The 57,671-nt window shown below is 47.1% G+C and carries 46 protein-coding genes (1 of these 46 running past the window's edge); 16 read left to right on the top strand and 30 right to left on the bottom strand.

The window, feature by feature from the left end; translation table 11 throughout:
• From PCH02S_RS28280 to PCH02S_RS28250, 7 genes are all read left to right on the top strand, one after another.
• A protein-coding gene (locus PCH02S_RS28280; RefSeq protein WP_127457455.1) for an AraC family transcriptional regulator crosses the window boundary here: on the top strand, positions 1–568 show its final stretch. The gene continues 1,802 nt to the left of window position 1, outside the view; only the last 568 of its 2,370 coding nucleotides appear in the window; its start codon lies off the left edge, out of view; its stop codon occupies positions 566–568.
• Between the two features lie 260 nt (positions 569–828).
• Positions 829–2,481 (top strand): type 2 periplasmic-binding domain-containing protein, encoded by a 1,653-nt coding sequence (locus PCH02S_RS28275; RefSeq protein WP_127457454.1) that lies wholly within the window; start codon positions 829–831, stop codon positions 2,479–2,481.
• Positions 2,482–2,551: 70 nt separating this feature from the next.
• Positions 2,552–3,481 carry an ABC transporter permease gene (locus PCH02S_RS28270; RefSeq protein WP_127457453.1) on the top strand — a complete coding sequence of 310 codons (930 nt, stop codon included), beginning with the start codon at positions 2,552–2,554 and terminating at the stop codon, positions 3,479–3,481.
• Positions 3,482–3,497: 16 nt separating this feature from the next.
• On the top strand, positions 3,498–4,373 hold the full coding sequence (locus PCH02S_RS28265; RefSeq protein WP_127457452.1) for a carbohydrate ABC transporter permease: 876 nt from the start codon (positions 3,498–3,500) through the stop codon (positions 4,371–4,373).
• 158 nt (positions 4,374–4,531) lie between these two features.
• Positions 4,532–5,293, top strand: coding sequence for a hypothetical protein (locus PCH02S_RS28260; protein ID WP_127457451.1), 762 nt, complete (start codon positions 4,532–4,534; stop codon positions 5,291–5,293).
• Between the two features lie 143 nt (positions 5,294–5,436).
• Positions 5,437–12,147 (top strand): hypothetical protein, encoded by a 6,711-nt coding sequence (locus PCH02S_RS28255; RefSeq protein ID WP_407670139.1) that lies wholly within the window; start codon positions 5,437–5,439, stop codon positions 12,145–12,147.
• Entirely contained in the window at positions 12,144–13,826 is a 1,683-nt protein-coding gene (locus tag PCH02S_RS28250; protein WP_127457449.1) for a DUF11 domain-containing protein, read from the top strand. The genes PCH02S_RS28255 and PCH02S_RS28250 overlap by 4 nt, the downstream gene beginning before the upstream one ends.
• Positions 13,827–13,859: 33 nt before the next feature.
• Here PCH02S_RS28250 and PCH02S_RS28245 read toward each other — a convergent pair whose 3' ends face one another.
• Together PCH02S_RS28245 and PCH02S_RS28240 are read right to left on the bottom strand one after the other, a co-directional pair.
• Positions 13,860–15,617: a glycoside hydrolase family 2 protein gene (locus PCH02S_RS28245; protein ID WP_127457448.1), complete on the bottom strand. Its 1,758-nt coding sequence runs from the start codon at positions 15,615–15,617 to the stop codon at positions 13,860–13,862.
• 505 nt (positions 15,618–16,122) lie between these two features.
• Positions 16,123–16,401, bottom strand: coding sequence for a hypothetical protein (locus PCH02S_RS28240; RefSeq protein WP_127457447.1), 279 nt, complete (start codon positions 16,399–16,401; stop codon positions 16,123–16,125).
• Positions 16,402–16,562: 161 nt separating this feature from the next.
• Here PCH02S_RS28240 and PCH02S_RS28235 point away from each other — a divergent pair, with 161 nt between their 5' ends.
• Positions 16,563–18,269 carry a DUF2339 domain-containing protein gene (locus PCH02S_RS28235; RefSeq protein WP_164819771.1) on the top strand — a complete coding sequence of 569 codons (1,707 nt, stop codon included), beginning with the start codon at positions 16,563–16,565 and terminating at the stop codon, positions 18,267–18,269.
• Between the two features lie 227 nt (positions 18,270–18,496).
• Positions 18,497–19,045 carry a hypothetical protein gene (locus tag PCH02S_RS28230; protein WP_127457445.1) on the top strand — a complete coding sequence of 183 codons (549 nt, stop codon included), beginning with the start codon at positions 18,497–18,499 and terminating at the stop codon, positions 19,043–19,045.
• A 518-nt stretch (positions 19,046–19,563) separates the two neighbouring features.
• Here the strand turns inward: PCH02S_RS28230 and PCH02S_RS28225 are convergent.
• The 8 genes from PCH02S_RS28225 to phnX all read right to left on the bottom strand — a co-directional run bounded on the left by PCH02S_RS28225 (position 19,564) and on the right by phnX (position 28,342).
• Positions 19,564–20,388 (bottom strand): hypothetical protein, encoded by an 825-nt coding sequence (locus tag PCH02S_RS28225; RefSeq protein WP_127457444.1) that lies wholly within the window; start codon positions 20,386–20,388, stop codon positions 19,564–19,566.
• On the bottom strand, positions 20,385–21,404 hold the full coding sequence (locus PCH02S_RS28220) for a hypothetical protein (RefSeq protein ID WP_127457443.1): 1,020 nt from the start codon (positions 21,402–21,404) through the stop codon (positions 20,385–20,387). Before PCH02S_RS28220 ends, PCH02S_RS28225 begins: the two co-directional genes overlap by 4 nt.
• 52 nt (positions 21,405–21,456) lie before the next feature.
• On the bottom strand, positions 21,457–22,245 hold the full coding sequence (locus PCH02S_RS28215) for a DeoR/GlpR family DNA-binding transcription regulator (protein WP_127457442.1): 789 nt from the start codon (positions 22,243–22,245) through the stop codon (positions 21,457–21,459).
• Between the two features lie 47 nt (positions 22,246–22,292).
• Positions 22,293–24,014, bottom strand: coding sequence for a putative 2-aminoethylphosphonate ABC transporter permease subunit (locus tag PCH02S_RS28210; protein ID WP_127457441.1), 1,722 nt, complete (start codon positions 24,012–24,014; stop codon positions 22,293–22,295).
• The gene (locus tag PCH02S_RS28205) at positions 24,015–25,052 is read right to left on the bottom strand and encodes a putative 2-aminoethylphosphonate ABC transporter ATP-binding protein (RefSeq protein WP_127457440.1); all 1,038 of its coding nucleotides are present in this window, start codon (positions 25,050–25,052) and stop codon (positions 24,015–24,017) included.
• 131 nt (positions 25,053–25,183) lie between these two features.
• On the bottom strand, positions 25,184–26,287 hold the full coding sequence (locus PCH02S_RS28200) for a putative 2-aminoethylphosphonate ABC transporter substrate-binding protein (protein WP_127457439.1): 1,104 nt from the start codon (positions 26,285–26,287) through the stop codon (positions 25,184–25,186).
• Between the two features lie 133 nt (positions 26,288–26,420).
• Positions 26,421–27,527: a 2-aminoethylphosphonate--pyruvate transaminase gene (phnW, locus tag PCH02S_RS28195; RefSeq protein ID WP_174806832.1), complete on the bottom strand. Its 1,107-nt coding sequence runs from the start codon at positions 27,525–27,527 to the stop codon at positions 26,421–26,423.
• A gap of 17 nt (positions 27,528–27,544) precedes the next feature.
• Entirely contained in the window at positions 27,545–28,342 is a 798-nt protein-coding gene (gene phnX / locus PCH02S_RS28190) for a phosphonoacetaldehyde hydrolase (protein WP_127457438.1), read from the bottom strand.
• Between the two features lie 255 nt (positions 28,343–28,597).
• On the opposite strand from phnX, the gene PCH02S_RS28185 reads away from it, so the two are divergent.
• The gene (locus PCH02S_RS28185; RefSeq protein WP_127457437.1) at positions 28,598–29,389 is read left to right on the top strand and encodes an HAD family hydrolase; all 792 of its coding nucleotides are present in this window, start codon (positions 28,598–28,600) and stop codon (positions 29,387–29,389) included.
• A gap of 70 nt (positions 29,390–29,459) precedes the next feature.
• On the opposite strand, the gene PCH02S_RS28180 is transcribed toward PCH02S_RS28185, so the two are convergent.
• Positions 29,460–30,248: a DUF975 family protein gene (locus PCH02S_RS28180; RefSeq protein ID WP_127457436.1), complete on the bottom strand. Its 789-nt coding sequence runs from the start codon at positions 30,246–30,248 to the stop codon at positions 29,460–29,462.
• Positions 30,249–30,333: 85 nt separating this feature from the next.
• Positions 30,334–31,107 carry a phytanoyl-CoA dioxygenase family protein gene (locus tag PCH02S_RS28175; RefSeq protein ID WP_127457435.1) on the bottom strand — a complete coding sequence of 258 codons (774 nt, stop codon included), beginning with the start codon at positions 31,105–31,107 and terminating at the stop codon, positions 30,334–30,336.
• A gap of 138 nt (positions 31,108–31,245) precedes the next feature.
• On the opposite strand from PCH02S_RS28175, the gene PCH02S_RS28170 reads away from it, so the two are divergent.
• Positions 31,246–32,109 carry a helix-turn-helix transcriptional regulator gene (locus PCH02S_RS28170; RefSeq protein ID WP_164819770.1) on the top strand — a complete coding sequence of 288 codons (864 nt, stop codon included), beginning with the start codon at positions 31,246–31,248 and terminating at the stop codon, positions 32,107–32,109.
• Between the two features lie 9 nt (positions 32,110–32,118).
• Here PCH02S_RS28170 and PCH02S_RS28165 read toward each other — a convergent pair whose 3' ends face one another.
• Positions 32,119–32,967 carry a phytanoyl-CoA dioxygenase family protein gene (locus tag PCH02S_RS28165; protein WP_246069286.1) on the bottom strand — a complete coding sequence of 283 codons (849 nt, stop codon included), beginning with the start codon at positions 32,965–32,967 and terminating at the stop codon, positions 32,119–32,121.
• 117 nt (positions 32,968–33,084) lie between these two features.
• Here PCH02S_RS28165 and PCH02S_RS28160 point away from each other — a divergent pair, with 117 nt between their 5' ends.
• The gene (locus PCH02S_RS28160; protein ID WP_127457433.1) at positions 33,085–33,963 is read left to right on the top strand and encodes a helix-turn-helix domain-containing protein; all 879 of its coding nucleotides are present in this window, start codon (positions 33,085–33,087) and stop codon (positions 33,961–33,963) included.
• A gap of 55 nt (positions 33,964–34,018) precedes the next feature.
• Here PCH02S_RS28160 and PCH02S_RS28155 read toward each other — a convergent pair whose 3' ends face one another.
• From PCH02S_RS28155 to PCH02S_RS28140, 4 genes are all read right to left on the bottom strand, one after another.
• On the bottom strand, positions 34,019–35,101 hold the full coding sequence (locus PCH02S_RS28155; RefSeq protein WP_127457432.1) for a Gfo/Idh/MocA family protein: 1,083 nt from the start codon (positions 35,099–35,101) through the stop codon (positions 34,019–34,021).
• 181 nt (positions 35,102–35,282) lie between these two features.
• Positions 35,283–35,999, bottom strand: coding sequence for a response regulator transcription factor (locus tag PCH02S_RS28150; RefSeq protein WP_127457431.1), 717 nt, complete (start codon positions 35,997–35,999; stop codon positions 35,283–35,285).
• Between the two features lie 96 nt (positions 36,000–36,095).
• Entirely contained in the window at positions 36,096–37,892 is a 1,797-nt protein-coding gene (gene pnpS, locus PCH02S_RS28145; RefSeq protein ID WP_127457430.1) for a two-component system histidine kinase PnpS, read from the bottom strand.
• A 139-nt stretch (positions 37,893–38,031) separates the two neighbouring features.
• Positions 38,032–39,582, bottom strand: coding sequence for a fumarate hydratase (locus PCH02S_RS28140; RefSeq protein ID WP_127457429.1), 1,551 nt, complete (start codon positions 39,580–39,582; stop codon positions 38,032–38,034).
• A 76-nt stretch (positions 39,583–39,658) separates the two neighbouring features.
• Between PCH02S_RS28140 and PCH02S_RS28135 the strand changes: the two genes are divergently transcribed.
• Both PCH02S_RS28135 and yfbR read left to right on the top strand, forming a co-directional pair.
• Complete coding sequence (locus PCH02S_RS28135) at positions 39,659–40,801, top strand: polysaccharide deacetylase family protein (protein WP_127457428.1); 1,143 nt, start codon at positions 39,659–39,661, stop codon at positions 40,799–40,801.
• A 17-nt stretch (positions 40,802–40,818) separates the two neighbouring features.
• On the top strand, positions 40,819–41,415 hold the full coding sequence (gene yfbR / locus PCH02S_RS28130; RefSeq protein ID WP_127457427.1) for a 5'-deoxynucleotidase: 597 nt from the start codon (positions 40,819–40,821) through the stop codon (positions 41,413–41,415).
• A 68-nt stretch (positions 41,416–41,483) separates the two neighbouring features.
• Here the strand turns inward: yfbR and PCH02S_RS28125 are convergent, their stop codons facing one another.
• The 4 genes from PCH02S_RS28125 to citZ all read right to left on the bottom strand — a co-directional run bounded on the left by PCH02S_RS28125 (position 41,484) and on the right by citZ (position 46,222).
• The gene (locus PCH02S_RS28125; protein ID WP_127457426.1) at positions 41,484–41,912 is read right to left on the bottom strand and encodes a hypothetical protein; all 429 of its coding nucleotides are present in this window, start codon (positions 41,910–41,912) and stop codon (positions 41,484–41,486) included.
• 538 nt (positions 41,913–42,450) lie between these two features.
• A complete protein-coding gene (mdh, locus tag PCH02S_RS28120) occupies positions 42,451–43,392 on the bottom strand; it encodes a malate dehydrogenase (RefSeq protein ID WP_127457425.1) in 942 nt (313 codons plus the stop codon).
• 57 nt (positions 43,393–43,449) lie between these two features.
• A complete protein-coding gene (gene icd / locus PCH02S_RS28115) occupies positions 43,450–44,748 on the bottom strand; it encodes an NADP-dependent isocitrate dehydrogenase (RefSeq protein ID WP_127457424.1) in 1,299 nt (432 codons plus the stop codon).
• A 361-nt stretch (positions 44,749–45,109) separates the two neighbouring features.
• Entirely contained in the window at positions 45,110–46,222 is a 1,113-nt protein-coding gene (gene citZ, locus PCH02S_RS28110; RefSeq protein ID WP_127457423.1) for a citrate synthase, read from the bottom strand.
• 299 nt (positions 46,223–46,521) lie between these two features.
• Here citZ and PCH02S_RS28105 point away from each other — a divergent pair, with 299 nt between their 5' ends.
• Positions 46,522–48,057 carry a Ppx/GppA phosphatase family protein gene (locus PCH02S_RS28105; protein WP_127457422.1) on the top strand — a complete coding sequence of 512 codons (1,536 nt, stop codon included), beginning with the start codon at positions 46,522–46,524 and terminating at the stop codon, positions 48,055–48,057.
• On the opposite strand, the gene ppk1 is transcribed toward PCH02S_RS28105, so the two are convergent.
• Positions 48,023–50,155 carry a polyphosphate kinase 1 gene (ppk1, locus tag PCH02S_RS28100; RefSeq protein ID WP_127457421.1) on the bottom strand — a complete coding sequence of 711 codons (2,133 nt, stop codon included), beginning with the start codon at positions 50,153–50,155 and terminating at the stop codon, positions 48,023–48,025. The genes PCH02S_RS28105 and ppk1 overlap by 35 nt on opposite strands.
• A gap of 174 nt (positions 50,156–50,329) precedes the next feature.
• Between ppk1 and ytvI the strand changes: the two genes are divergently transcribed.
• The gene (gene ytvI / locus PCH02S_RS28095; RefSeq protein WP_127457420.1) at positions 50,330–51,466 is read left to right on the top strand and encodes a sporulation integral membrane protein YtvI; all 1,137 of its coding nucleotides are present in this window, start codon (positions 50,330–50,332) and stop codon (positions 51,464–51,466) included.
• A 42-nt stretch (positions 51,467–51,508) separates the two neighbouring features.
• Here the strand turns inward: ytvI and PCH02S_RS28090 are convergent, their stop codons facing one another.
• The 8 genes from PCH02S_RS28090 to PCH02S_RS35930 all read right to left on the bottom strand — a co-directional run.
• The gene (locus PCH02S_RS28090) at positions 51,509–51,904 is read right to left on the bottom strand and encodes an FxsA family protein (protein WP_127457419.1); all 396 of its coding nucleotides are present in this window, start codon (positions 51,902–51,904) and stop codon (positions 51,509–51,511) included.
• 13 nt (positions 51,905–51,917) lie between these two features.
• Complete coding sequence (locus PCH02S_RS28085; protein ID WP_127457418.1) at positions 51,918–52,370, bottom strand: acyl-CoA thioesterase; 453 nt, start codon at positions 52,368–52,370, stop codon at positions 51,918–51,920.
• Positions 52,371–52,778: 408 nt separating this feature from the next.
• Positions 52,779–54,533: a pyruvate kinase gene (gene pyk, locus PCH02S_RS28080; RefSeq protein WP_127457417.1), complete on the bottom strand. Its 1,755-nt coding sequence runs from the start codon at positions 54,531–54,533 to the stop codon at positions 52,779–52,781.
• A complete protein-coding gene (accA, locus tag PCH02S_RS28075; protein WP_127457416.1) occupies positions 54,526–55,500 on the bottom strand; it encodes an acetyl-CoA carboxylase carboxyl transferase subunit alpha in 975 nt (324 codons plus the stop codon). Before accA ends, pyk begins: the two co-directional genes overlap by 8 nt.
• The gene (gene accD, locus PCH02S_RS28070; protein WP_127457415.1) at positions 55,490–56,356 is read right to left on the bottom strand and encodes an acetyl-CoA carboxylase, carboxyltransferase subunit beta; all 867 of its coding nucleotides are present in this window, start codon (positions 56,354–56,356) and stop codon (positions 55,490–55,492) included. The genes accA and accD overlap by 11 nt, the downstream gene beginning before the upstream one ends.
• Before the next feature lie 67 nt (positions 56,357–56,423).
• Positions 56,424–56,612 (bottom strand): glutamate decarboxylase, encoded by a 189-nt coding sequence (locus tag PCH02S_RS28065; RefSeq protein ID WP_127457414.1) that lies wholly within the window; start codon positions 56,610–56,612, stop codon positions 56,424–56,426.
• Between the two features lie 173 nt (positions 56,613–56,785).
• Positions 56,786–57,286, bottom strand: a complete 501-nt coding sequence (locus PCH02S_RS28060; protein WP_127457413.1) for a phosphatidylglycerophosphatase A family protein — start codon at positions 57,284–57,286, stop codon at positions 56,786–56,788.
• 70 nt (positions 57,287–57,356) lie between these two features.
• Positions 57,357–57,671: hypothetical protein (locus tag PCH02S_RS35930; protein WP_164819769.1), on the bottom strand; the 315-nt coding region annotated here is incomplete at its 5' end.

Here is a 57,671-nt window from a genome sequence, read left to right as displayed (position 1 = left end):
TTCCGTCTCCTTAACCAAATGCTTAATGTTAGGCTTGGTTACAACGATGATGAAGAGCATTAGTGAAACCGGAGACATTCAAGAAAGCTTTTTCATCCGCAATCCCAAGCTGGTCGACCGGCTCTTAAACAGCATAACCGTCCCGGAAATGAATCTATATTTGAACGAAATGCTAGAGCAAATCTGCACATATACAGCGGCCAAACGACAGGCAGCCATCTCGCAAACGCGGCAAAAGGCCTTGCAGGAGCTGGTCGAAGAGATTTCTGTGTATATTGAAAATAATTACTCCGATGCCAACTTGAATGTGACCATGATCGGCAATCATTTCGACCGCAAAGCCACTTACTTGTCAAAGCTTTTCAAAGATTATGTGGGAGAAGGCCTCCTGGATCGCATCAATAAAGTCAGGATCGACAAATCCAAGCAGCTTCTGAAGCGCCAAGAACAATCGGTCGGCGATGCCGCGAACGGAGTGGGATTCAACGATATTAATGCCTTTATCCGTGTATTCAAAAAAGTCGAAGGCATTACACCCGGAAAATACAAAGAACTGATTGAAAAATAGATATTTTGGGCAGCCAATGGGCTGTCCGCTCCTTTTTATAGGCCTATTTTGGCTATTTTGAAGACCCGATTGGATATTTTGTAGAGCATGCTACAACAATTCGAGAAGCAATTGGACAATTTGCAGATGGTTGTATTGTAAGCGTTATCATATAGTAAAGGTGTGACAGAGAACACCTCGTACATTTGTACAAAATGAAGTAGCGTCTGCGAAGCCAGGTTGTCTGGCGAAAAACTTAGTTACTCTTAGGAGGTCAATCTATGCAAAAAAACAGAAAAAAAATGTTCACCGTGCTTGTGGCAACAACGTTAATGGGAAGCCTGACTGTCGCTTGTTCCTCATCGAACACGCCGAGTACAGACGCTAGTCCGAAAGCGACTGCCGGAGGAACAACAGCTCCAGCGGCTGCCGCCCCTGCTTCGTACCCGCTCAAAACAGATAAGACCCTAACGTATTGGGGCGAACTGCCCGGCAACGTGACAGGGGTTAAAGCGGCTCACGCCGACATTCCTTTCTTCCAGGAATGGCAGAAAAAGACCGGTGTTCCATTGAAGTTCCTTGCACCTCCTACCAACCAAGCTTCGCAAGCATTGAACGTTTTGTTAGCATCAGGCGATCTTCCAGATATGATCGAGTTTGACTGGCAAGGGGCGTTCCCTGGCGGTCCTGAAAAAGCGATCAAAGACGGCTACATTTTGAAATTGAATGATACGATTGATAAATTTGCACCTAACTTGAAGAAATATCTCAAAGAACATCCTGAGATCGACAAACAAGTAAAAACCGATAACGGCAGCTACTATTCCTTCCCGTTCATTCGCGGCGATGATTACTTGCGTGTCTATCAAGGTCCGATTATCCGCAAAGACTGGCTCGATGAGCTAGGTCTGCCAATTCCAGAGACGATTGACGATTGGTATACGACATTGAAAGCCTTCAAAGAGAAAAAAGGCGCTACAGCCGCCTTCTCCGTTGTCAGTGTGCCTAGACCGTTCAATGAGTTAGGAAACGGTGCTTTCGCAGGTGCTTATGGCGTGACGCGTGATTTCTATATCGACAATGGCACGATTAAATTTGGTCCGGCTGAAAAAGGCTACAAAGACTTCTTGGCAACCATGCACAAATGGTATGAAGAAGGTTTGATCGATAAAAACTTCGCAACAGCGGACGGCAAAGCTTTGGATGCGAATATGGCTTCCGGCGCAACTGGCGTTACCGTCAATAATGCAGGCGGCGGTATCGGTAAATGGCAGCCGCTGATTACGGCGAAAGATCCGAAAGGCGTGCTCGTTGCAGCGCCATATCCGGTACTCAAAAAAGGCGATATCGCGATGTACGGCCAGAAAGATCCATCCTTCTCGCCAGGCGGCATGGTTGCGATCACAGCTTCTTCCAAAAATATTGAGACGGCCGCTAAGCTTCTTGACTATGGTTACTCCGAAGAAGGTCATAATTACTTCAACTTCGGCACCGAAGGCGTTTCCTACAAAATGGAAAACGGATACCCGAAATATACGGACCTGCTCATGAAAAATCCGGATAAATTAGCACCGGCACAGGCTCTGTCCTTGTATGTACGCGGTAACTACAATGGTCCATTCGTTCAAGATAAACGTTACATTGAGCAATATTTGGCATTGCAAACGCAACGTGATGCCGTTACAACTTGGCAAAAAACAGACGTAGATAAACACAAACTGCCGCCAGTCACGGCTACACCGGAAGAAAGTACAGAGTTGGCCAAAATCATGACTGACGTCAACACATTAGTTGATGAAATGACGCTTAAAATCATTCTGGGCACTGAGCCTGTAGATTCCTTTGACAAATACCAAGAGAAATTCAAGTCTGTTAAACTGAGCCGTGCGCTTGAAATCAAGAAAGCATCCTTGGATCGTTTCAACAAAAGATAGATAACAGGCCAGGGGGAGGGCAATCGCCCTCCCTGCTTTACTAGAACTTCGCGGCGAAAGGAGAGATTTCATGCGCAAAGCAGGACAAGCAACGTTCCAAGTACGTTTCAAGCGTGATTTTTTGCTCAACAAATATTTGTACCTGATGATGGTTCCCGTGCTGGCCTACTACATTGTCTTCCATTATGCGCCGATGTATGGAGCTCTGATCGCTTTTAAGGAGTACACCCCGATTAAAGGTATTTTGGGCAGCTCATGGGTCGGCTTCCAGCACTTCAATGATTTCTTCAGTTCCTATTATTTCTGGCGAATTCTCAAAAACACGGTGATTATCTCGCTTTACTCTCTATGTTTTGAGTTTCCTGCACCTATTATTTTGGCGATTCTGATCAATGAGTTGACGAATAAAAGGTTTCAGCGTTTCGTACAAACCGTTACGTACATGCCTTATTTCATCTCCCTCATCGTTATCGCCGGGATGATCAAAGATTTTACGAATAATGGCGGGTTAATTAATAACTTTCTGACTCACTTTGGCGCCAGTGATACGGCGATGCTGCAGAAGCCTGAAATGTTTCGGACGATCTATATTTTATCGGAAATTTGGCAGAAGATCGGATGGGAGTCTATCATTTATTTAGCGGCTCTCATGGGCATTGATCAGGAACAATATGAAGCGGCAAAAATGGACGGGGCCAACAAAATCAAGCAGATCTGGCATATCACCCTTCCGGGTATTCTACCGACCATCGCGATCATGTTCATTCTGCGCATGGGGAATCTACTAAACGTTGGTTTCGAGAAAATTATTTTGCTGTATAACCCCAGCACGTACGATACGGCTGATGTCATTTCCTCCTTCGTTTATCGAAAAGGATTAATTGAATTCGGCTGGAGCTACAGCTCCGCGGTCGGTTTGTTCAATTCCGTCATCAATCTGGCTTTACTCATTGCAGCAAATAAAATCAGTAAAAAAGTAAGTCAAAGCAGCTTATGGTGAGGAAGGAGGGACTGAAGTGAAAACCAGCTACTCAGACAAAGTATTTACTACGGTCAACCACATTGTATTGCTTGTACTCGTTGTCATTACGTTGTATCCACTTCTCTACGTCACCTTCGCTTCCATCAGTGATGCAGGGCAGTTGATTACCCACAAAGGGTTTTTGTTCAAGCCTTTAGGTTTCAGCATTGAAGCTTACAAAAGCGTATTTAAAAACCCTGCGATTCTCAAAGGTTACCAAAACACACTTTTTATCCTCGTATTCGGGGTCATTACCAACCTCATCGTTACATCCTTAGGGGCTTATGTGCTTTCGCGTAAAAATGTGATGTGGAACAATGTGTTTATCTTCATCGTTGTCGTTACGATGTTTTTCAGCGGCGGTCTCATTCCGCTCTACTTGGTGGTCAAAGGCGTGGGCTTAATCGACTCCTTATGGGCGACGATTCTACCTTTTGCCGTTAACACTTTCAATTTGATCATCATGCGTACAGCCTTCATGGCCGTACCTGAAAGCCTTGAGGAATCTGCGAAAATGGACGGGGCCAATCACTTCGTCATTTTATTCCGCATTATTATCCCGCTCTCCATGCCGGTTATTGCTGTTATGATTCTCTATTATGCTGTTGAGAAATGGAATGGTTGGTTCTATGCCTCCATCTTCCTGAAGGATCGAGACCTGTATCCGCTTCAGCTCACGTTAAGGGAAATTCTAATTTCGAATAACACCGACTCCATGTCAACCGGAGCCAATGCGGCCGATCAATTTCAAATTGGGGAAACGATCAAATATGCAACGATCATGGTAGCTTCCGTGCCCATTCTTATTCTGTATCCATTCGTGCAAAAGTATTTCGTCAAAGGCGTCATGATTGGCGCTGTCAAAGGTTAAAATTACAACACCAAAACGCCGTTCACCTACTTCGTAGGGTTCGGTGTTTTGGTTTTTCGTTTACTTTTTGAAAGCTTTAGGCAGCAGCAGTTTCTTGTGTGAAACTTGGCCATACACTATAGGGTCACAGGAATGCTCATTTGAGAGGAGAGGCCTACATGAAAGTTGATCTGGGATGCGGCGAGCATAAACATAGGCATTTTTTTGGAATTGATCGTGTTGGCGGCCCGGAAGTGGACATGGTTTGCGATATCAATGACGGAATTCCGCTGCCCGATCATTCCGTTGAATTTGTCATGGCCAGCCGCAGTCTTCCTTATGTAAACGATCTCCTGGCTGTTATGTCCGAGCTGTACCGGATTTGTGTCCACAAAGCGATCGTCTGTATCTTATCTCCGTACGCCCATCATTTTCGCCATATGTCCAATCCCCATCTTAAGCAAAAATTTGATGAATATACGCCCCGTTATTTCACCAATCAATTCCAGCAGCCCCCAGGCAGTCCCCTCAGCCCCAATGTCCCCAGCTATACAGGCAGCTCTGTGCCATTTGATTTCCGGCTGCTGAAGATGGAGTTTTTCTATGAATCTCCCTTTAGCCCCCCGCTGTATGATCAGGATGAATTGGACTTATTGCTCCAGCTTCAGCCGAATGTCGTGAGTGAGATTATGTATCAATTCGTTGTTGTCAAAAAAGAACTCTCTGCCGACGAATGGCTATGGATGTGCAATCAGCAATACCGTGAACCTCAGTGGGCCGAAGCGTTAAGACAGCCTGCCCCGACCATAGTTGTGGAATCCGCCGTACCGGAAACACCTATGCCGTTTCCCCCTCCAGCTATGGACTTCTATAACCATAAACCTGTTAAATCAACCAAAACAATCCCCCGCAGCCCCAAAAAGAAGCCCCTCAAAATTTGATATCATAATAAAACTTTATATTTTCTGATCATGTTTTCTAATTCGCATCATACCATGTAACCATCGGCCTAAAATCACCAGACATCACAGCGAACTTCCTCCAGCTATCTAACGAACGCTTCAAAATCTAGGGGGTGACGATCATAGCTCTCGTCGTCAGGTCCACACTCAACGCGACTGGCGCGATCACGTTCACCGGAAATACGCTTGGCTTAAGTCGCTCCGATACGGTAGGCCAACCGGGAACACAAGACAGCATCGGTGCTTTCACAACCGTGAATACGGCGCTGAAATTCGGGACGTATCCCGCAGGAACCACCAATCTCTACACCTCCAACAGCTCAGCCGCCATCCTCACATTTCCTGCAGGAAGTACCGTGCTTTATGCAGAGCTGATCTGGGGCGGATCTTATATCAACGGCACTGTTGACCTGAGCGCTGTGATCAACAATCCGGTTTCGTTTACGACACCAGCAGCAACGTTTAGCGTCACGCCTGATGATGCAACAAAAAATGAGTTTAACTTGGGCAGTGGTGCTTCCGGCTATGTACGCACAGCCAATGTCACGACTCAGGTGCAGCAAGGGATGGCCGGTACTTACACCGTAGGAAGCGTGCCTGGTACGATTGTCGTTGCCGGTGATCCGACGGCCAACCATTGCGGTTGGACGCTGGCCGTTATATACCAGAACACGAACCTGCCTTTCCGGAACATGTCATTGCGCGTCGGTGCCGTACTCGTACAGTCTACCTCTCCTCCTGTGAACACGACCATTACTGGATTCGCTACACCGGTAACAGGCACACTAGGCGGTAGAGCGCTTTTCAGTGCCCAGGAAGGTGATGCTAACCGTACGGGCGATCAGGCGCTATTTGGGCCTACAACAGCCTCGCTTGTCGCATTATCCGGACCCAATAACTTTGCCGCCAACTTTTTTGCTTCCCAGATCAATAACGATGCAGGGCAGCTTAACACCACAGGGACGTTCGGCTCACTCAACCAAATCAACGGAGCTCCCGGATCGAACATTAGCGGAGGCCGCCAAGGCTGGGACATTACGAACGTTGATGTCTCCGCACGGTTAACGAACAATCAATCCTCTGCCATCCTGCAGCTGACCACTTCGGGTGACGCTTATGCTGTCAATGCCAATGCCATTCAAGTTGATATTAACGCACCAAAAATTACAGTGACCAAAAGCGCCAATGTTACCGGAGCTGTCGTGGGTGATACCGTCACTTATACGGTAACAACCACCAACTCAGGGACGGCCAGCGCCGCCAGCATCGTGTTGTCCGATCCCTTGCCTGCCGGTTCAACCTTCGTAGCTGGCAGTGTCATCGTAGCAGGCGTATCACGGCCGACCTACGATATTACAACAGGTGCTCCTCTTGGCTCCCTTGCCTTCGGCTCATCTATCACTGTTTCTTATAAAGCTACGGTCACAAGTCTTCCGAATCCGCAATCGCTGGCGAATACGGCAAATGCCGCCTTCACCTTTCAAAGCGTTGCAGGTGGTTCCATTATTTCAGGTGTCATTCCCTCGAATACGGTGACGACGACAGTTTATTCGCCAAAGATTGCGATTGTGAAATCCGCAAGCACAGCGAACGGTTCTGTCGGGAGCACGGTAACCTATACGCTGCAAATTGCTAACACGGGGAATAGGGATGCCTTAATGACCGTGACCGATAACATCCCAGCGGGAACATCTTTTGTTACGAACAGCTTCAAAGTTAACGGTGTCACGGTTCCTGGCGCCAATCCGGTCACAGGGGTAAACATTGGCACTGTTGCAGCCAGCGGCACATCAACAGTCACCTTTGATGTACTGATTAATTCCCTCCCTTCTCCGCCGCAGCTCGTGAATACAGCGAATAGTACATACACGTTTCAACCGCCTGACGGTCGAACGATCTCGGGAACCGCCGGCTCCAATACCGTGACCATTCCCGTCCGTTTGCCAAGCGTCGGGGCTGTCAAAAGCGTTAATGTTGTCGATGCAGTTGTCGGAGATACCTTTACATACAGTACGGTGATCACGAATTCAGGCGTAGAAAGTGTGACGAATGTCATTCTGACGGATACAATCCCCCAAGGCGCGACGTTTGTACCCGGCACCGTCGTTGTTGGGGGGAGTTCGAGGCCAAGCGCAGTTCCTGGCGGCGGCATCGCCGTAGGTACAATAACGGCCGGCAACTCGGTAACCGTCACCTTCCAGGTCAATGTTGTTTCTTTCCCTGCTTCCGGTCAATTGAGCAACCAAGCTTCTATTTCATACAGCTCTGGTACTTTTGCTGGAACTACCTTAACGAACACGATTACGACACCCGTGTTTCAAGCTGTTGTCTCTGTGACCAAGAGTGTGAATAGCACAAATGTCACCGTTGGGGCAACGCTGACCTACACGCTTCTTGTTCGCAATCAAGGTAATATCGCTGTACTACCAACGGTCGTGGATAACATCTCGCCAGCCACGACGTTTGTGATAGGCAGTGTTACAATAAATGGCGTTTCCAGTCCAAGCGCTAATCCTGCGCTTGGCATTCCGGTAGGATCTATTCCGCCTTCCGGCACAAGTGAAATCAAGTTTCAAGTCGTCGTGCAGAACCTGCCGTCTCCGCCAAGACTTCAAAATCAAGCAACAGCAAATTACACGTACCAACCGCCGGACGGACGCACGCTAAATGGCAGTGCCGTGTCAAATACGACGGATATTCCCGTATCCGCCCCCAATGTTGCCGTAACCAAATCCGTTAATCTAGCGTATGCAGCACTCGGTGAAACACTGATTTACACGCTCAACATTACGAATAGCAGCGTTGTTCAAGTAAGCAGCGTCACCCTGCAGGATTCTCTGCCGGCCGGGGTTACGTTCCAAGCCGGAAGCGTGACGATAGACGGTGTGCCAAGATCTTCAGCGGACCCGAATACCGGCTTCTCGGTGGGTAACATTGCGGCCGGCGCCACCACACAGGTTATTTTCCGGGCAACTGTCACTTCGGTTCCCACGCCAGCGCAGGCTGAGAATCATGCCAGTGTAAGCTTTAACTCCGGTGTTTTCTCCGGAGCAGCTTTCTCGAACAGCGTCATCACGCAAATTCAGCAGCCCATCTTATCCATTGTCAAAAGCTCCAACCTGACGCTGGCCGTTCTCGGCGATATTGTCGTTTACAAATTGGAGGTGGGCAATAGCGGCAGTTCTCCTGCCAATGTGACGTTAACGGATAACATTCCCGCAGGCACGACGTTTCTCGTGAATAGCGTTATCATCAATGACGCCCCTCTGCCAGGCGTTGATCCTGTGAGCGGTATTCCGCTCGGCACGCTTGATGTGGGTGCAAAAAAAACCGTTACATTTGAAGCGACGGTAACTTCCCTGCCGACTCCGCAGCAATTGGTCGATCAGGCGAGCGCCTCCTACACCTTTACACTCTCAGATGGCCGAACGCTCTCTGGTTCCGGTCTTTCAAACACAGTAACCATACCTGTTTCAGCTCCTGACGTGAAAGTGATGACGACCAGCAATGTCAGCTCTGCCGTACAAGGAGATACCGTCACCTATACCATTGTCATTACCAATCAAGGCATCGAGAACGTCAACAATGTCATACTTACGAGCATTGCCGATCCGAGCACTTCATTTATTCCCGGAAGCGTCAAGGTGAACGGCACGTCGTTGCCGAATGCCAATCCGTCGACCGGTATTCCAATCGGTACCCTGGCGCCCAACAGCCCGGCTACCGTGACTTTTGAGGTGAAAATCACAATGCCAACACCACAAATCATTAACCAATCTTCGGTCAGCTTCACATCGGGAACCTTCTCAGGCTCATCATCCTCCAACGATGTCATAACTCCCGTTACCCAACCGAATATCACGGCTGTTAAGACAGCCAACACGACCAGCGCAACTGTCGGCGACACGGTTCTATACAGCATCGTTGTGTCGAACACAGGCAACCTGGCAGGGAATGTTATTGTCACCGATACGATTCCTGCTGGAACCTCTTATGTAGCGAATAGTGCGCAAGTCGATGGGATGCCTCAGCCCGGCTCAGATCCCGTTGCAGGAATTAATGCCGGTTCCATCGCACCCGGTACTTTTAAGACAGTCACCTTTTCCGTGTTGATTGAAACTTTGCCCAGCCCGCAAACGATCAGCAACATCGCTACGGCTACATACACGTTCACCCCGCCGGATGGCCGTATCATCACTCGTTCGGTTACATCGAATACCGTTACGTTCCCGGTTTCTTCGCCAAACGTAACCGTATCGAAAAGTACGACTTCTACGGCTTTAACCGTAGGCGATACCATAACGTACAGCACGTCCATCATGAACAGTGGGATTGCCCCCGTCAATAATGTCATATTCACGGATCAAATTCCTGCAGGGGGCACGTTTGTTCCTGGCAGTGTCGTCATCATCGGCGCTCCACCGCCGGTTGTTCCTCCGAACCCGGCCACAGGCGTACAGTTAGGCACAATAGCGGTTGGAGCAACGGTCACGGTGCTTTTCAACGTGCTCGTTACCTCTGTGCCGACTCCAGCACAATTAACGAACCAATCTGCCGTAACTTTCACATCAGGCGCGCTGTCAAGCACAACCTTCTCGAATCCGATAACAACACCTGTTTACCAACCTGTCATTGGTGTTCTAAAAGCCGGAAGCACTTCGAATGCAACGGTCGGGGATACCATCGTATACACGTTGAATGTTTCTAACACAGGGAACTACGCAGCTTCCGCCATCCTGACGGATACCATTCCAGCCGGCACCACCTTTCAGCCAAACAGCGTATTCGTTGGAACGACTCCCGCTCCGGGTGCAGACCCTTCAACAGGGATTGATATCGGTTCTGTACAGCCTGGTGCCACAATTCCTGTCTCTTTCTCTGTTGTGATCAATACCCTGCCGAATCCGCAGGTGCTATCCAACACCGGAACGGCTGCTTACTCCTTCACACTACCGGACGGCCGACCGTTCAACCGTTCCGCCACGTCGAATACCGTAACGATTTCCGTGTCTTCGCCTAACGTCAGCGTTGTGAAGAGCACAACCGTGACGGATGCCGTCGTAGGTGATATTCTCCCTTATACGATTGTCATCACGAATAATGGGATTGAACCTGTTAACAACGTTGTTTTCTCGGATCCAATCCCACCCGGTTTAGCGTTTATTCCAGGCAGCGTCGTTATTGTCGGAGCGCCAACACCACCTGTGCCGCCAAATCCAATATCCGGGATTGCGCTCGGTACTATCGCAGCTGGCGGAACGGTTACCATCACGTTCAATGTCAGAGTCGTTGCCCTGCCTGATCCAGCACAGTTAAGCAACCAAGGTATCGTCAGCTTTACCTCCGGCGCTCTTTCGGCGGTTGCTTTCTCCAACACCATTACAACACCGGTTTATCAACCCATTCTTGCTGCAGCCAAAACGGCAAACTCCACCAATGCCACAATTGGCGATCTCATTATTTATACGGTAAATGTCAGTAATACTGGAAACTATGCAGCTAGCGTCAACTTAGTCGATTCAATTCCTAATGGAGCTACTTTCCAACAGAACTCTGTTGTACTTAACGGAATCACCCAGCCAGGAGCTGACCCTACTACAGGCATTCCATTCACCGCACAACCCGGTGTTACTAACACTGTAACCTTTGCTGTTGTCATCACTTCGCTGCCGAGTCCGCAAGTATTAACGAATACAGCTACGGCTAACTTCAGCTTTAGTCCGCCAGATGGCCGGGTAATTACTGGCTCAACAAATTCCAATACCGTAACCATCCCGGTATCCGCTCCGAATGTCACGGTTGGAAAATTGACAACGGCTACCGATGCCGTAGTCGGCGATACGATCACTTATTTCGCTAATGTGAGCAATAACGGCATAGCGGCCATCAATAGTGTTCAATTCTTTGATCAGCTTCCTGGTGCCACAAGCTTCGTTCCAGGCAGCGTTACAATCAATGGCACTCCGGTACCCACCGCTGATCCAACCAAAGGCATATCGCTTGGCTCGATTCAGCCAGGCATATCCGTTGCAGTTTCTTTCAAAGTCACCGTTAACAGCTTGCCGACATCCGGACTGCTTACGAATCAATCGTCTGTCAGCTTTACGAGCGGCGCCTTTGCCGCATCCGCTTTCTCCAACACAGTCATCGTTCCGGTCTATCAGCCGATTATCGCTATCATCAAAAGCGCAAATACAACCAATGCTACTGTCGGCGATACGGTCGTTTACACGCTTACGCTTCACAATTCCGGGAATCTGCCTGCGGTTGCAACTGTCTTCGATACCGTTCCGGCAGGAGCCGAATTTGTCCCTAATAGCGTAATTGTCGATGGTCAACTACAACCTGGAGCTAATCCAGCTACCGGTATCAATGCCGGAACAATCCCTCCTGGCGATACGGTAACTGTAAAAATATCACTGGCCGTCAATGTAGAATCCTTGCCGTCACCACAGCAATTGGTGAACACAGCAACCGCCAACTACACCTACTCGCCGCCAGATGGTCGGGTACTGTCAGGTTCCGTTGCTTCCAACACGCTCGTGATTCCAGTATCCTCACCGAACGTTTCAGTAGTGAAAAGCTCAGATGTGATTGACGCGATTGTTGGTGATACGATTACGTACACAGTAATTGTCACCAATAACGGCATAGAAGCAGTCAACAATGTTGTTCTAACGGATCCAATTCCGACTGGAACTGTATTTGTCACAGATAGTGTAACGGTGAACGGCAGCGCTAGACCAGGTCAGAATCCAAGTACTGGCGTTCCGCTCAACACCATTGCTGCAGGAGCATCTGTTACTGTTACTTTCGAGGTGACGGTCGTATGACGGCCGAATCCCAACCTCCCAAACATTTAATTAATCAATCTGTCGTCCGTTTCAGCTCAGGTAATTTGACCAGCCACGCCTATTCCAACACCGTAGATACCCCAGTGGTTGGTCCCGTCATTACGATTCGAAAAAAGGCGAATACGTCTGAAGCCGTGCTCGGTCAAGTCATAACTTACACCTTGACAATAGCCAATAAGGGTAACTTGGATGCACAAGTTACCCTTTTTGACACCATGCCAGACGGGACTTCGTTAGTTCCTAACAGCGTCATCGTGGATGGCGTCCCCATGCCCATGGCCAAACCAGACAAGGGCATCTATGTGGGAACCATTCATATCGGCCAGCACATAGAAGTAAACTTCCAAGTGGTTATACTTCATCCATCTTCACAACTAAAAAATCAAGCAACAGCAACCTATACCTTCCATACAGCAGGAGGTAGATCAGCAACAGGGAGCTCAAAATCAAATACCGTCATCATTCCTTTCGAGGAAACGAAAATCAGCTTTAAGAAACACGCGGATAAACCTTATACTTTTGTCGGCGATACAGTCACCTTTCTATTCACCATCAAAAATGAAGGAAGCTATACGATTAACAAAATGCTTTTTATAGATCGACTGCCAACCAGCGTTCGTTTCGTTGCAGGCAGCGTAAAAATCGGGCATACTTCCTATCCGTCAGCAAATCCCGCGGATGGCATTTCACTAAGCGAACTGCCCGCGCATGAGACCCTATCTTTACAATTCCAAGTCACCGTTACCCATGCCCCCTCATCCGGACGCATCGTGAATGACGCGGAGCTTGTCTTACACCTCAGAGACCACAAGCAAAAAATGACATCCAACTCAATATCATTGGAGGTTTACGATCCTGCGATTTCGGTTGTCGAGTCCGTCCTGCAGCCAAAGGCTACTCTGGGCGATACCTTGACCTATTCCTTAATCGTTGCAAACAAAGGCAACATTGCGGCCGAAATTTGGCTGTCCGACTTCATCCCAGAGGGCAGTTCCTACGTACTGGGAAGCTTGACGGTGAATGGAACTCCGTATGGCAATTCACTGTTAACCAGCTCTGTTTATGTCGGGCAATTGCCGGCAAAAAACCAAATGGCCGTCACGTTCCAAGTTACGGTCAACGCTGTGGCCATTTCCGCCGAACAGACCGAGCTAACCAGCCATACCGACGTGTTATATAATTTCCGTCTGCCGGATGACCGCGTTGTCTCCGATCATGTGCTGTCCAATACGGTAAGTGTCGAATTGCTGCGGCCGATTGTAACCATCGTAGTCTTTGCAAATCCTTTAATTGCCGAGCCTGAATCCACGGTCCATTACAGGATCCAAGTATCCAATTCGGGCAATCTTGCTGCAGGCAGCGTGTTTCTTCACGATTGGATTTCTCCCTTGACTACGTTGAACGCCGCTACCCTGCGAATCAACGGCACTCCGATGAACCAAATCCTGAGTTCATCTCAGCCTTTATCGCTTGGAGTCATCCTTCCTCAAGCCACAACCGAAATCACCTATTCAGCGACAGTTGTTCTTAGACCGAATGCCAAACGCATTCCGCTAAGAGCATCAGCCAAATATGTGTATCAAGTAAATGACCCGGTTCATACGGGAACGGCATTGTCCAATGAAGTTGTTATTCGAATCGAGGAGGCGGAAGAATAAAAAAGCCGGGGCAACTATCTGCCCCGACTTTTTTTATTTACGGTCATTGATCGCTTTAATCAGTTCAACCGGAATTTTCGGTTTCCGATCATACGTAAGCAAACCGTTAATTTCTTGTTCCACATCCGTTAATTGCGTATAGCAATAGCCTTGAACAACACCGGAGTTCAGAAGCGGACGAATGACGGCGCGCAGCTTTTGCTCGTAATCTTCATCGTTTTCTGCACCTGAGTAACCCCAGCCTTCCCACTCGCTTTTCTTATAAGCGATCCCGCCAAACTCAGTAACCAGAATCGGCTGATTCTCATACGGGAAACCTTCGACAAACAGGCGGCGATTAGCCGGCATCGCATGAACGGCTTTCTCTTTGGTGCTGTAACGCTCTGTCAAGACCTCTTCCCGCCACTCATAATCGTGAATCGCGAACAAATCCGTTTTTACCAATTCCCAACCGTCATTCGAAATAACAGGACGCATCGAATCAATCGATTTGGTCAAATGATACATCGTCAGCGCGTGCTGCTGCTGCCTTTTATCGATCTGGATATTAGGAACTCCCCAGCTCTCATTCAAAGGTACCCATGCAATAATCGATGGATGGTTGTAATCACGATCGACAGAAGCTTGCCACTCTTTCGTAAAGCGTTCTACATACTTCTCCGTGTACTCGTAAGCGTTAGCCGCTTCGCTCCAGACAACAAGTCCGAGCTGATCGCACCAGTACAGATATCTAGGATCTTCCAGCTTCTGATGCTTACGTGCTCCGTTAAAGCCCATCGCTTTCGTCAGTTCCACATCCTGTTTGATCGCCTCATCACTCGGCGGCGTCAAGTTTCCATCTGGGAAATAACCTTGGTCCAGCACCATTTTCAGGAAATAAGGACGGTTGTTAAGGCAAAGCTTGCCATTCTCGATCGATACTTTACGCATCCCGAAATAGCTCGTCACTTGATCAACAGGTTGTTCATCAACCAGCAGTGTGAACTTCACGTCGTACAAATTCGGACGCTCCGGCGTCCACCAACCGCCAAGTCCGTGATCATTAAAATCATTCAGACGAACCGCTCTTGTCCCCACGCTGTCTTTCAACAAATACGTGTCCTCAGAAACAAGTTTGCCTTTAAAAGAAATTTCAACCTTTACCTGCTGCTTCTCATGCGCTTTGGCGGCTTCGATGAAAAATTGCAATTCCACCTGCTTATTATCAATGTCCGGCGTAATTCTCACTTTATCTAAATAAGCATCGGCGCTTACCGCTTCCATCCACACGGTTTGCCAAATACCCGTCGTTCTCGTATAGAAAATGCTCGCTGAATCGGAGAGCCAATATTGCTTGCCTCTAGGCAGCGTCACGTCTGTGCTGTAATCAACAGCCTTTACAACCAACTTATTCGTACCTGGCTGAAGAGCATCGGTAATGTCCGCGTGAAACGGCGTATGCCCGCCTTCATGCGTAGCAACCAAAGTGCCGTTCACCCAAACGGACGCCTCATAATCAACAGCTCCAAAGTGGAGCAAAATCCGCTTATTTGCAAAGGAATCCGGAATCGCCAAATCTCTGCGATACCAGACAACATCATGAAATTCATTGCTGCCAATACCGCTTAATTTACTTTGAAAGGCGAAAGGCACTTGGATCCTTTTGGATAACGCCTTGTTCCCTAAATGCCACTTCTCTTTACTGCCTACGCGGTCATCATCAAATTCAAATTCCCATTCGCCATTCAGGTTCATCCAGCTGTCTCGTACAAATTGTGGCCTTGGGTAATCTGCTCGGGGTTGATTCGTCATGGGTAACGCTACCTCCATAAAGTTAATTAATAAGTTAATTAAATAAGTCCATTGCAACTAAGACTATTATCATCCCAAGCTCATTTTCTGTCAATACATGTTATTCAATTAACTTGTAAGTTATTATAAGTGCATGCGTTCCGTGCCAACGACCTCCTCAGTCATGCACATGATACATGAGTCCTTGCCGTGGTGTAGCGTGACATTGTGACATTCTTACCGAAATCCTGCTAAGGGTTCGCTCAAGGGAACTGGAGGCCTCTATTTGAAGAGAAACACGCTGTTTCCTCTCTGAGTGGGAACTACAGGACCTTATTCAGCCGTCATGCAATGTTTTTTGCATGAAGTTGGCGGAATAGCGCCCTGTAGTTCTCCTGACACCTACAACATGCCCCCTTTCAGAAAAATAGCGCCCCGTGGCTCCCCAATAATTCCCCACTGACACGCCAACATACGTATGAAAAAAGGACGACACTGGAGAAGTCCCCTGCATCGTCCTCTTTCCTTAATCCATGTAACCGGCTAATCCATGTTTCATTAAGTAGGCCATTTCCGCTTCCAAAATGGTGTCCACCGCGAGCTCTGTCAATTTCACATCCGGCCTGCTTAGAATATGATCGATCAAATCATCGCTGTCGATGTCCACTTCCCCTTTGGAACTTTGTTCAACCTTCAGAATATACGCTTTCTCATATTTCAGTACGAGCTGAATTTGTTTGGCATCTGCTTTTGATTTTTCTACGATAAATTGGATAAGCTCTTGTTCGTTTAATTCCTTACTCATGACGGTTCATCTCCTAATGTCCTATTCGTGTTTTATGACTATTGTAGCATAGTTGTCCCGCTTTTATTTTTTCCCTCAGCCTACACGTCTTGCCAGGCCCATGTTAACATAGAATGAGATGGAAAAACATACCTAAAATACGCACATCAAAGGGGGCTATCATGGATCTAGAATTACGAGTAGCCGCATTGGAAAAAAGAGTAAAAGAGCTCGAGCTGCTGCTGGACCATGCACTTAACCGACCAAATGCATCAGAATCTGAACGCACAGAGGTATCAGCTCCTGCTATCGAGCATGCCCAGCCAGCTCCGCGCCCGCAACTCCAGCAGGAAACCGTGCCCGCAGTTCCCGCAGTTCCCGCAGTTCCCGCCAAAGAGCCCGCTCCCCCAAGAGATTGGGAGCACTTGATCGCCCGCGTCTGGCTGCCGCGCATTTTTATCATCGTCTTCCTGCTTGGCGTGCTCTGGGGGTTTACAGCCGCCGTGAGCGCCGGCATCATTACAGAGCCTGTCCGCTGCCTACTCGGAGTTGTCGCAGCAGGTCTCATGTATTGGCAAGGGGAAACGCAAATACGCCGTAAACGCACAGCATTGGGGCAAGTGCTGCTCGGCGGAGCGAGCGGGGTTCTGATCTTATCCCTTTTCGCTGCCCACATGCTATTTGAGTTGATTCCGTCCTGGCTTGCTTTTGTGCTTTACATTGTTTCGATAGCAGCTAGTGTGTTCATAGCGATTCGCCATCGTTCACAAGCCCTCATGATTATTACCTTGCTTGCGGGATATCTTGTTCCGTTCATGGTCGATTCTGCGCATCCGAATATGTGGATTATCGCTGGCTATGAAGGTCTCTTTTCCATGGCTATGATATTGTTATCGCTGCGCTATGCCTTCCGCGGTGCTTATTTCACAGCCTTTGGCGTACTTCATCTGCCATTGCTCATATCGACTCTGCTCAGCCATTCAGAGAGTGACAAACCGGCCGTGCTAGCCGTTATCATCTTGCAGCACCTGCTCCTTTTCGGCATATCACTTCTGCGCTCGGAAGACAGCCGAATTGGACAGCGCATCACGTTGTTCTTAAGCTTTGGTCTAGTCGCAGCCTGGACATACGGTTTCTACGGCACGGCTGACAGCGATAGGCACATCTATGAATGGATGCTGGCTCTGTGGTCGCTTTTGTACATCGGAACTTCCTCTTGGCTTTACTTGCAAAAGAGGGCTTTCTCTGTCCATGTATCCATCGCAACGTTCAGCATCTTCTTATGGCTGATTTTCGTCCTGCATGCCGACCAAGCCGCATCAGCGCTGCTAGTCGAAGGCGGCATCGCGCTTTGTCTGGGTGTCCGCTTCCAAAGCAGGCTGCAGCAAATCAGCGGAGCTTTTACCTATTTTATCGGTATGCTATTTGTTCTCACCCATCCGATCCATGATATCGGTTCACATGAAACTTTTGCTTGGTTTGTGCTCGTGGCTACCATCGGCGGCCTTTATGCGTTCTATCGCTCTTCTGCTCAGAAAGGGCTTGCACCGTCACGCATCTCACTTCTTTTGCTATGGATGACATTCATACTGCTCCTCATTTTCGTCTCACAAGTAACGAACGCCTTAACGAAGGCTCTCAATAGTGATTACCAACATCTCATTCTCTCCGGTGTATGGGCCATTTACGCAGTGCTCCTAATTATCGCAGGACTATTTGTTCGAAAAGCAAAAGCAAATCTAATCGGCATCCTGTTCTTGTTCGTAACCCTGCTCAAAATTATTTTCATTGATCTGCCTGATGTATCTACCGCCATTCGTGCGATCCTTTTTATCGGACTTGGAGCCATTGGCGTTGGGATTTCCAGGTTGTTTTATAAGCGTAAATAAACAAGCTATCATAAATGCAATCGAGAGGCCTTCATCTCCACTTATCTAGTGGAAATGAGGGTTTTTTTCGCTTTTTCAGGGACAAAATAGAATGTGAACTTTCCTTGAATTCATTGCATTACGTCTCAAAATAGCGTATATTCTACACTTGTGGTTATTTAAATCGAATATAATATGTATTTACTTACAAATAAATACATTCATACAGATGAAGAGGTGTATCGTTTATGACATTGAAACAAACAGCCGCAGGCGTGATCCTGCTTACAATGATGGTGACTGGAGCAGCTTGCTCCTCCGCACCAAAAAATACAGCTAGCCCGTCTCCAAGCGCAAGTGCAGCAGCTTCCCCGCAAGCAACAGCGGAAACGCAGGATACGATCAACATGAAAGGCTACATCGGCGCTAGAATTTCTCAAGAGAAGGTCGGCTTCCTCTTCGGAGAAGCCAAATCCAAAGATGGCAAGCTGATCCTTAACCCTATCGCCGCTGATAGCAAAGAAAAAGCCGTGAAGTTCCTTTCCAGCTACTTCGATGCCGCAATGGCTGATAAATTGGCAGCCCACTATTTGACGGAACAGCAAGCGGACGGAGCGATTGTAACGAACCCGACTTCCTTTTTCCCGACAAACCTGCTAGATACAACCAAAGCAGACGTTACATTTGACACAGCAAATACGGCGGATCAAGTCAAATTCACGACGAAAGACGGCGCCACTTATACAACGAAAAAAGTAAACGACAAATTCGTTATCTCCGACGTAGCGAAAAAATAAGCATATCGACATAAGACAGGCGAATCTGAGATTCGACCTGTCTTTTTTCTGATCTTATCTATAATGGCCGATACCTTCTCCTATGTTGCGCTTTTTGCAATATAGAGGCCTCAGGACGGCCGATGCCGCCTTCTACGCTGTACAAAGTACAACGTAGAAGACAAAATAAAGCGATTTTCACGCTATTTTGATTGATTTCATTGTACTTTGTGCAATGAAAAGCAGGGTAGCGGGGTTTAAAGCGGTTGTATGTTGTACAAAGTACAACATACATAGAGATGGAAGCGAGGGCCCATAGCGAGAGGCGGTCATGCTGAGTAAATGGAATTGCTTGGCGCAAGGTGCCCACGCCACCCCTCATCAATAAAAAGAGACCCACAGCAACGGGCCGCGGGTCTTAAGATATATATATTTTAAAGGGGGTCGAGTTCTATTATAAGCCCGCTTCATTAAAGCCAGATGAATAACATATTTCTTTTTGATTACAAAATTAAGTTCAAATTGTAAAGGTAACGCCTTTATGGCACTTTTATGGTAAAAGGTACGATAAATACTTCATTCTGATGCTGAAATTGTCCCCAGATTTTATAAACGCCGCTTTTTGGGAAAATAATCGTGAAAGCAGCCGTAGGTCCTGAACCCTTCTGCTCATTCGGGTGGACATGGACATACTCCTTCGCATCGGCGCTGATGGCAACCACATGCCCCAAGCTGCCCAGATAGGGCTGCAGATCGGTGATCGGCTGTTTCGTCCGGGCATCCTTGATCGTGAAGATCATATCCAGCCCCATTCCCGCCATAAGATGGTCGAAAGCAAGCGTTACTTCCTTACCGTCCACCTCTTTCGTCAGCGAGGTATCCGGTTGAAGAACCGCCATCTTCGGCTCTTTCCCCTTAATCGTGACCCAGTGCGTTTGCACCGTCTCTCCCCTTCCTTGCGGAGTAAAATCAGCAATCAGCTGATAATAGCCGCTGGCAGGGAACTTCGTCTTGACGGTGAACTGGCCTTGCCCGACATGCTCCGGATGAAGATGATCAAAATATGACAGATCCTTGCTCACCACGATCAGATGCATCAGCTTCTCGTGCATGAGGTCGAAACGATCAATCGGTTTATTCCACTTATCCTGGATAAGAATCGTGATCGTCGCCTCTTCACCCGGCATGTAACGATCCATGGCAACTGAGAAATGCGCAATGGCATCATCGCTGTGGGCATGTGTCGGCATAGCCTTCATATTCCCAAACATCTGCATCCCTGACATATCCATGGCCGTGTTTTGATTCCCGCAAGCGGCTAAGAGAACAGCCAAACCCATGAGAAGGATGACAAGCTGCTTCATTGTTTTCTTCCAGTCCTGAGCGGAGCCGTCAGCATGCTTAATCCCATCGAACAGAGACCGCAAATAAAGATCGTGCCACCCCACAGCTCAGGAGACCAATCTAACGTGTGAAACAGGCGCAAATCGGCAAAATACAAGCCCCAGATAAGAACGGGCAGCAGGAAGAAAACGCCGCGATACTGCCAAGCACCGGTTTCTTTGTCTTTGATCGATTTCAAAAGCAAATCACCGATTATCCCGCTAATGAGCAGAATCACGATAGAACCATAGTGCGAGAACCCATCCAGCACCGCCATCAATACCGCCTCAAACACAAAGAAATAGGTCACCGTTCCGAAAGGCAGCTTCCACCTTCTCATTACAAGCATAATTGGCAAAACGAGCAGCATCGTTGTAACCAGGAAATCCACAACCGCTTTAGCCACTGCGTCTTCTTCCCTGGCCATCCATAAGTTCTGACGAAACGACCAGGCATACATAAGAAAAAAGGCCATCACGGCAAAGGTCAGCGCCACGGAAGTCAAGGCAGGCAGCAGCCGGCGAAAGCTTGGAGAAACGTCTTTCTCCGCAACACTCATCGCGCGGTATGGGCTGGTCAATATCATCAGCGCTCCGGTCAATAGGATCAGATGGGTCGGGCTTAAGAGCGCTTCAATATTTTTCTCAATGCCAAATATCGTATGCCATAACATATCCCCGATACCGCCGACAAAAAAGATGATGACACCGGCGACACCGAGCTTATATCCCGTAGGAATAGACGCTGCCCAAGTAGCATGATGGGCTTTTATTTTATTCTGATAAGTTATGATAAGAATCCAAATCGCACAGGCCAAATAACCGGAGTACAAAATAGCATGCCATGGCGTAAAAAAGGTTTCAACCGCCCCGTGATTATGGGCAAAGCCATCGATAAACAAGCCGACAATCAGCCACATTCCCATCACCATGGTGACGGCATGCTTGAAAATACCAACAGTACTCGGGGATTGCTTCACTTTCAGTTGTACCGACAAACGAATCAGCTCCCAACATTTGTCATGATTACCGTTCTATCATAACACACAGCTAATCGTTTGATGAGACCCATGCAACTCCTTTTTTCTGCAATCCGTACACCCATTCTTTTGGGGCTGACACATCGCTGACAATGAGATCGATCTCTCTCAAATCTGCAATTTTGTAGAATTGCACGAGCCCGAACTTGGAGTGATCACAGAGCACGATATTTTGCTTGGCATATTTCATCATTTTCTGCGTCAGTTGGCCTTTACTTTCTTCAAAGCCTGTAATCCCTTTGTCCAGCATCATGCCGTCCACAGATAAGAACGCTTTATCCGCGTTGAAATTTTCCACCATTTTCTCAGCCAGCAGGCCTGTGACCCTGGAATGCAGGGCATTCACCTTACCGCCAATTAAAAAGATGTCCCCGTTGAACAATCCTTTGTTTTTGTAGTCAATTAACAAGTACAGGGCAGGTATGGAGATCGTTAGAACTGTCAGGTTTTTCTTGTTTAGCAAATAATCGATGATATGCAAGGTCGTAGTGCCGTCATCGATGAAAATGACGTCATTATCCTCCACGAGGGTGGCTGCTGCACGTCCGATTTTCCGCTTCTCATCCGCGTACAGCACCTCTCTCTTCAAGTGTGACGGCTCGTCTCGGGACAAATTAATTTTGACCGCACCGCCATATACCCGTTTCAGCTTATTTTCATCCTCCAGCTCTTCCAAATAACGACGTATCGTCTCAGATGAAACATCCAGAGCTTCGACCAACTCATTCGTCTTCACTTTGCCATCCAAATTCAAACGATTAAGAATATAATCCTTTCGCTCTTCACCAATCAAAGACATAAGGTTAGACCCTCCAATTTATGCATCACGCTTTGCATGATAGGGCTTTACTTCGGCATTTGCCAAGCAGCCGTGCGCTTTTTCACCTTTTTTAAAATGAACTCATAAGACAAACGAACGATAATATTCGTTCCAACGATCAGGGTAGACATCGCCGCTGCGGCAGCTACGTCGCCTGCATCTTCCATATTCACTAAAGCGACAGCCGCAAGATTCATATCAGCAGCCCGGAGGAACACAACCGCAGACACCGTAACCATGGAATTCACGAAAAAGTACATGGCAATTTCGATAATGGCCGGAAGGGACATGGGCACTGTGACCCGCAAAAATGTTCGGTAAAAAGGAACACGCATAGACTCCGAAACGAGTTCGAATTCCTTGTCCAGCTTTTTCAGCGCGGTCGTAGCGGTAATGAAGGGAACTGCGTAAAAATGCGTGATGTTCGCAAGCACGATGATCGTCATTGTCCCATAAATCCAATTCAGCGGATTGCTGGAATCATTGAAAAAGAAAATGTAGGCAAGGCCGATAACCATCCCCGGAAGCGCAAGCGGTAAAATCGACAAAAAGTAACCGACTTGCCGCAATCCTTTCATCGATCTGGTTTTTTCAATCAAATAAGCAAAAACAAAAGTCATGATCGTCCCCACCACCGCTGTGATGAGTGAGACTTTAAGTGAATTCCAAAACGGCTCCAAACCTGACCCTGCCACACTGGAAAAATCATAATGTTTGAAGCTTAAACTGATATTGTACGGCCACACCTTCACTAAGGAAGCAAAAACGATCGTGATTAACGGCACCAAAATAGCAATCGAGATGATGATACAAAATGTACGATAAAATCTGTCCCGAGCTCGTCCTTCCGGTACCCGATAGGGCGTTGACTTGGAAGAGAGCAGTGAACGTTGTTTGCGCTCCACGAATCGGTCCACAGCAAAAGCAATAATGGCCGGAATCGTGAGCAGGATCCCCACTGTCGCACCCATGGATAAATTTTGCTGGCCGATAACCTGTTTGTAAATATCCGTAGCAAGCACGTTAAACTTTCCGCCGATCGCCTGCGGAGCCCCGAAATCCGTGAAGCTGGCTGTGAAACAGACAAAAATGGCACTGATGAGGCCGTACTTAACGGAGGGCAAAGTCACCGTAAAAAAAGTTTTCCATTTATTCGCGCCCAGCGATTCCGCGGCCTCATACAGTCGCTGATCGGTCATTGACAAAGCTGTGATAAAAATCAGAAAAGCTTGAGGAAATAAATAAATCACTTCAGAGATAACGATCCCAACGGGACCATAGATCGGAATCCTTATACCAGGCAAAAGTCCGAAAAAACCGTGCGTAACCATGCCTTGATTCCCAAACAAATAAGTAAGCGCAATCCCATGCATCATCGTCGGTTGAAAAAGCGGCAATAACGCAATGTAGCGGAAATAACTTTTGCCCCGAATAGCCGTACGGCTAATTCCATAGGCGTACGCGAATGCGAGAACAACGGCAAGTACGGTAGATAGAACTGAAATCCAAATCGTGTTCGTTAACGATTGAAGCAAGGAAGGCGTAGAGAAGTATTGGACAAAGTTAGCCAATCCAATAAACTCCTCATTCTTATTTAGCAAAGATTTGCTAAATAAGAGGATTAACGGAATCAGGGTGCTAGTTGTTAAAGTGAGCACGAGCACGACAATCAACACATTTTGTAATGTAAAAAATGCTCCCAGGTGACGGCGGATCGGCGGATTCATGCTGACGATTCCCTTGTTCATTTAGGCACCTACCATAGAATCAACTGGGAATGTGATCATCTTTTCCTGCGGGAATTCAACGAATACTTCGGCATGTTTGACAAGCCTCAATTGATGCGCAGCTTGTGAAGAGACATCAACTGCAAGGATTACATGCTGGTAACCGGAGCCTGCAGTGGGCTGAAGCGTCACTCGGTAGAAAGCTCCACGGAACTCGACATGCTTGACAACCGCCTTCACTCCATTGCTTGAGCCAGAGGCTGACAGGCGAATATGCTCTGGACGAATGGCAAGACTTCTACGCTGCGCAAGACTTCCTTGCTCCCCGTTTTCCAAGAAATTAATTGATCCGATAAAATCAGCGACAAATGCCGAATTCGGTGTTTCATAGACTTGTTCCGGCGTTCCCATTTGCACGACTTCGGAGTTTTTCATCACCACAATGCGATCTGCCATCGTGAGCGCTTCCTCTTGATCGTGCGTGACCATCACGGTTGTAATGCCAAGCTTGTCCTGCAGCTCGCAAATTTGCTCGCGAAGTTTCACCCGAACTTTGGCATCTAACGCGGAAAGAGGTTCATCCAGCAGCAAGAAATCTGGAGACAGTACAATAGCACGAGCCAACGCCACACGCTGCTGCTGTCCGCCGGACATTTGTGCCGGGTAGCGATCATGGAGGTGCAGCAGATCCACTAGATTCAGGACTTCCCTTACTTTCTCGTCAATCTCTTTCTTCTTCCATTTCTTGCCCTGCAAGCCATAAGCTACATTCTGATAAGCCGTGAGATTCGGAAAAAGCGCATACGACTGAAACACCATGCCGAAATTTCTTTTCGCTGGCGGCAGCTGGGTAATGTCCTTCCCGTCAACCGTAATCCGTCCTTGTGTCGGTTTCTCTAATCCTGCAATAATGCGAAGCAATGTTGTTTTACCGCAACCGCTTGGGCCTAATAAACAAATGAACTCATTTTTCTGAATATCAATATGAATATTGTTCAAAGCGCTGAAAAATCCAAATGTTTTATTTACCCCTTGAATGGACAAGTAAGCTTGTGTCATGATCAAGCAGCCTCCTTAGTCTTATTAGCTTTAGTATAAGTGTGATATGTTATCGCTTTGTAAAAAGGTAATAGAAAAAAGGCTGCTGCAAGCATGGTTCGCAGTCAGCCTCTTTCTCGGTTTGCCGTTTATTATTTGGGTTCGTTTTTTGCGTTGAAGCGCTTGTCCCACTCAGCTAGAACACTGTCACGTTTTTTCGCAGCGTCATTCAGATCGTTTTTGATAAGTTGTTTCACTGGATCTACACTGTAACCATCTGGGATTTTGGCAGAATCTGTTTTAACCGCAAGGATGGCGTAGTTTTTGTTGTATTCTTTCATCACATCATCCGTGATTGCCCAATCCAAGAAGTCTTTCGCTACTTGTTTCACGACCTTCTTCTTCATCAAAGCATTCGCTTCAACGTCCCAACCGGAGCCTTCTTTCGGGAAGACAACTTCAACCGGAGAACCTGCTTTCTTCTCTTGAATGCCGCGGTAACCAAAGGAAATACCAATTGGATATTCGCCAGTACCGGCTAATTTAGCAGGTTTGGAACCGGAGTGGACATACATCGCAATGTTGTTATGCAATTTGTTCATATAATCCCATGCAGCGTCGTTGCCTTTCAATTGAACCAATCCGGAAACTGTCAGGAAACCAGTCCCTGAAGACGAAGGATTCGGCATGGTGATCAGCCCTTTGTATTCCGGCTTCACCAGATCCTCATAAGATTGAGGAATGGCCAGTTTACGTTTCTCCATCTCAACTTTGTTCACGATGAACGCTGTTTCCCACGCATCGATACCAACCCAGTGCGTTACTGCATTTTTGTCTTTAAAATCAGGAAGAATGCGCTCTACGCCTTTTGGCGCGTAAGGCTCTAACATGCTGTTCTGGTCAAGAACGAGCAAGCTTGTTGCCGCTAAGCCCCATACTACGTCTGCTTGTGTATTGTCTTTCTCAGCAAGTAATTTCGCTGTCACAATTCCCGTGGAATCACGAACAATGTTAACTTTGACATCGGGATATTTCGCTTTGAAAGTCGTGAGATAAGTTTTGATTTGATCATCTTCCAAAGCCGTGTAAACCGTTAGATCCTTGCTTTTTGTATCCACTGTTACATCTGCGCTTGCGCTTGCTGCCGGAGCAGCACTTGTCTTCGCTCCGTCTGTACCAACCGCTTTCCCGCCGCAAGCCCCTAACATGAAAGCAACTGTCAACAACGCTACTGCACTTCCCAGTGATTTCTTCATCTTCTTACTCCCACCTTCATTCGAATTATCGGTTTGACTATCTATCACCTGATAAATATTAGTATAATTTAGAATTGTAAAACCAGTATTAAATGCACGTAAATTATTTGTGTTTATATTTTATTAGTTGTTTTTAAGTTGTTTTCCAAAAAGACTGTCTTTCAATGCCTTGCAGCAGACGTTCAATGTCGGGCCCATGAATATCGCCAATGTTGCCGATTCGGAACGTAGCCGCAGCTGTTATTTTGCCTGGGTAGATAACAAACCCCTCTTGTTTAATGCGTGCGTAAAACTCATCAAAGGAAAACACAGGCGAATCCGGAAACAAGAAGGAAGTAATGATCGGCGACTGCAGCTCAGTCGGAAGTAAGGGCTGCAGCCCCATCCGCTGCATGCCGGCAACCAACGTTTGTTGGTTACGGGTGAATCTTTCGAATCTGCGCGCAACGCCGCCTTCTTCCTCCAGCTCTTGGAGCGCTTGATCAAATGCCCGAACGGTATGCGTTGGCGATGTATAACGCCATTTGCCATTACCTTGCTCCATAGTCTCCCACTGATCATAGAGATCTAATGATAAGGAACGTGCTACTCCTTTACATTTGAGCAGTGATTCTTTACGCGCAATGATAAAACCAAAACCAGGCACGCCTTGAATGCATTTATTGGCGCTGCTGATTAAATAATCGATGTCCAGTTCCGCGATATCCATCGGGATACCGCCAAAAGAGCTCATCGCATCAAGAATCAGCGTTTTGCCGTATTGCTTGGCAATGCGAGCAACATCAGCGATCGGATTCATCATCCCTGTCGTTGTTTCCACATGAACAACCGCCACGTGCGTGATCGACGAATCCACCTTCAGCACTTCCTCCAGCTGCTTAATATTCACCGGCTTCGTTTCCCCCGCATCCAGAACGATCGAGTAGATGCCTAGGACTTCCGCTATTTGGGCAATTCGTTTGCCATAAGCTCCGTTAGCCAAAACTAGCAGCTTACCGTCTTTGGGAATCACAGATCCAATGACTGATTCAACACTGAACGTTCCGCTTCCCTGCATCAGCACGGTTGTGTAATCATCCGGTTTGCTCGAAGCCATTGTCACTAATCGGCTGCGAATCGACTGGACGAGTTGATTATAATCTTGGTCCCATGTGCACCAATCGCGCAGCATCGCTGCTTTTACTTTTTTACTCGTCGACAGAGGGCCTGGTGTAAGCAATAAATAAGGGTTATCCGGCAATTGATTCATCGTTGTTGTCATGGACGTTCACCTCTTTGAAGTTTTTGATTAATAACCGGAATAAGCTGATCCAGCTCGCCAATGGTTTGGATGACATAATGAGCGCCTTCTTCTTGGAACTTAGCCGTGACTGCTTCTACTCGCGCTTTTAGAATTTCAGGATCACAAGCTTCCACTTCCGCTTCACTCATGCCCAGTTCACTGCTTCCTAGTACCACACCAATTGTCCAAGTGCCGGCGTTGACGCCTTCCCTTATATCGCTGACCGTATCGCCCACCTTCATTACGTTGTACATGGGATACACGTTCAGAGCAGCTGCGTTCTCGTAGATCATCCAAGGATATGGACGTCCTGCGGGCACATCATTCGGCGTAACCAAGTGGTCCGGCGCATATCCGCGCTTTTTCGCTTCGACCGTGACGATCGCCATCATCTCAGCCGTGTACCCCGTTGTGGAACCGATTCGAATGCCGTTTTGACGTAAACGTTCTACGAGCGCAAGCGCACCAGGGACCGGTTCAGCATATTCATGGACTACAGCTAGCATCATCGGTTCAAAATCTGCATAAAGTGCGTCAACGTCCGTTTCCTGCGGCAATTGCCCGTAGCGTTCAAGCCATAAGCCGGCGACACGTTCCATTTTTAAAATTTCGCTGATATGATCGCGTTTGAGAAGTCCCATCGGCGCTCTCGCTTCTGATAAGGTGATAGCAATCTCTCTTTTTTGGAAGACCTCCATAAATACGTTAAGGGGAGCAAAACATCCATAGTCCACTATCGTCCCCGCCCAATCAAAAACAACCGCCTGTATCATTGAAACCCTCCTGTAGGACTGTTTTACTTGTTATTTGAGCACCTTTTGTTGGTTTTGGTTGCGTCTATAGGTACATAATAAACTGCATTTGTAATCGTAGCGTTAAACGCGTGTAAAATATGTGTTTTTAATTTGATTTAATTTGATTTCATTGCTTCGACATCATCTTACTCAAAATCAATCCTTCAGTTTTCTGTTGACTTCCTTGTTATTATGTTGGAAATTAAGGGTAGGACACTGGGAGGGATCATAGAAATGAAGCCGATCAAAGCGATTATTTTCGATTTGGATAATACGTTATTGTGGGATGAAAGAAGCATCCAGGAAGCATTTGAGGCAACTTGCGAGGCAGCGGCAGCTTCCGTGAACGTAAATCCGTCCGAATTAGAGCACGAGGTGCGCGCATTATCCGAACGTTTATTTGAGGAAATGGCCTGTTATGACTATGCTAAAATGATTGAAGTCACCCATTTGGAAGCGCTGTGGGGAAGATTTGACGCGAAAGAGCATCCTGCCTTTCTGGAACTGGGCCAATTAGCGCCAGAGTATCAAAAAAGCGCGTGGACGCAGGGCCTGCTCCAACTAGGCGTTAACGATCCGGAGTTAGGTGCAACGCTTGCGCTGAGGTTCGCTAAGGAGCGTCGGGAGCGTCCGTTGGTGTATGAGACCACTTTCGAAGTATTGAAGGCTTTAAGGCCGAAGTATCAGCTGCTTTTGTTAACGAATGGCGCGCCTGACCTGCAGCAGGAGAAGGTAGATAGTATTCCGGGGCTGGCGGATTACTTTGATCATATCTTGATTTCCGGTACCTTTGGCCGCGGGAAGCCTGATCCGTCTATTTTTGAGCACGCTTTGGAGCTGCTCGGTGTCACGGCGGAAGAAGCACTTATGGTCGGTGATAATCTCGATACCGATATCAAAGGTGCTTTAGCGATAGGCATGCGAAATGTTTGGATCAATCATCATCAGCGGACGGCGCCGCCGCACAACTTGCCGAGCCATGAAATTGCTGCACTAGTGGAGCTGCTAGATATCGTGCAGCCATGAAAAAGGACTTTCCCAACAAGGTCTAATGTGACCTTATTGGGAAAGTCCTTCTTATATGCCTGCCGATGATTCATACCTCGGACAGATTTAATTCCTTGCTGTTGCTAAGCCCATCATACAGCGCCTGCTGTCTGAGCACTTTATAAAGCTCAGCCTTGGTCGAGTGATCATACGGCATGACGAACAGAACGCCGATGCCAAGTGCCAGGAAACCTAGGATATACCATCCAAGGAAAGAAAGGTCCAGGACGAACATTTTCCATTTATGCCCGTTCGTCATCCGATTGCTAAGCTCAACCGCCCTTTTCGTGCCAATCCCCGGATTGTCTCCCAGAAGAAAGGGCACCATGCTGTAGGCATAACCTTTTACAATTCCCGGAATGATCAGCAGCAAAAACCACAGAAAGTTGAGAAAGTTTTTCCAGAGCATTGCCTTAACAATAGCTAAATACCTGCCTTTTTGAAACGAGTAGACCAGGTAATTCATATTCACATCTTCAGAGGCAGCCTGTTTAAAATATTGCATAACGCTTACTTCGAAAGGCGCTGTAACAAAAACATGAAACGCAATGGATGCAAGGATAAGGAAAATAAATAACAAGATCGCGCCAACAACGACGGCAACAAATACCGGGCTGTTATAAAAATCGGTCCAACTGTCGTGACTGCCGGTCAAGGGAAATTTGACCGAAGTCCCACCGTTCGAATTGAAGGAACAGCTCGACACCCCTCCGCTCAGCACAGCTAGCAGCAGGCTTACGAGAAAAGCCTTCCAGTAGGACGTTCGCAAGACTTGCTTGGCTCGTCCCTTTAGTTCACTTCGCGTCCAGTCCAAGAAATCACCATCCAATTTCCACATATTTACTAACTATCCTACAACAGAATGTCCAAAAGTAGAACCCTACCTGACAACGAAAAAGGCACCCGCAGGCGCCTTCTCATCCTCAAAGAATTTTATATTCCGGTTTCACCTTCGTGAAATGCGGGTTTTTCCCTGTGACCATGAGGCCCATGCCCCAGTCAAAATGCGTATTCTCCGTCGGGAAATCGCTCGGATCACGATACTGGAACAACACATTCCGTCTTGTTCTAGAACTCCGATTCGATTCCGAGCCATGAATCGTCAAGTAGTTAAAGAACAGCACATCGCCGGCTTCAGCCACACAAGGCGTGCCTTCTTTGACGGGATACTCTTTATGGTTCAAGTAATGCTGACCCACGTGCGGAATGCTGCCTGAGCGGTGCGAACCCGGAATCACTCGCAGGCAGCCGTTCTCCTCATCCGCATAATCCAAATGCACGCTTGCAGCAAGCATCGTATGTTTCTCATGCGGAAAGTAAGGGTGATCCTGATGCATAGGGAAGGCAGCACCATTTTCCGGAGGCTTCACGAGCATTTTGGAATGATGCAGCTGAACGTTAGGTCCAATGATTTGCTGCAGCACAGCCGCCATATTAGGATGAATCACAGCGCGCATAAACGCAGCATCGTGATAGTGCACGTCGTGGAAGCCTTTTAAAACCAGCTTCTTCAGCTCTTCCGGTGGAAGGAAATCCCCCCTCCATTGATCATTACGGTCTGCTTTGGCCTCAGCGGCGCGAATAATAATTTCTTCTACAGCTTGCCTCATTTCCTCTACTTCTTGCTGATTGAATACCCCTTTAACAAGCAAATACCCATTTTCTTTATAAAATTCTACATCCTCACGAGTAATCACTATTCATTCCTCCATCATTGAAGTTGATTATAAACCGCTTTCTTATCTATAATTATAAGGAATGAAAGAGAGAACTGTCTTTTTCTGCAAAGGACAGCTTTTTGCAAAATAAGGACATGAAGGATGATGCATGTGTACATGTGCAAAGAAACCAGATCCCTGCTGAACGAGGTGGCAACCGTCATTCATGGACCTGCGGCATGCTTTAAAATTCAATATTGGGGCGTAGATCCATGCCTCTTCGATAACCAGCCCCATAAACATTCTTTCTTTGAAGTTTGCTATGTCATTGGCGGAGAAGGCGAATATACCGAAGAAGGTGTCCTCTACCCGCTGCGCGCAGGTACGCATTTTTGCTCCAGACCCGGCATCAAACATCAAATCCGCACCCAAAAAGGCCTCTTTATTATGTTCGTCGCATTCGAACTGGATGAAACACAAAGTGAAGATACGATGCGAGATGCCTTTCAGGATCTAGCTGAACATGCTGAGGTTTGTCTATATGACGGTGACCATCACCCGACGGCCCTTTTGTGGAAGTCGCTTTTGATTCGTGAGAATCATGGCAGCTTGCCTGTTGCAGCCGTTCCAACGTTAGCTTACACACTGCTCGTGTCGTTTCTCAGCTTATTCGGCAAAGAGACAGGCAAACCTATTGTCATCCGTAAAAATACAAATATCCTGCTGCAGCGGGCCAAACTGTATATCCGCGACAACCTGTCACAACCTCTTCACCTTAGCGATGTCGCCGGCTATCTCAATGTTTCCGAGCGCCATCTTTCGCGCTTATTTTCCGAGGGAATTCACGAAACCTATACGGATTTCATCCGCAGTGAGCGCATACGCCAAGCAGCCCACCTGCTGCTGACAAGTGAGCTTTCGATTAACGAAATTGCGGAGGTTACTGGCTTTTCATCCGTTCATTATTTTACTCATACGTTCAAACAAGAAAAAAAACTACCCCCCGGCAAGTTCCGCAAACAGGAACAAACCAGCGGGTAGCCTCAATGGCTATCGTACGGATCGGCTGTAAACCATCGGGTTAATGGCGGTTGCCGCCAAATCGCCGGGCTTAGCGCCAGGAAACCATGCTTTCAAATCGCTTTCGCGTGCTTTACTATCCGGCTCCGCAATACGCAGTCCGTCCGCATAGTAGATGACCGTCATCACTTTGCGCATGGCATCCGTCGGGTTCCCAGGCGCGCTGTGCAGCGTCCACCCGGCATGAAATGTTGCATCTCCGGCTTCCATAGCGCCATGGGACATCGTTTCATATCCTTTGCCTTCAATATAACCGGCTAAAGTGCGGTGGGACTCATCGGAAATCACCATTTTGTTAATGTAACCGATGCGGTGAGACTCAGAAGCAAAGGTCATGGATCCTATTTCTTCGGAAATAGGCACCAGCGGCATCCACATCGTAATCGTTTTATCTGTATCCAGCGGCCAATAGATTTGGTCTTGATGCCATGGGGTATGCCCTCCATGAGGTTCCTTATACAAAGCCTGATCATGATAAATGCGCACGCCTTCGACGCCCATCAATTCCGCTGCGATTTTGGCAAATCTTTTGGCTAATACGAACCTGCGAGCCGCTTCGCTTTTTTCCCACAAGTTAGATATTTGGATAAAAGCCTTGCCATACGTATCACGCTGTTCAACCGGTTTGTTATGATAATTCAGTTCCTTCACCAAATCAGTAATAACCGGCTCGTAAGAAGCGATTTCCGATGGGCTGGCTACCTGCCGAAGTAAAATATGTCCTTTCTGCTGGTAGCTTTGTATCTGCTGCTCCGACAAGGTATAACTGTCTTCCAAAGAGGGCAACGATTGGGTATGGCTTGTTTCTTTCATGCTCATCTCGGATCACCTCAATTTGTATAATTATAGCTTTATTATAGGGTTCAAGCTGTTCCAAATCTTTGTCAAACAAGGTTATATTATTGTCAAAAACAACTGAAGTGGAAAGGAACTTCGATGCTAAGCGATTTTCTGAAACAACATCCCATCGTGCCATTCGTTAGACAAAGCGACTTTGCCGTTCGTAAACCATGGTCTTATCCAGAGCGCAGATTGCTTGATTATTTATTGGTCTACATTCAAGAAGGCACTTGTTGTTTTCATGTTGATCATAAAAAATATACATTTAACGCAGGTCAATTTTGCCTTGTACAGCCCGGCAGCTTGCTGTCTTTGGAAGGGTTAACGAATACCGTAACGCCGTATATCCATTTTGATCTCAGTTTTAACCCTGAACGTGAGCACAGTTTTCCTACCCGCCCAGGACAAATTGATTTATCGGCTTATCAGCATCTTTTACAGCCAACCATCAAAGACTTGTACGGGGTGGAAATGCCTGTGCAGGTTGAACCGTCCAAGCCGTTAAAACTGAAAGAAACACTGCTGCAAGTTATCGAGCAAGCCGAAAAGCAGGATCCGCTCATCCAACTTAAGACGCAGCATCTGGTTACTGAGATCATTCTCTCTTTATTAGAAACCTACTATCAAGCACCATACACCGCGTCACAGTCGTTCGACTGGATTACTTCTTACTTTTCGCATCATTTAAGTGATCCTATCTCCTTAGCGGATATGGCCGCACGAGCGAATCTGTCGATCTCCCGATTCAGCATGGTGTTCAAACAGCGGTATGGCATCTCCCCTCACCAATATTTGATGAACATGCGGGTGAATCATGCCAAAGAATTGCTGACCCATACGGATCTTAGTCAGGAATCCATTGCCAGCTATTGCGGATTTGCGGATCTACATCATTTCTCCAAAACCTTTAAGAAACGAACCGGTCTAACGCCAGGAGAGCTGAAAAAAAGCAAAATCCCCTTCATTCGAGCTTAACACTCGAAAAAGGGGATTCTTTATTTCTTGGTTATTTCCTGGGAAATCGTTGAAATTAGTCGAAATAAACAGCTTTACCTGTTTTAGCGGATTCGTAGATTGCTTCTAGAATCTCAGAAACGACGCAGGCTTGCTCCGGTGTAACGACAGGATCTGTATCATTTTCAATGGCTTGAATCCAAAGGCGCATTTCCAGATCAGGCGCGCTTTCCGTTGCGCCATCATAGAAGGCAACGCCTCCGGCATTCAGTTCAACCTCTGTTGTATACAAACGGCTGTGCTTTTCGCCGTTAATGCGAAGGCCATTTTTCATGTCCGCGCCGCCTTCTGTACCGCTAAGTGTGCATTTAGCTTCATCGACTTCCAGCGTATTCAGCGCCCAACTTGATTCGAGGATAATGGTTGCTCCATTTTTCATCGTAATCATACCGAATGCAGAATCCTCGACGGTAAACTTGGATGGATCCCAAGGGCCCCATGCGTTTGCTGCGTTTTCGCGTTGGGACAATTTATGGTACGAAGTACCAAGAACAACCTTCGGCTCATAATTGTTCATCATCCACAGTGTCAAATCGAGGGCATGCGTTCCGATATCAATCAAAGGCCCTCCGCCTTGCTTCTCTTCATCAAGGAACACGCCCCATGTTGGTACCGCGCGGCGGCGGATCGCATGAGCTTTTGCGAAATAAATATCGCCTAGCTCACCTTCCGAACAAAGTTGGTGCAGGTGCTGGCTGTCGCTGCGGAAACGATTGTTGTAACCAACGGTCAATTTTTTGCCTGTGCGTTTCGCTGCTTCCACCATTCGGCGAGCATCCGCTGCTGTTTTGGCCATCGGTTTCTCGGACATTACGTGTTTGCCGGCTTCCAATGCCGCAATCGTAATCTCTGCATGCGAATCATTTGGTGTACAAACATGAACGATATCAATTGTGCTGTCTTTCAGAAGCTCACGGTAATCTTCATATACGCGAGTTTCGCCTTTTCCATACTTGTCGGCAGCTTCTTGCGCTTTTTCAGGAATGATATCGCAGAAAGCAACCATTTCTACATTTTTTAATTTGTTCAAACTTGGCATATGTTTGCCGTTGGCAATGCCTCCACAGCCGATAATCGCGATTCGATACGTTTTGGACATGATGGTCCTCCTTAGGTTTTCGTCTGAGCTCGTACTATTTATCAGTATATCAAAAACCGGCAAAAATAAAATTTCTGATCTGGCGATAATTATATCCGATTGTGTTATCTGAACCTTGCGAGAAATGAATCAAGGCAAAAAAATAAGCCCGGGTAGCTGTTTCACCAGCCCCCTAGGCTCCTTACTTTTTGATAATTGACGCCACCAGCTTATATCCGACCCCGCGAATCGAATCAATCTGCACGGATTGCTGATTCATCTCCAGCTTTTTGCGCAGCGAACTTACGTGAACATCCACGGTACGCTGTCCGCCGATATAATCAAAGCCCCAAACAATATTCATAAGATCGTCTCTCGTCACGACTACGCCTGGACGCTGTACGAGATACAGCAGTACCTCGAACTCTTTAGGTCTCAAAGGAATCGATTCGCCATTCAGAACGACTTCATATTTCTCTGGATAGATGAAGAGCTCGCCGGCCTGAATGACTTTCTCATTCGTTCCCTGCTTGTCTACCGTGACATCCTCCGACATCGTTCTGCGCAATACTGCGGATACTCGTGCCAGCAACTCCGCTACACCAAAAGGCTTCGTGATATAATCATCCGCTCCGTGCTTCAAGCCCTGGACAACCTCATCTTCTGCATTGCGGGCCGTTAAGATAATAACTGGCGTGCTATTTCCTTTTTGTCTAAGCTTAGCCAGCACCTCAAACCCATTCAAGCCCGGCAGCATAATGTCCAAAATAATTAAATCATAGGACTGCTGAAGCGCTTCTTGCAGACCATCTCCACCATGATCCACAACTTTTGTATGATACCCTTCCTGGGAAAGATTGTACGATAACAATCGAGCCAAGGTAGGCTCGTCTTCAATGACTAATATTTTTTGTGCCATGGGATCCCCCGTATTTACAGTTTATTAACATTGCACATCCATATAATAACACAATTTTGCTACGTGAATGTAAATGTTGCATTTTCGCCATATAATTTAGTGGATGACTGGCAATTCAATGGTAAATCTCGTTCCAACTCCAACCTCGCTATCCACGCGAATGGTCCCTTTATGCAGCTCTACCAAATGTTTCACAATGGATAAGCCCAGTCCTGTTCCACCTGAACTTCGCGAACGAGCTTTGTCTACCCGGTAAAAGCGTTCAAAAATACGCGGTAAATCCTTCTTCGGAATCCCCATACCCGTATCGGAAACGATTAAACGCAGACGCTCGTAATCGCCTTCGCTATTCGGATCAAGCGGCTCGATCCGCAGCTTCACTTTGCCGCCTTCCTGCGTATACGCAATACCATTGGAGAGTAGATTGATAATAATTTGGCGCAGGCGATCTTCATCCGCTTCAATATACATATCTTCATCAACCTGCAACCCCAGCTCGATATGCTTTTTCTCCGCTTCTTTTCTTAAGACGTTAAGCGATCTTTCCAGAAACTCAGGTAAATAAATCGGCGAAAAATTCATTGGAATCCGCTTGGATTCAATTTTGGACAGCTCGAGAATATCCCCAATCAACCGGTTTAACCGTTCGCTCTCATCAAAAATAATTTGCAGGAACGATACCGCCGTTTCCTTATCATTCAGCGCCCCTGCCAGCAGTGTCTCAGCGAAACCCTTGACTGCGGCAATCGGCGTCTTGAGCTCATGGGATACATTCGCAACAAATTCGCTTCTCATCCGCTCAAGCCTGCGAACAGCCGTGATGTCATGAATCACGATCAGTACCCCTGACCATTCCTCGTCTTCATGGGCAATTGGACTCAAATGAATATCCAGAATACGCTCGGCCGGATAATAGAAAATCATTTCGTCACGAATGGATTCGCGTGTCTCTATACATTCCTGAATCAGCTTCGTAAACTCAAACTGCTGCTTGGCTTCGTTATATCTTTTCCCCAATAATTCCTGGGAAGAAAAGCCCAAAATGTATTCAGCTGAAGGATTTAACAGCATAATCCGCTCTTCGCGGTCAATCATCATAATGCCGCTCAGCATATTTTCCATAACGCCTTGAAGTCTGCGCTCATTCTCCTGAATACGCGCCATTTGCTGCTGCAAGCTTTCGGACATCCGATTGATCGCCTGCCCCAGCTGCCCAACTTCATCATTGCTGTAGGCCGGAACACGAGATTCATAATTCATATTTGTGATTTGTTGGGCGACCTTCGTCATTTTCTCAATCGGGTGAGTAATCCCCTTCGCAATTCGATAGCTAACCAAACCGGCAATCACAAATAAGATCATCAAACCTACAATGAGAAAATACCACAAGCTGCGGATGGAATTATCTACTTGCACCAGGCTCAACGATATGCGTAAAAAGCCAGTTGTCACCTGTGACTCATTCTTCACTGGTATGGCGGCGTACAGCATCTTCTCTTTCAGCGTATCGCTGTATCGCGTGGCGTAGCCCACACCATTTGAAGCAGCTGCCACAATTTCCGGCCGACTTAAGTGGTTGTCCATTTGCTCTGGACTTTGATCGGAATCACCGATCACTTTGCCGTCTGCACGAACAAAGGTCAATCGTTCATTCGTTGCTGCTTTTATCCGTTTGGCTTGTTCGGAGAAATAGGATTCCAACTCAGATTCTGATCCCATTCTGCCCCAGTCTCCCGTGGCTACAAGGACATGAAGTTCGCGCTCCATATTATCCTCCAGGGACTTCACGTGAGAATCCTCAAGTACTTTTGCCATAAAAATTCCGGCAAGCAGCATGGATGAACCAATCAATACAATCAAAATAAATGTCAGTTTGGCACGGAATTTCGTCATCTGTTTATCTAGCCTCCGATAGATCAAGTCTGAATTCAAAGAGAAAAGGGCTACTCTACATAGTAACCCTTTCTCCCGTACCAAATCCAGTTATTTAATTGTAAAGATGAAAAAGTGCAAAACCAAAATACGTTTAAGCTTATTTAAAAACAGGCTCTTTCAAAGCTGACAGCTTCTCAAATGCGTTTTTCTCAACGTCGGCATGCAAGCTGTTGCCATGTGAATCCATCGTTACGATGGCTGCGAAACCTTCTGTCTCCAAATGCCACATTGCTTCTGGAATACCGAATTCCATGAAATCAACGCCTTCAACCTTCTTAAAGCATTGAGCGTAGTATTGCGCTGCACCACCAATAGCGTTCAAATAAACACCGCCATGTTCCTGCAAAGCAGCCAATGTTTTCGGACCCATTCCGCCTTTTCCGATAACCGCACGAATCCCGAACTTCTTAATGATATCGCCTTGGTAAGGCTCCTCACGAATACTTGTCGTCGGGCCGGCCGCTTTCACATGCCACTCGCCGGCTTCATCCTTGCTCATAACCGGTCCACAGTGGTAAATCGCCGCACCGTTCAAATCGAGCGGAGCATCGTGATCCATCAAATATTTGTGCAGCGCATCGCGTCCTGTATGCATCGTACCGTTAATAACGACCACGTCGCCAACTTTCAGACTGCGAATTTGCTCTTCGGAAATCGGAGTCGTCAAGACGATCTCGCGACGATCCTCTTCTTTCACATTTTTCGCAGCTTCCGCACTCGCCTCAAAAGCTTCCTGGAAGGAGACTTCGCTTCCTCTCGGATACGACCAGCCGTTAATTTCGCCAGTTTCGGGATTAAGAAGCACGCCTTGACGGCGGAACGCCCAACAGTTGTAGGCAACGGAGACGAAGAAGCTAGCTGGCAAACGGTTGGCCACGCCAACTTTACAGCCTAGCAATGTCACTTGCCCGCCGAAGCCCATTGTACCAATTCCCAGTGTATTCGCATGCTCCATTACGTACTCTTCAACTTTTCGAAGCTCAGGATGCGGGTTCACGTCATCGACATGGCGGAACAATTGATGCTTCGCGAGCTCGTAACCGCTAGTCCGATCACCGCCGATGCCAACGCCAATAAAGCCTGCGCTGCACCCTTGCCCTTGTGCTTGGTACACGGCATGCATGATGCATTTGCGGATTCCGTCAAGATCGCGCCCGGCTTTGCCTACGCCTTCCAGATCAGCTGGCAGGCTGTATTGAATATTTTTATTTTCACATCCGCCGCCCTTAAGGATCAGCTTCACTTCGACTTCATCGCGTTCCCATTGCTCAAAATGAATAACCGGAGTTCCAGGTCCCAAATTGTCGCCGGTATTGGCGCCTGTTAAGGAATCCACCGAATTCGTACGAAGCTTGCTTGCTTTGGTCGCATTAGCAACGGCTTCAAGAATCTGCTTCTTCATAATAATTTGGTTTGCCCCAACCGGACAGTGTATAATAAACGTTGGCATGCCTGTATCTTGGCAAATCGGAGAGACATTGCATTCCGCCATATGAATGTTATCGGCAATACGGGATAAGGAGAGCGCTGAGCGAGTTCCTTTGTCTTCTTTTTCGCTTGCGGCTTGTACCGCACGACGTACATCACCCGGAAGGTTTGTGGACGTTTCGACAATTAGATCGTAGACGCTTTGATAAAAATGCTGCATGACTAAAAATGGCTCCTCTCGACTTAACAAATAATAATCATTACAAACTATTATACCATATAAGGAGTACGCTGACATGTCCAAAAGAATCGGGATTACGATTCTGCTGAGTCTGATAGGGCTCACGTTTCTGCTTACGCCGCTCTCGGCCAAGCGATCTCAAGATATCTACTATCAGGATCAAGTTGCTGTCCTCATGTATCATCATATCCATGAAACTGATACAAGCTCCAGCACCATTACATCCTCGCTGTTTCAAAATCAGCTGCAGTATTTACTAAGCAAGGGCTATCATTTTATTTCCCTGAATGAATTCAAGCAATATTTGGCTGGAGCCACAGTACCTTCCAACGCTGTCCTTGTGACGTTTGATGATGGGTATCAGAGCTTTTATACCGGGGCATATCCGATTTTGAAAAGCTTGCGAGTTCCCGCTGTCAATTTTGTTATCACGCATGATTTGGCCGATCCGCTGGCATCCTATATTCCTTCGATGTCCAAGGAACAAATCAGTGAAATGACCCATGCGACGAACTTCATCGATATCGGGTGCCACACCGATAGCCTGCATAACAAGCTGCCGAGCGGCGATGCTGCGCTTGTCGGCCGCATGGATGGAGAAAACGACGACGCCTACAAGCAGCGCGTGCTGAAGGATACACAAGCTTGCGTCGGCAAGCTTGCAGGGCTTACGGATGCGCCGCTCGACGTCATGGCGTATCCATACGGCATCACGTCGCCTGCGGCGACGGAACAAATTCAGAAGGCGGGCATCCGCTACGCCTTCACGATCTCCCCCGAGATGGCGACGCGCAGCGCCGACCATCTGCTGATCCCGCGGATCAACGCGGGCAGCCCCGGCATCACGCCGGAGCTGCTGGACCGCTCGATCCAGCGCCGCATTCAGGCGCAGCCGGGCAGCGCCCCGCTGCGCGTGGACGCAGCCGCTGCCGTAGCGCAGCTCGGCGGCAGCGCAAGTGCAGAAGGCGGAGCGCTTCGTCTCCGCCTGGGGCAAGAAGCATTCACCCTGCAGGTGAATGCGGCTGAGGCCACGCGCGGTTCGGCGCGCGTGAAGCTGAAGGAGCCCGTGCTGCGCGAGCACGGGCAGGTCACGATCGCGCTCGAGGATTTGAGCGCGCTGATCGAGCTGCCGCTCGTCTACACCCCGGCCACCGGAACGGTGGCTGCGCGGGTGGTGCCGAGCGTGAAATCAAACTGAAGGAGTACAGGAACCTCATGAATCATCACTTTTTTGCCTATTTGTACCGCCTCAAATATATTGACCGTTGGAGCCTCATGTGGAACATGCGCAGGGAAAACGTAGCTGAGCATTCTTTCTATGTCTCCACGATCGCCCATATGCTTTGTACGATCGCTAATGAAGTCTATGGCCGCAATGTGCCTACGGATCGCGTTGTGTCTATCGCATTGTTCCACGATGCGTCTGAAGTATTAACGGGCGATATCCCGCAGCCCGTCAAACACAACAACGAGCAGATCCTGCGCAACTTCCGCGAAATTGAAGATGTCGCTGTAGAGCGGCTCATTCAGACGATTCCGCCGGAAATTAGCGACATCTACCGCAAGCTGATCCAGGAACCGGATCCTGAGCTCTACCGCTGGGTGAAAGCTGCCGACTTGCTCGAGGCTTACATCAAGTGCTTAACGGAGCTTTCCACCGGCAACCGCGAATTCGTCGTTGCGAAGCAGCAAATTCTAGAAAGCTTGAAGAAAATGAATATGCCGGAAGTGGATTATTTCCTTGAACATATGAGCGCTTCGTTTGAGAAAACGCTGGACGAAATTACGCTTAATCCAAGTCAAGGCGAATAATCACACCTTAATGAAGAAGGGCTGTTCCAAACGTAGAAATCTCTACGCTTGGAACAGCCCCTTTATTTCTAGGCCAATATTTGAGGATTCGTCATGAACAAGATAGCAACTACTACAGCTACTGCCGCAATCCAGCTGAATGTTTTGATTTTCGCAGCATCCGTTGCCGTGTTGTTTCCTGCCTTGGCGTTAGCTGCCAACTTCTTGATTCTTCCACCGATCATGCCGGTTACTGCTCCCACGATAAGAAGAAGCACAACCGCCAGCACCATCCACAATACGGACACTTCAACTTTGGAGACCATAGCTCCGCCTGTGATGAAGGTCACGATTAATGAAAATTGTCCTACTCGGTTTAACGTAGACAGCAGCCCCATAAAGCCCTCTAATGCAGCGCCAGTTAACGTTGCGGCACGTCCCACAATGAACGGGAACACGACGTATACGCCAAGCAGCAAGGCACTAAGCACATGTAAAAAAATCATGACTTGATACATTCTAATAACCTCCGCAATTTTGAATTAGAATCGTTCTTATGTAAGTATACCGAATACCTTTCTTTGGGACAAGAAAGCGATGTCAACAATTGTTCTTTTTCACCATATCTCCATATAAATGTGACCAACTCTGTCATAACTAGCCCAATCAACCAGTGCAGGCTCAAATCTCTTGATCCGCACATAACCCGGAGGGTTGGCAATGGGATACTTCATCTTTCGCGATTCTTAATAGTCTCTCTGCTTTTTCATTGGATGAAATCCAACGAAAGTATCCGTTATGATCATAAATTCTCCTTTCTATTGGATTCAAATCCAATGTAACCCCCTAAAAGCACCTCAATAGATGGCAAACTCGAACACCTCATTGGATTTCATCCAACGAGATGATCAATTAAGCCATTATACATGCCCTCTTATTGGAATTCATCCAATGAAAACTGTCTGTCTGTCAGAGAAGAGAACCGCGGCGTCCTATGCAATCAACAAAAAAGAGCCAGTCCCCTTGTGGGAGACCGACTCTTTGCTTGTTATCCAATTAGCCTGTTACAACTTTAATTACGCTGCGAACAGAGGCTGCTGTTTTGTCCAAAGCTGATTTTTCTGCGTCCGTCAGTTCGATATCCATAATTTTCTCGATACCATTCCCACCAAGGACAGTCAGAACGCCCATGAACAAGTTATCATAGCCATATTCGCCTTCAAGAAGAGCGATTGTAGGAATGATACGTTTTTTATCTTTTAAAATAGCTTCAGTCATTTGCACAAGGGACGCTGCTGGCGCGTAGTATGCACTACCGTTACCTAGCAGGTTAACAATCTCGCCGCCGCCCGTACGAGTCCGTTGTACAATGGCTTCAATACGGTCAGCTGGAATCAGCTTCTCAATTGGCACTCCGCCTGCGTAAGTGTAACGAACAAGTGGAACCATGTCATCGCCGTGTCCGCCGATCACAACTCCTTTAACATCCTCAACCGATACATTCAACTCTTGTGAGATGAACGTCAAGTAACGAGCAGTATCCAGTACACCCGATTGGCCGATTACTCGGTTTTTCGGGAAGCCCAGAGCTTGATAGGCAACATAAGTCATTGCATCAACCGGATTACTCAAGATGATAACGATGGAGTTTGGAGCCACTTCTTTTACATTTTCACAAACGGATTTCACGATACCTGCATTCGTGTTTACCAGATCATCGCGGCTCATTCCCGGTTTACGGGCGATACCCGCGGTGATGATCACGATATCGGAATCAGCTGCATCTGCATAACTGGAAGTACCAGTGATTTGTGCGTCGTAACCTTGAACCGGGCCAGCTTCGAGCATGTCGAGCGCTTTCCCTTTTGTAGGGTTTTCCAATTGCGGGATATCTAGAAGAACAACATTACCAAGTTCTTTTTGAGCTAGCATAAGAGCAGTTGTTGCTCCTGTGAAGCCTGCACCGACAACAGTAATTTTATTACGACGGATTGCCATTTGAGATGTGCCTCCTAATAATGATTAGTTATCGTACCCTTGGAGCGTTAAAAATGATTAAGCCATGTTTTTGATGATTTCGTTCGCGAATTCGGAGCATTTAATTTCAGTTGCGCCATCCATCAAGCGAGCAAAGTCATAAGTAACGGTTTTGTTGTTGATCGAAGTTTCCAAGCCTTTGTAGATCAATTGAGCTGCTTCCAGCCAGCCAAGGTGCTCAAGAAGCATTACGCCGGAAAGGATTACGGAACCTGGGTTAACAACGTCAAGACCTGCGTATTTAGGAGCTGTACCATGTGTAGCTTCGAAGATCGCGTGACCAGTCAAGTAGTTGATGTTTGCTCCTGGAGCGATACCGATACCGCCTACTTGTGCAGCAAGTGCATCAGACAGGTAGTCACCGTTCAAGTTCAATGTTGCAATAACATCAAAATCAGTTGGACGTGTCAATACTTGTTGCAACGCGATGTCAGCAATCGCATCTTTTACGATGATTTTGCCAGCAGCTTCTGCATCTTTTTGAGCTTTGTTAGCTGCTTCTGCGCCTTGCTCTTCTTTGATGCGGTCGTATTGAGCCCATGTGAAGGTTTTGTCGCCGAATTCACGCTCAGCCAACTCGTAACCCCAGTTTTTGAACGCGCCTTCTGTGAACTTCATGATGTTGCCTTTGTGGACCAATGTAACTGTTTTACGGCCATGTTTGATAGCATACTCAATAGCCGCGCGAACTAGGCGCTCAGAACCTTCGGAAGATACTGGTTTTACACCGATACCGGAAGTTTCTGGGAAACGGATTTTCTTAACGCCCATTTCGTTTTGCAAGAAGGAAATAACTTTCTTAACTGCGTCGGAACCAGCTTCCCACTCGATACCTGCATAGATATCTTCTGTGTTTTCACGGAAAATAACCATGTCAACCAACTCAGGACGTTTAACTGGTGAAGGAACGCCGTTGAAGTAACGAACCGGACGGGAACATACGTATAGATCAAGTTCTTGACGAAGCGCAACGTTCAGGGAACGAATACCGCCACCGATTGGTGTAGTCAGAGGTCCTTTGATGGACACGATGTATTCGCGCATAGCTGTTAATGTATCGTTAGGCAACCAGTTGTTGAATTTGTTAAAAGCTTTCTCTCCTGCGAAAACTTCGTACCAAGCGATTTTTTTCTCGCCTTTGTAAGCTTTCTCTACAGCAGCATCAAGAACGCGTACGGAAGCCGCCCAGATGTCAGGACCTGTACCGTCACCTTCAATGTAAGGAATGATTGGGTTGTTAGGTACTTGCAGAACGCCATTCTCGATGGTAATTTTTTGACCTTCTGTTGGCAGTTCGTAAGATTCGAATTGTGGCATGATAGTTCCTCCTAAGATTTGTTTAAAATGATACGAGTTCATGTAGTGCATTGCGTTCCATGCTTTTGATAATGCCTTCCGACCGCTTCTTATAATCAATTATTTTGAACAAATTTTATATGTAAATAAATCGATTATAAAGGCGGGCACTACGTTTCTCCAGGCACTATCAAGCACTCCACTAGCTACTTTACTACAAAGAGATCAATTTTAAAAATTTTACTCGTCACGTAGTAAAGGGCAGAAGAGTGGCAGACACACAAAAAGTGACGGGAGTTGCGGTACACCCCAGGAAACATAAGTCCCTGAAGCTTTGGTACCGAACTGCCCGCACCTTGAGTTTACATCTAATTCAAACGAATTAGCGAGCGCTAATCGGAATGTATTTTTGGTTAACCGGGCCTGTGTACTCAGCGCGCGGACGGATCAAGCGGTTGTTTTCGTACTGCTCAAGAATGTGTGCAGTCCAACCGGATGTACGGCTGATCGCGAAGATCGGTGTGAACAGGTCGCGCGGGATTTCAAGTGTTGTGTAGACCGAAGCGGAGTAGAAGTCTACATTCGGTTTCAAGCCTTTAAGTCCTGTCACCAGTTCATCTGCTTTGACGGACATTTCGTACCATTTCAGGTTGCCAGTCAATTTGCCAAGCTCGTAAGACATTTTTTGCAAGTGCTTCGCACGCGGATCTCCGTTTTTGTAAACACGGTGGCCGAAGCCCATGATTTTGTCTTTACGCTCTAATTTGCCGTTAATGTAAGGAACTACGTTCTCTACAGTACCGATCTCTTCCAGCATAGCCATAACAGCTTCGTTCGCACCGCCATGAAGAGGTCCTTTGAGCGTGCCGATAGCTGAAGTAATACCGGAATAAATGTCAGTAAGTGTTGCAACAGTTACGCGCGCCGCGAATGTCGATGCATTCAATTCGTGGTCAGCGTGAAGCACTAGCGCTTTGTCCAAAGCTTCAATCGCAACTTTGTCCGGCTCTTTACCCGTCAATTGGTACAAGAAGTTAGCCGCAACGGAAGAATATCCTGGGGAAGCTAGCGGTTCTTTACCTTCACGGATACGAGCGAATGCTGCAATGATGCCAGGGATTTGCGCTTGCAATTTGATCGCTTTACGAACGTTGGATTCTTGGCTCAGGTCGTTCGCTTCTTCATCGTACAGAGCAAGAGCGGAAACAGCCGTGCGAAGCGCAGCCATGGAATTAACATCTTTAGGGAATGTTTTCAACTGGTTGATCACCGCATCAGGCACCTTGCTATAAGCGTTCAGGTCGCTTTGCAGTTTCTCAAGCTCAGCTTGGTTAGGGAGTTTGCCGAACCAAAGCAAATAAATTACTTCTTCAAATGTCGCATTTTCTGCGAGGTCATCAATATCAATCCCGCGATATGTTAACACTCCATCTACAATGGAGCTAATCGACGAGGTCGTGGCTACAATTCCTTCTAAACCTTTGGTTGCAGTCATTGGAATCTCTCCTTAGCTACTCTATTAGCAAAAAATTGCTTTTTTCCTAACTTTAATAATAAAGTATTTTACTCGGTAAGTGAACAAAAGAGGACATAAAACTTCATTATCACTACCATAAAGAATCTTTTTGACACAAAAAAGCCATTTTATTTTGCTTCACAACGAAAAACACACGCTACAAGTTTTTGTTTATTTCCCCGAATTATACAAGAAATTTGCAAAAGTTTGTCGAGTCGCCTTTCCCTTGATACAATGTAGGCAAGCATCAGTGATTTCTCGGATAAAGGAGCAAATACATGAGCAGCGGCACAAAAATCGGCATCATCGATATCGGGTCCAACTCGATACGACTCGTGATCTATGAAATCAATGAGCTTGGAGCCTACCGTGTTGTAAGCGAGCACAAGGATTCCGCAAGGCTTAGCGAACGCATCGGTTATGATGGCATTTTACATAGCAAAGATATTATTTCTATTGTCCCCATTCTTTCGCATTATGCGCTTTTATGCCGGGTACATGAAGTTCAAACGGTTAGAGCCGTGGCAACTGCAGCCATTCGCAACGCGGTCAATTCAGAAGAGATCGTACGTGTCCTTGAGGAACAGACCAGCCTGCAGATCGAAGTGCTCAGCGGATCGGAAGAAGCACGCTATGGCTATTTGGGAGTCATCAACACCATTGATATTCGGGACGCTCTCGTCATTGACATTGGCGGCGGCAGCACAGAGGTAACTTTACTGCGCGATCGGAAGCTGATGAACAGTGTGTCCTTTCCATTCGGTGCCGTGAACACAACGCATCAATTTATGAAAAACGCGAATCTCACGGAACAAGGGGCAGCCGATATTCGTCGCATGGTTGAAGAGGCGATCGCCGATCACCCCTGGATTACCCAGTCTCCGAATCTGCCGATGATCGGACTCGGCGGTACGATTCGAACGCTCGGCAAAATGAGCCAGAAACGATCGAAGTATTCCCTGCAGCTTGCGCATAACTACGAACTGAAGCCCGGAGAGCTTCGATCCTTCGTCACCCTGCTGTCTTCCCTTCCCATCGAAAAGAGAAAGAAAGTCGACGGCCTATCCAAAGAACGCTCCGATATTATCGTGCCGGGACTTCTTATTTTAGATACCTTGTTCCAAGCTGCAAATGCCTCCCAGTGCATCGTCAGCGGTTCGGGACTGCGAGACGGTATATTCTTCGAGATGTTCGATCCCAAGAACCCCATTAAGCAGGATGTCCTGGAAGCCAGCATCCACAACTTGCTGTGCCTTCATCCCAATGGAGCGGAGAAGCATGTTCGACGCGTCGACCAGCTTGCCATGCTGCTCTATGACAAGCTTGAGGTTCACGCGAACCTTGAAGAAGGCAGTTGGCGTTATCTACACACTGCCGCGCTCCTGCATCGTATTGGTGTCAGTGTACACTATTATCAATATCTAAAGCATACGCAGTATATGCTAGCAAATGCCCGCATCGATGGGCTCACGCATCGTGAGATCGTGATCTGCTCGCTCATCGCGACGTACAAAACAAAAAGCCGGACCCATCAGCAATCCCTTGCTTACAAGGATTTGTTGAAAGAATCCGACGAGATGTTGATTGTAAAGTTAGGCACGCTCCTAAAGCTTGCAACTGCGCTGGATCACAGTGAAACTCAACCTGTTCAAAAGCTGGTTGTTACACGATCCGATACGTCCTTGACGCTCAAACTGCTCTGCGTACACAATCCGATCTTAGAGTTAAAAGAGCTCGCAGCCATAACCAAAGATTTCGAAAAAGCGTGGGGCCTCAAACTTAAGATTCAAGCTGGAGTTTTTTCCAAGACGTAATTTTCATGGCCTCGAACTGGCTCCGATAAGGGGTCAGTTCATTTTTTATGCTGGTATACATGCCGTTGGACATAAGCTCTCTGGCTTTCACATTATCATTCAGACTGACGTTCAGAATCGAAATCATCATCTTCTTCATCTGCGGGTCAATAACCGGACACATCAATTCAATTCGACGCGTCAAATTCCGTGTCATCCAATCCGCGGAAGATAAATAAACATCAACGAGACCGCCATTTTGGAAATAGTAAATCCGTGAATGCTCCAGGAACCTGTCTACGATACTCCGCACCGTAATATTCTCACTAAGTCCCGGAACTCCCGGACGCAAGCAGCAGACGCCGCGAACAATTAATTCAATCTTCACGCCTGCCTGCGACGCGGCATACAGCGCATCCACCATTTCCTGATTCGACAGTGAATTCATTTTGGCAATGATTTTCGCCGGTTTGCCTTCTCTCGCATGGGCCGCTTCCCTTTCAATCAGCTCGAACAGCTTATCTTTAAGATCTGTGGGAGCTACGGCAAAAGACTGCCAGTCATGCGGAGCCGAGTAGCCGGTAATTTCATTGAACAACGCAGAAGCATCCTCGCCAATGACACTATTGGAAGTGAAAAGCCCTACATCCGTGTAGAGACGGGCTGTAATGTCATTATAATTCCCAGTCCCCACATGCACATATCGGCGGAGGGTATTCTCTTCTTGGCGTACGACCAAGGTAATTTTGGCGTGTGTCTTTAGCCCGACAAGTCCATAAACGACATGACACCCTGACTTCTCCAGCATTCTCGCCCAAGCGATATTCCGTTCTTCGTCGAAACGTGCCTTGAGCTCCACAACGACCGTAACCTGCTTGCCGGATTCCGCAGCTCTTGCCAAGGATTGAATGATCAGCGAGTTCCCGCTTGCGCGGTACAAGGTCATTTTAATCGCAAGCACTTTAGGGTCATAGGCCGCATGAACAATGAAATCCGTCACGGCATCAAAAGTTTCATAAGGGTGATGAACGAGAACATCCTTTTGCTTCAATACATCAAAGAAATCCACTTCATCCTCAAATTCGACCGGATATTTGGGGTTGATCCGCGGGTAGCGAAGATTTTCAAAACCATTTAGCGTATTCGCCAGTTTCATAAAATAAGTGATATCGATCGGACCGTCGATTTCAAAGGTCTGTTCTTCGATTTCGAACTCTTCCTGCAATTGGGCAAGCGCATAAGGGTGAATGCCTTCTTGAACCTCAAGCCGCACAGGAGAGCCCCAGCGCCTGCGTCTTAGCTCTTTCTCGATCTCCTCAAGCAGATCTTCGGCCCCTTCTTCATTGAGCGTTAAATCGGCATTACGAGTCACCCTGAAGCCATGAACGGAAATGGGGATATATCCGCTGAACAACGATTGTATATGATGCTCCATTAATTCTTCAATAAGAATAAATTCCTGTTTCTTGCTATTAGGCCGTGAAGGTACGGAAATATAACGGGATAAATTGCTAGGAACTTGAACAATGGCAAAATACGGCTCATCATCCGGATCATCGCCTTCTCGGATGAGCAGGACAGCCAAATAAACAGAATGATTATGTACGAGTGGGAACGGTCGGCTCTGGTCCACGGCCATCGGCGTTAATACCGGAAAAATAATATCGTGGTAGTAAGCATCCATCGCTTTCTTCTGACTCGTATTCAAGTCCTCGTATTCGGTGAACACGATGCCTTCTCTCGTCAACAATCTCGTGACTTCGCGATACGTTTTGTATTGTTCATTCACCATTTTGTTCGTGCGTTTCATAATCCGTTTGATTAGCCCCGCAGGCGTGTAGCCGGTAAAATCTTTTTTCGTATATCCAGCTTTAATTTGATCCTTCAGACCTGCAACACGAACACTCATGAACTCGTCGAGATTGCTAGATACGATAGCCAGAAATTTCACACGCTCAAGCAGTGGAGTGCTTGGATCTTGAGCTTCCTCCAGAACTCGCCAGTTGAATTCGATCCAGCTTAAGTCACGATTTAAGTATTTGGTCGAAATCTCTTTGAGTTCCTTTTGTTCCTTGAGCTCTTTAACTTCCTTCAGATCGGGTTCTCGCGCAATACTCATAAAGCCTCCAATTAAATGATCTAGTTTATGGTTTCATTGTACTATGTGTCTGGAATACCGACAATGCAGATCCCCCTTCACTATTATATTAAGATTTTGTAAATGGATGTTCGTTTCCGTATTTATCCATGTTCATGTTACAATACAAGGAACTGAATCAAGGAGAGAAGAACGATGGGTATCCTCAATCCGCGCTTAGTTCACCAGATTTTCAGAGGTATTTGGGTGGCTTTAATCATAGCTGGAATCGCCTATGCTTTCTACTACGTTATTCCACTGATTTATCCTTTTATTTTTGGCTGGATTTTGGCGCTTATGCTCAATCCAATTGTGAATTTTTTTCAATTCAAGCTCAAATTTCCGCGATGGCTTGCCGTCAGCTTCTCTATGCTTCTCTTTTTAGCGGCCATGGTTACGGCCATCACCCTGCTGGTTGCCAATATTGTTGTGGAACTAGGATCGCTTGCGGATACCCTGCAGCTTCAGATTAACCGTTGGGTGGAGCAGTTCAATGTGTTTATCAATTCAACAGCTTTCCAGGATTGGATCGAGAAAATCAATGAGTTTTTTGAAAATAACCCCAAATATCAGGAAACCGTTAATAACAACCTCTCGTCCACGGCAGGTTCCATTGCTGATGTGAGTAAATTTATTATTAATTATGTCTTTAACACACTGAAAAGTTTGCTCACCTCGCTGCCGAATATTGCAACAATTACCATTATCATCATGTTAGCTACTTTCTTTATAAGTAAAGACTGGTATCAACTCATTCAAAGATACAAAGGCATTTTCTCCGATCTCATCGTCAAAACCACGCAATTGATTCGCAACGATTTGCAAAAAGCTCTGTTCGGGTACATACGCGCACAGCTTATCTTGGTATCGCTGACCGCTTTGGTTGTCATTATCGGTTTGCTTGTTCTGCGTGTCGACTATGCCATCACCATCGGTTTACTGACAGGTTTGGCAGACTTAATGCCTTACTTGGGAACTGGCGCGGTCATGGTGCCGTGGATCCTGTACGTGTTTTTTGCACAAGGCAATCTGGTTCTGGGGATCGGACTTAGTGTCCTGTACGGCGTCATCGTGATAGCCAGACAGATTATGGAGCCTAAAGTGCTCGCCTCCTCCGTCGGTCTTGATCCTTTGGCTACGTTAATTGCGATGTTTGTGGGGCTAAAGCTGTTCGGGCTTCTAGGGCTCATTATCGGGCCTGTTTCCCTAATTCTCATCTCCGCATTTTATCGGGCAAGAATCTTTCATGATATCGCTACCTACATAAAAAAAGGCTCGGCACCTTCTGAATAAGAGGGTTCGAGCTTTTTTTGTGATGGTTTGCTTGTAAGCGGCTTATCTTCGGTTAATCCAATGAATTTTGCCTTTACTAATCTGTCTTTGGATCAGTGCAAGAAGCATAACTTTGAATATCGGTCTCGTATACGGAAAAACAAGCAGGAATCCGAAGATATCCGTAATAAAGCCTGGTGTAATCAACAAAATACCGCCAAGGAAAATACAAATGCCATCCAGCAATTGCTGTGCCGGCAGTTGCCCTTGTGACCATTCGAATCGAGCATATTCCAACACTTTGCGCCCCTCGCGCTTAGCGAAATAAATGCCCAGGAAACCACTTAAGAGAATAAGCCCGAATGTCGTCCAGCCGCCGATAAAATGACCGAGCGCAATCAACACAGAAATTTCAATGGCAGGCACTATGATGAAAATAGCAAGAATGATACGAAGCATAAGCCCATCCCCTTTAAGAGTACTTGGATAACAGCTGCCACAATTCCGGCGCTTCCTTCTCTATACGTACTGGCCTCCAAGAAGGATTCACCCAAACATGCCGCGTTGTTCCTGTTACAAGTAATTCCCCCGTATTCCCCTCTGAGCCTTCCGTCATATCCTCGTTCACTTTACGAATTTCATAGGTAAAATGGATCCGCACCGAGGTCATCTCCAGCACGCGAGTGTTAACAATTACCAAATCGTCGTAACGAGCCGGCTTCTTAAACTTCAGATCCGCTTCAACGACGGGAAGCAGCAGACCTTGTTCCTCAATTCTGCGGTAAGGATAGCCAAGCTCCCTGATCAGCTCTGTTCGCCCGATTTCGAACCAGTTCAAATAATTGGCATGATACACAACACCCATCTGATCCGTTTCCGCATATCGCACGCGCAGCTGGTGCCGATACCAGTGTTCCTCGTTCATGATTATCCATTCCTCCTGAGATATCGTTATGTGCTAAGTATAACATAGTGGATGGAGGAACTCTCTTTTGCGATTGTGGACAAAATCGCTATTCTCCTCTGCCCCAAATTGCAAAGGGAACTGGAGTCCTCTATTTGGGCGGGATCAGTCCTTTATATAGAAAATGGGGAACTACAGGGCTTTATTTCGCCTAAAATCCGCCTGTTTCAACTAAAAGTGCCAGAATAACGGACCGTAGTTCCTCTCCCCCATCAAAAACACGACTGATATGCAAAATAGCGGATCGTAGTTCCCTCGGGTATCTCCGACTCATATACGGTGATCATCAGATTCCATCTCCAAACAAAAAAGAGGCCATCCAGACAGGGGTCTTATTGACCCTTTCTAGATAACCTCTTCGTTTATATCCTACAGAACACTCGCTTGTCCAGAGTAGATAATGCCTACTTCCGGATAGATCGAAACTTCTGTACCGTCTTTAATGAGTTCAACCGCGTTCTCAACGCCTACGATAACCGGGATGCCCAAGCTAAGAGCAACAACAGCCGCATGAGACGTGATGCCGCCAACTTCCGTAATCAACGCGGAAGCTCTTTGTACAGCCGGCATGTACTCTTTGTCTGTAGTTACCGTAACTAGCACGGCTCCATCAACCATTTTGGCATTAGCTTCTTCAGGTGTGCGAGCTGTGACAACGATGCCCGTAGCCGTTTGCATACCGATGCCAGTACCTTTGGCAAGCATTTCGCCAACATGATGAACTTTGATCAAGTTCGTTGTTCCAGAGCGTCCAACAGGGACACCAGCCGTGATAACAACGATATCACCTAAAGATACAAGTCCTGTTTTGATGCTGCTATCTACAGCAAGATTGAACAGCTCGTCTGTCGTTTTGGCTTGTTCGCTCATTACAGGGATAACACCCCAAACGAGAGATAAACGACGGATCACTTGCTCGCTTGGTGTAATCGCGATGATCGGTGATTTTGGACGGTATTTGGATACCATTCTTGCTGTATATCCACTTTCTGTAGCTGTCAAAATCGCTTTCGCTCCAAGCTCCAGTGCCGAGTTAGCTACTGCTTGAGAGATAGCTTCCGTAACCGTAACTTGTTGTGCTTGCGCTTGACGAAGGAAGATTTCTTTGTATTCCAAAGCTTCTTCTGCACGCTCAGCAATACGAGCCATCGTTTGTACGGACTCAACTGGGTATTTCCCTGCAGCTGTCTCACCAGACAACATTACTGCGTCTGTTCCGTCGAATACCGCGTTCGCCACGTCACTTGCTTCTGCGCGAGTTGGACGCGGGTTGCGCTGCATGGAATCAAGCATCATCGTTGCCGTGATAACCGGTTTACCAACGATGTTACATTTTTTGATCATTTGCTTTTGAACAACCGGCACATCTTCAGCTGGAATTTCAACACCAAGATCTCCACGGGCAACCATTAAACCATCGGAAACCTCAAGGATTTCATCCAGATTGTCTACGCCTTCTTGGTTTTCAATTTTACTGATGATTTGGATGTGCGTTGCATTATGTCTTTCCAGCAATTCACGGATTTCCATAACGTCGCTCGCTTTACGAACGAAGGAAGCTGCGATGAAATCAACACCTTGCTCGATACCGAAAATAATATCATTGGCATCTTTTTCTGTGATACCTGGAAGGGAGATTTTCACGCCTGGCACGTTAACGCCTTTTTTGCTTTTGATTGTTCCGCCGTTGACGATACGGCACTCGATTTCAGTTCCGCGAATGTCAACGACAGTAAGACCAATCAAACCGTCATCGATCAGAATCGTGGATCCTACTTCAACGTCACGCGGCAGATCCGAGTAAGTAACCGAGATACGGTCTGCATCGCCCAGAATTTCTTCTGTTGTCAAAACAATGTGCTTGTCCTGAACAAGCTCAATCGGTTCTTCTTTTAATTTACCGGTACGGATTTCCGGTCCTTTCGTATCAAGCAAGATAGCTGCTACTTTGCCAGTCTCAGCGGATGCAGCGCGAAGGTTGCGGATACGTGCGCCATGCTCTTCAAAATCTCCATGGGAGAAGTTGAGACGGGCAACATTCATTCCCGCTAACAAGAGTTTTTTCAAATTTTCTTGTGATTCGCTTGCTGGTCCAATGGTACAGACAATTTTCGTTTTACGCATGGTTTCCCTCCTGAGTGAATGTGAACCGACCAATGTCTCTAAATTTACGGTAACGGTCCTCTAACAGCTCCTGTTCGGTCAAGCTTAGCAAAGGCTGAAGCTGTTCCCAAATCGCTGTTTTAATAAATTCTGCTTGTGCAGCCAGATCACGGTGTGCGCCGCCTTTTGGCTCTGGGATGATGCCGTCAATGACGTTCAGATCCTTAATGTGATCCGCCGTAATTTTCATTGCTTCTGCCGCATGTAAAGCTTTGGAAGCATCTTTATATAAGATGGAAGCCGCGCCTTCCGGACTGATGACCGAATAAATCGCATTTTCCAACATCAACACCTTGTTGCCAACTCCTAATGCCAACGCGCCGCCGCTGCCGCCTTCACCAATAACAATACAGATGATCGGCACGCGAAAAGAGGCCATTTCCAGCAAATTTCTGGCAATCGCTTCTCCTTGACCACGCTCTTCAGCAGCATTCCCGGGGAATGCGCCCTTCGTATCAATAAACGTAATAATTGGACGATTAAACTTGTTCGCTTGGCGCATCATGCGCAGCGCCTTACGGAAGCCTTCCGGGTGCGGACAACCGAAGTTGCGAGCAATATTATCCTTGGTATCTTTCCCTTTTTGGTGCCCGACAACCGTAACGGGAATGCCGTTAAATTTGGCTAGTCCACCTACAATCGCAAGGTCGTCTCCATACAAGCGATCTCCATGAAACTCTATGAAATCAGTAAAAATAGATAAAATATAATCAATCGTCGTCGGTCTTTGCGGATGACGAGCCAATTGCATTTTTTCCGCAGAAGACATACTTGCATAAAGTTCATCCTCAAGCTCTGCGTATCTTTCTTCCAAACGGCGAATTTCTTCCGAAAAGTCAATTTGCTTCTCTGCTCCAAATTTGCGCAGTTCAGCAATTTTGCTCTTCAGTTCCGCCAGCGGCTGTTCAAACGGCATTTCACCCGCCATAAGTCGCTTCCCCCTTCACTCCGTGCATGTCCAGCAGCTTGATTAACGTAGGTCGCAAATCCTTGCGGGGTACGACCTTATCGAGCTGACCATGCTCGAGATTGAATTCTGATGTCTGGAAATTGTCCGGCAGCTTTTGTTTAATGGTTTGTTCAATAACACGGCGGCCTGTGAATCCAAACGGCGCTGCTGGTTCAGCGATAATAATGTCACCCAGCATCGCAAAGCTTGCGGATACACCGCCGAAAGTCGGATCCGTGATGACGGAAATAAACAGCCCGCCTTCGTTGCTCAGCTTGGATAAGGCTGCGCTTGTTTTGGCCATTTGCATCAAACTAAGAATGCTTTCTTGCATACGAGCGCCACCTGAAGTGGAATAAATAATAATAGGAACTTTCTTCTCGATGGCAGCCTCAACAGCTCTCGTGATTCGCTCTCCTACAACGGACCCAAGTGATCCGCCCATGAAATCAAAGCTCATTGCCGCAATCACAACCGGATAGCCGCCAATGGTGCCTTCACCGGTAATAATCGCATCTTGTAATTTCGTCGTGCTCTTCGCTTTATCTAATTTCTCAACATAATCAGGAAACTGCAAAGGGTCCTCAGAAATCATATCCGCATCGTATTCCAGAATCTGGCCTTCATCGAGCGTTAATTGAATACGTTCCAATGCGCTTAAACGATAGTGGTAGCCGCAAGCTGTACAGACTTTTAAGTTTTTCTCTAGCTCTTTACTCGTTTGAATGGTACCGCATTTCGGGCATTTATTCATTAACCCTTCGGGAATTTCCCTTTTTGTTTTCTCGGAAGGAATCGTTGCGTATTTACGCTTTTGAAATAAATCCTTTAGCACATTTCCACCTCTAATTGGCTGTTATCGTGAATCTCTGACAAGCCAGGTTACTTGCTTCTACTTTTCATTATCTATGTAAAATAGAATTGAGTACTTCTTGTACTTCTTCAACTTCCCCTGCGGGAACGACAATTTCAAACTGATTTTTGGATAAAGAGATGCCTCTTATTTGTACGAGAAATCCTTCTTCGGTCAGCCTCTGTTTAATCCGCTCTGCAATTTTCGCGGTAGGAGCTATGTATATCACCGTCCACATGAAAAAAAACCTCCTATGAAGTACTGCTACATGGATTAGGGCATTTAGTACGATGATAATAAACATCCTGTAATAAGCATAGGCACACACAATGGAATAATGATATCATAATTTCTCTTTTTCCCGCAACAGAGCACGTTCATGAAAAAAAAAGTGAAGTCTGAACTAACAAGTTAGTCCAGACGTAATTTACTGCTATAATCAGGCGCATGCTCATTCTGATGAGCGATTCTGGCAGACGCAGCAGCCGCTAATCCGCAAATTAAATCATCCAGAAAAACATGCACAGCGCTTTTATCATCGTTGAGACTCCGAATAATTCCCATCTTTTCTTTGTCCAGGTAGCCAAAGCTTGTTAATCCAATCATTCCGTATACATGTACGATGCCTAGAGCCAATGTTTCATCGACACCGAACAAGGGTTCATCTGCCTCAAGGATGGATTGCAGAGGTTCGGGCAGCAGCTTTTTCTCGGCCAGCTCATCCAGTGCAATGCCCGTGTACAGCGTGTACTGCACTTCCCGCTTGGCAAGTACAGCCAATACACTGTCGGTACACTCTTGTTCCGTCAGATGAACATTATAGGGCTTCTGCAGCTTGAACACAATTTCGGAAATTTGTTCCACCGTCACACCGCGTTTTTGCAGCAATTGGATCATATGTTGTTCGGTCATAAGTCCCCCTCCTACATATGGAATGACCCTGAAATGCCGGGTTCCTATTCATATGCAGAGGAAGCATGCTTTATTTCACCCTTACGGAATCTTTACCCATGATCGTTTCAATCATCCGGATCAGATCCTTGGAAGGATCGATCAAATATTGGTCGCTCAGGGCCAAAAGCTTGTTGCTGCTTTCGTAGAAAAGCGCAACCGCGAGCGGCCCTTTGTGCAGCTTGAGCAGCGCCTTCAGCTGCAAGAGCTTATCCGGCTGCTCGCAGTCAGCCGAGATCTTGACGAACACCCGCTGAGGCTTCGCCTCATCAGCGGCTGCCTGGCGGCCCGGTGGCGGGGCCGCTTGCTTGATCGCGGCGCCGCTGCGCGCTGCCCCGGATGCGGC

The organism is Paenibacillus chondroitinus NBRC 15376, from assembly GCF_004000765.1.
Lineage (GTDB): Bacteria > Bacillota > Bacilli > Paenibacillales > NBRC-103111 > Paenibacillus_E > Paenibacillus_E chondroitinus.
Note: the sequence above shows the minus strand (reverse complement) of the source record. Positions and strands in the feature narration are given on the sequence as shown.

Excerpts from the sequence above, each read along its gene's own strand:
- PCH02S_RS28275 (WP_127457454.1), top strand. The coding sequence starts at position 829 with ATGCAAAAAAACAGAAAAAAAATGTTCACCGTGCTTGTGGCAACAACG.
- PCH02S_RS28270 (WP_127457453.1), top strand. The coding sequence starts at position 2,552 with ATGCGCAAAGCAGGACAAGCAACGTTCCAAGTACGTTTCAAGCGTGAT.
- PCH02S_RS28260 (WP_127457451.1), top strand. The coding sequence starts at position 4,532 with ATGAAAGTTGATCTGGGATGCGGCGAGCATAAACATAGGCATTTTTTT.
- PCH02S_RS28250 (WP_127457449.1), top strand. The coding sequence starts at position 12,144 with ATGACGGCCGAATCCCAACCTCCCAAACATTTAATTAATCAATCTGTC.
- PCH02S_RS28245 (WP_127457448.1), bottom strand. The coding sequence starts at position 15,617 with ATGACGAATCAACCCCGAGCAGATTACCCAAGGCCACAATTTGTACGA.
- PCH02S_RS28240 (WP_127457447.1), bottom strand. The coding sequence starts at position 16,401 with ATGAGTAAGGAATTAAACGAACAAGAGCTTATCCAATTTATCGTAGAA.
- PCH02S_RS28235 (WP_164819771.1), top strand. The coding sequence starts at position 16,563 with ATGGATCTAGAATTACGAGTAGCCGCATTGGAAAAAAGAGTAAAAGAG.
- PCH02S_RS28230 (WP_127457445.1), top strand. The coding sequence starts at position 18,497 with ATGACATTGAAACAAACAGCCGCAGGCGTGATCCTGCTTACAATGATG.
- PCH02S_RS28225 (WP_127457444.1), bottom strand. The coding sequence starts at position 20,388 with ATGAAGCAGCTTGTCATCCTTCTCATGGGTTTGGCTGTTCTCTTAGCC.
- PCH02S_RS28215 (WP_127457442.1), bottom strand. The coding sequence starts at position 22,245 with ATGTCTTTGATTGGTGAAGAGCGAAAGGATTATATTCTTAATCGTTTG.
- PCH02S_RS28210 (WP_127457441.1), bottom strand. The coding sequence starts at position 24,014 with ATGAACAAGGGAATCGTCAGCATGAATCCGCCGATCCGCCGTCACCTG.
- PCH02S_RS28205 (WP_127457440.1), bottom strand. The coding sequence starts at position 25,052 with ATGACACAAGCTTACTTGTCCATTCAAGGGGTAAATAAAACATTTGGA.
- PCH02S_RS28200 (WP_127457439.1), bottom strand. The coding sequence starts at position 26,287 with ATGAAGAAATCACTGGGAAGTGCAGTAGCGTTGTTGACAGTTGCTTTC.
- phnX (WP_127457438.1), bottom strand. The coding sequence starts at position 28,342 with ATGATACAGGCGGTTGTTTTTGATTGGGCGGGGACGATAGTGGACTAT.
- PCH02S_RS28185 (WP_127457437.1), top strand. The coding sequence starts at position 28,598 with ATGAAGCCGATCAAAGCGATTATTTTCGATTTGGATAATACGTTATTG.
- PCH02S_RS28180 (WP_127457436.1), bottom strand. The coding sequence starts at position 30,248 with ATGTGGAAATTGGATGGTGATTTCTTGGACTGGACGCGAAGTGAACTA.
- PCH02S_RS28170 (WP_164819770.1), top strand. The coding sequence starts at position 31,246 with ATGTGCAAAGAAACCAGATCCCTGCTGAACGAGGTGGCAACCGTCATT.
- PCH02S_RS28165 (WP_246069286.1), bottom strand. The coding sequence starts at position 32,967 with ATGAGCATGAAAGAAACAAGCCATACCCAATCGTTGCCCTCTTTGGAA.
- PCH02S_RS28160 (WP_127457433.1), top strand. The coding sequence starts at position 33,085 with ATGCTAAGCGATTTTCTGAAACAACATCCCATCGTGCCATTCGTTAGA.
- PCH02S_RS28155 (WP_127457432.1), bottom strand. The coding sequence starts at position 35,101 with ATGTCCAAAACGTATCGAATCGCGATTATCGGCTGTGGAGGCATTGCC.
- PCH02S_RS28150 (WP_127457431.1), bottom strand. The coding sequence starts at position 35,999 with ATGGCACAAAAAATATTAGTCATTGAAGACGAGCCTACCTTGGCTCGA.
- pnpS (WP_127457430.1), bottom strand. The coding sequence starts at position 37,892 with ATGACGAAATTCCGTGCCAAACTGACATTTATTTTGATTGTATTGATT.
- PCH02S_RS28140 (WP_127457429.1), bottom strand. The coding sequence starts at position 39,582 with ATGCAGCATTTTTATCAAAGCGTCTACGATCTAATTGTCGAAACGTCC.
- PCH02S_RS28135 (WP_127457428.1), top strand. The coding sequence starts at position 39,659 with ATGTCCAAAAGAATCGGGATTACGATTCTGCTGAGTCTGATAGGGCTC.
- yfbR (WP_127457427.1), top strand. The coding sequence starts at position 40,819 with ATGAATCATCACTTTTTTGCCTATTTGTACCGCCTCAAATATATTGAC.
- PCH02S_RS28125 (WP_127457426.1), bottom strand. The coding sequence starts at position 41,912 with ATGTATCAAGTCATGATTTTTTTACATGTGCTTAGTGCCTTGCTGCTT.
- mdh (WP_127457425.1), bottom strand. The coding sequence starts at position 43,392 with ATGGCAATCCGTCGTAATAAAATTACTGTTGTCGGTGCAGGCTTCACA.
- icd (WP_127457424.1), bottom strand. The coding sequence starts at position 44,748 with ATGCCACAATTCGAATCTTACGAACTGCCAACAGAAGGTCAAAAAATT.
- citZ (WP_127457423.1), bottom strand. The coding sequence starts at position 46,222 with ATGACTGCAACCAAAGGTTTAGAAGGAATTGTAGCCACGACCTCGTCG.
- PCH02S_RS28105 (WP_127457422.1), top strand. The coding sequence starts at position 46,522 with ATGAGCAGCGGCACAAAAATCGGCATCATCGATATCGGGTCCAACTCG.
- ppk1 (WP_127457421.1), bottom strand. The coding sequence starts at position 50,155 with ATGAGTATTGCGCGAGAACCCGATCTGAAGGAAGTTAAAGAGCTCAAG.
- ytvI (WP_127457420.1), top strand. The coding sequence starts at position 50,330 with ATGGGTATCCTCAATCCGCGCTTAGTTCACCAGATTTTCAGAGGTATT.
- PCH02S_RS28090 (WP_127457419.1), bottom strand. The coding sequence starts at position 51,904 with ATGCTTCGTATCATTCTTGCTATTTTCATCATAGTGCCTGCCATTGAA.
- PCH02S_RS28085 (WP_127457418.1), bottom strand. The coding sequence starts at position 52,370 with ATGAACGAGGAACACTGGTATCGGCACCAGCTGCGCGTGCGATATGCG.
- pyk (WP_127457417.1), bottom strand. The coding sequence starts at position 54,533 with ATGCGTAAAACGAAAATTGTCTGTACCATTGGACCAGCAAGCGAATCA.
- accA (WP_127457416.1), bottom strand. The coding sequence starts at position 55,500 with ATGGCGGGTGAAATGCCGTTTGAACAGCCGCTGGCGGAACTGAAGAGC.
- PCH02S_RS28065 (WP_127457414.1), bottom strand. The coding sequence starts at position 56,612 with ATGTGGACGGTGATATACATAGCTCCTACCGCGAAAATTGCAGAGCGG.
- PCH02S_RS28060 (WP_127457413.1), bottom strand. The coding sequence starts at position 57,286 with ATGACCGAACAACATATGATCCAATTGCTGCAAAAACGCGGTGTGACG.